The sequence below is a fragment of the Streptomyces sp. SAJ15 genome (genome assembly GCF_007595705.1).
Taxonomy (GTDB): Bacteria; Actinomycetota; Actinomycetes; order Streptomycetales; family Streptomycetaceae; genus Streptomyces.
The window spans coordinates 113907-171577 of the sequence record NZ_NISY01000009.1; the positions used below are offsets into that span (position 1 = coordinate 113907).

General features: G+C 72.4%; 45 protein-coding genes and 2 pseudogenes (1 of these 47 only partly in view). 20 read left to right on the plus strand and 27 right to left on the minus strand.

What is annotated here, in order from left to right; translation table 11 throughout:
• Nucleotides 1–25 precede the first annotated feature (25 nt).
• The 3 genes from CD790_RS22900 (at nt 26) to CD790_RS22910 (ending at nt 3141) form a co-directional block, all read left to right on the plus strand.
• Nucleotides 26–454, plus strand: a complete 429-nt coding sequence (locus tag CD790_RS22900) for a MarR family winged helix-turn-helix transcriptional regulator (RefSeq protein WP_144385197.1) — start codon at nt 26–28, stop codon at nt 452–454.
• Nucleotides 455–548: 94 nt separating this feature from the next.
• Nucleotides 549–1259: an N-acyl homoserine lactonase family protein gene (locus CD790_RS22905; RefSeq protein ID WP_144385198.1), complete on the plus strand. Its 711-nt coding sequence runs from the start codon at nt 549–551 to the stop codon at nt 1257–1259.
• A gap of 274 nt (nt 1260–1533) precedes the next feature.
• Entirely contained in the window at nt 1534–3141 is a 1608-nt protein-coding gene (locus CD790_RS22910) for an MFS transporter (protein ID WP_144385199.1), read from the plus strand.
• 44 nt (nt 3142–3185) lie between these two features.
• Here CD790_RS22910 and CD790_RS22915 read toward each other — a convergent pair whose 3' ends face one another.
• Both CD790_RS22915 and CD790_RS22920 read right to left on the minus strand, forming a co-directional pair.
• Nucleotides 3186–3635, minus strand: a complete 450-nt coding sequence (locus CD790_RS22915; RefSeq protein ID WP_144385200.1) for a GNAT family N-acetyltransferase — start codon at nt 3633–3635, stop codon at nt 3186–3188.
• Between the two features lie 110 nt (nt 3636–3745).
• Nucleotides 3746–4591: an oxidoreductase gene (locus CD790_RS22920; RefSeq protein ID WP_144385201.1), complete on the minus strand. Its 846-nt coding sequence runs from the start codon at nt 4589–4591 to the stop codon at nt 3746–3748.
• Nucleotides 4592–4699: 108 nt separating this feature from the next.
• Between CD790_RS22920 and CD790_RS22925 the strand changes: the two genes are divergently transcribed.
• The 4 genes and pseudogenes from CD790_RS22925 to CD790_RS22940 all read left to right on the plus strand — a co-directional run bounded on the left by CD790_RS22925 (nt 4700) and on the right by CD790_RS22940 (nt 9899).
• A complete protein-coding gene (locus CD790_RS22925) occupies nt 4700–5638 on the plus strand; it encodes a LysR family transcriptional regulator (protein ID WP_144385202.1) in 939 nt (312 codons plus the stop codon).
• Nucleotides 5639–5749: 111 nt separating this feature from the next.
• A pseudogene (locus CD790_RS22930) lies at nt 5750–8042 on the plus strand (MMPL family transporter).
• Nucleotides 8043–8047: 5 nt separating this feature from the next.
• Entirely contained in the window at nt 8048–9220 is a 1173-nt protein-coding gene (locus CD790_RS22935; RefSeq protein ID WP_144385203.1) for a sensor histidine kinase, read from the plus strand.
• 10 nt (nt 9221–9230) lie between these two features.
• Nucleotides 9231–9899 carry a response regulator transcription factor gene (locus CD790_RS22940; protein WP_144385280.1) on the plus strand — a complete coding sequence of 223 codons (669 nt, stop codon included), beginning with the start codon at nt 9231–9233 and terminating at the stop codon, nt 9897–9899.
• Between the two features lie 26 nt (nt 9900–9925).
• Here CD790_RS22940 and CD790_RS22945 read toward each other — a convergent pair whose 3' ends face one another.
• Together CD790_RS22945 and CD790_RS22950 are read right to left on the minus strand one after the other, a co-directional pair.
• Nucleotides 9926–12271: a transketolase-like TK C-terminal-containing protein gene (locus CD790_RS22945; protein ID WP_144385204.1), complete on the minus strand. Its 2346-nt coding sequence runs from the start codon at nt 12269–12271 to the stop codon at nt 9926–9928.
• 222 nt (nt 12272–12493) lie between these two features.
• The gene (locus CD790_RS22950) at nt 12494–13993 is read right to left on the minus strand and encodes an FG-GAP-like repeat-containing protein (protein WP_144385205.1); all 1500 of its coding nucleotides are present in this window, start codon (nt 13991–13993) and stop codon (nt 12494–12496) included.
• A 335-nt stretch (nt 13994–14328) separates the two neighbouring features.
• Between CD790_RS22950 and CD790_RS22955 the strand changes: the two genes are divergently transcribed.
• The 3 genes from CD790_RS22955 to CD790_RS22965 all read left to right on the plus strand — a co-directional run bounded on the left by CD790_RS22955 (nt 14329) and on the right by CD790_RS22965 (nt 17103).
• On the plus strand, nt 14329–15429 hold the full coding sequence (locus tag CD790_RS22955; RefSeq protein ID WP_260867800.1) for a PP2C family protein-serine/threonine phosphatase: 1101 nt from the start codon (nt 14329–14331) through the stop codon (nt 15427–15429).
• A 92-nt stretch (nt 15430–15521) separates the two neighbouring features.
• A complete protein-coding gene (locus CD790_RS22960) occupies nt 15522–15953 on the plus strand; it encodes a GNAT family N-acetyltransferase (protein ID WP_144385206.1) in 432 nt (143 codons plus the stop codon).
• Between the two features lie 106 nt (nt 15954–16059).
• Nucleotides 16060–17103, plus strand: coding sequence for a D-alanine--D-alanine ligase (locus tag CD790_RS22965; protein WP_144385207.1), 1044 nt, complete (start codon nt 16060–16062; stop codon nt 17101–17103).
• 47 nt (nt 17104–17150) lie between these two features.
• Here CD790_RS22965 and CD790_RS22970 read toward each other — a convergent pair whose 3' ends face one another.
• On the minus strand, nt 17151–17792 hold the full coding sequence (locus CD790_RS22970; protein WP_186319184.1) for a helix-turn-helix domain-containing protein: 642 nt from the start codon (nt 17790–17792) through the stop codon (nt 17151–17153).
• 130 nt (nt 17793–17922) lie between these two features.
• Here CD790_RS22970 and CD790_RS22975 point away from each other — a divergent pair, with 130 nt between their 5' ends.
• The gene (locus CD790_RS22975; protein ID WP_144385209.1) at nt 17923–19134 is read left to right on the plus strand and encodes a pyridoxal phosphate-dependent aminotransferase; all 1212 of its coding nucleotides are present in this window, start codon (nt 17923–17925) and stop codon (nt 19132–19134) included.
• Between the two features lie 203 nt (nt 19135–19337).
• Here the strand turns inward: CD790_RS22975 and CD790_RS22980 are convergent, their stop codons facing one another.
• Nucleotides 19338–20237: a LysR family transcriptional regulator gene (locus tag CD790_RS22980; RefSeq protein ID WP_144385210.1), complete on the minus strand. Its 900-nt coding sequence runs from the start codon at nt 20235–20237 to the stop codon at nt 19338–19340.
• Nucleotides 20238–20310: 73 nt separating this feature from the next.
• On the opposite strand from CD790_RS22980, the gene CD790_RS22985 reads away from it, so the two are divergent.
• Nucleotides 20311–21204, plus strand: a complete 894-nt coding sequence (locus CD790_RS22985) for a cyclase family protein (protein WP_144385211.1) — start codon at nt 20311–20313, stop codon at nt 21202–21204.
• Between the two features lie 82 nt (nt 21205–21286).
• Here the strand turns inward: CD790_RS22985 and CD790_RS22990 are convergent, their stop codons facing one another.
• On the minus strand, nt 21287–22414 hold the full coding sequence (locus tag CD790_RS22990; protein ID WP_186319185.1) for a PP2C family protein-serine/threonine phosphatase: 1128 nt from the start codon (nt 22412–22414) through the stop codon (nt 21287–21289).
• Nucleotides 22411–23442, minus strand: a complete 1032-nt coding sequence (locus CD790_RS22995) for a YwqG family protein (RefSeq protein ID WP_144385212.1) — start codon at nt 23440–23442, stop codon at nt 22411–22413. The genes CD790_RS22990 and CD790_RS22995 overlap by 4 nt, the downstream gene beginning before the upstream one ends.
• Nucleotides 23443–23616: 174 nt before the next feature.
• On the opposite strand from CD790_RS22995, the gene CD790_RS23000 reads away from it, so the two are divergent.
• Entirely contained in the window at nt 23617–26844 is a 3228-nt protein-coding gene (locus tag CD790_RS23000; RefSeq protein WP_144385213.1) for a tetratricopeptide repeat protein, read from the plus strand.
• 50 nt (nt 26845–26894) lie between these two features.
• On the opposite strand, the gene CD790_RS23005 is transcribed toward CD790_RS23000, so the two are convergent.
• The 4 genes from CD790_RS23005 to CD790_RS23020 form a co-directional block, all read right to left on the minus strand.
• Entirely contained in the window at nt 26895–28016 is a 1122-nt protein-coding gene (locus CD790_RS23005) for an amidinotransferase (RefSeq protein WP_144385283.1), read from the minus strand.
• A gap of 242 nt (nt 28017–28258) precedes the next feature.
• Nucleotides 28259–28762: a GNAT family N-acetyltransferase gene (locus CD790_RS23010; RefSeq protein ID WP_222108295.1), complete on the minus strand. Its 504-nt coding sequence runs from the start codon at nt 28760–28762 to the stop codon at nt 28259–28261.
• 73 nt (nt 28763–28835) lie between these two features.
• On the minus strand, nt 28836–30068 hold the full coding sequence (locus CD790_RS23015) for a serine hydrolase (RefSeq protein WP_186319186.1): 1233 nt from the start codon (nt 30066–30068) through the stop codon (nt 28836–28838).
• A 482-nt stretch (nt 30069–30550) separates the two neighbouring features.
• Nucleotides 30551–31627 (minus strand): glutamate--cysteine ligase, encoded by a 1077-nt coding sequence (locus tag CD790_RS23020; protein ID WP_144385215.1) that lies wholly within the window; start codon nt 31625–31627, stop codon nt 30551–30553.
• A 201-nt stretch (nt 31628–31828) separates the two neighbouring features.
• Here CD790_RS23020 and CD790_RS23025 point away from each other — a divergent pair, with 201 nt between their 5' ends.
• Nucleotides 31829–32470, plus strand: coding sequence for a hypothetical protein (locus tag CD790_RS23025; protein ID WP_144385216.1), 642 nt, complete (start codon nt 31829–31831; stop codon nt 32468–32470).
• Nucleotides 32471–33159: 689 nt separating this feature from the next.
• Here CD790_RS23025 and CD790_RS23030 read toward each other — a convergent pair.
• Entirely contained in the window at nt 33160–33819 is a 660-nt protein-coding gene (locus CD790_RS23030; RefSeq protein ID WP_144385217.1) for a TetR/AcrR family transcriptional regulator, read from the minus strand.
• 208 nt (nt 33820–34027) lie between these two features.
• Here CD790_RS23030 and CD790_RS23035 point away from each other — a divergent pair, with 208 nt between their 5' ends.
• Complete coding sequence (locus tag CD790_RS23035) at nt 34028–34663, plus strand: DUF2867 domain-containing protein (protein ID WP_144385218.1); 636 nt, start codon at nt 34028–34030, stop codon at nt 34661–34663.
• Nucleotides 34664–34706: 43 nt separating this feature from the next.
• On the opposite strand, the gene CD790_RS23040 is transcribed toward CD790_RS23035, so the two are convergent.
• Entirely contained in the window at nt 34707–35174 is a 468-nt protein-coding gene (locus tag CD790_RS23040) for a hypothetical protein (protein WP_144385219.1), read from the minus strand.
• 208 nt (nt 35175–35382) lie between these two features.
• On the opposite strand from CD790_RS23040, the gene CD790_RS23045 reads away from it, so the two are divergent.
• Nucleotides 35383–35964 (plus strand): GNAT family N-acetyltransferase, encoded by a 582-nt coding sequence (locus tag CD790_RS23045; protein ID WP_144385220.1) that lies wholly within the window; start codon nt 35383–35385, stop codon nt 35962–35964.
• 27 nt (nt 35965–35991) lie between these two features.
• Here CD790_RS23045 and CD790_RS23050 read toward each other — a convergent pair.
• The 6 genes and pseudogenes from CD790_RS23050 to CD790_RS23075 all read right to left on the minus strand — a co-directional run bounded on the left by CD790_RS23050 (nt 35992) and on the right by CD790_RS23075 (nt 44046).
• A pseudogene (locus tag CD790_RS23050) lies at nt 35992–36875 on the minus strand (aminoglycoside phosphotransferase family protein).
• Between the two features lie 251 nt (nt 36876–37126).
• Nucleotides 37127–39478, minus strand: a complete 2352-nt coding sequence (locus tag CD790_RS23055) for an FUSC family protein (protein ID WP_144385221.1) — start codon at nt 39476–39478, stop codon at nt 37127–37129.
• Nucleotides 39479–39961: 483 nt separating this feature from the next.
• Nucleotides 39962–40849, minus strand: coding sequence for a sigma-70 family RNA polymerase sigma factor (locus tag CD790_RS23060; protein WP_144385222.1), 888 nt, complete (start codon nt 40847–40849; stop codon nt 39962–39964).
• A 221-nt stretch (nt 40850–41070) separates the two neighbouring features.
• The gene (locus tag CD790_RS23065) at nt 41071–41682 is read right to left on the minus strand and encodes a GNAT family N-acetyltransferase (protein WP_186319187.1); all 612 of its coding nucleotides are present in this window, start codon (nt 41680–41682) and stop codon (nt 41071–41073) included.
• A gap of 132 nt (nt 41683–41814) precedes the next feature.
• Nucleotides 41815–42333: a hypothetical protein gene (locus tag CD790_RS23070; protein WP_144385223.1), complete on the minus strand. Its 519-nt coding sequence runs from the start codon at nt 42331–42333 to the stop codon at nt 41815–41817.
• A 129-nt stretch (nt 42334–42462) separates the two neighbouring features.
• Entirely contained in the window at nt 42463–44046 is a 1584-nt protein-coding gene (locus CD790_RS23075; protein ID WP_144385224.1) for a GMC family oxidoreductase, read from the minus strand.
• A gap of 611 nt (nt 44047–44657) precedes the next feature.
• On the opposite strand from CD790_RS23075, the gene CD790_RS23085 reads away from it, so the two are divergent.
• Complete coding sequence (locus tag CD790_RS23085; RefSeq protein WP_144385225.1) at nt 44658–44885, plus strand: hypothetical protein; 228 nt, start codon at nt 44658–44660, stop codon at nt 44883–44885.
• 117 nt (nt 44886–45002) lie between these two features.
• Here CD790_RS23085 and CD790_RS23090 read toward each other — a convergent pair whose 3' ends face one another.
• Nucleotides 45003–45608 (minus strand): dihydrofolate reductase family protein, encoded by a 606-nt coding sequence (locus CD790_RS23090; RefSeq protein WP_144385226.1) that lies wholly within the window; start codon nt 45606–45608, stop codon nt 45003–45005.
• A gap of 190 nt (nt 45609–45798) precedes the next feature.
• A complete protein-coding gene (locus tag CD790_RS23095; protein WP_144385227.1) occupies nt 45799–46737 on the minus strand; it encodes an AraC family transcriptional regulator in 939 nt (312 codons plus the stop codon).
• A gap of 116 nt (nt 46738–46853) precedes the next feature.
• Here CD790_RS23095 and CD790_RS23100 point away from each other — a divergent pair, with 116 nt between their 5' ends.
• Nucleotides 46854–47486 carry an AAA family ATPase gene (locus CD790_RS23100; RefSeq protein ID WP_144385228.1) on the plus strand — a complete coding sequence of 211 codons (633 nt, stop codon included), beginning with the start codon at nt 46854–46856 and terminating at the stop codon, nt 47484–47486.
• A gap of 258 nt (nt 47487–47744) precedes the next feature.
• On the opposite strand, the gene CD790_RS23110 is transcribed toward CD790_RS23100, so the two are convergent.
• Entirely contained in the window at nt 47745–49064 is a 1320-nt protein-coding gene (locus CD790_RS23110) for a tetratricopeptide repeat protein (RefSeq protein ID WP_260867801.1), read from the minus strand.
• Nucleotides 49065–49586: 522 nt separating this feature from the next.
• Between CD790_RS23110 and CD790_RS34785 the strand changes: the two genes are divergently transcribed.
• Both CD790_RS34785 and CD790_RS23125 read left to right on the plus strand, forming a co-directional pair.
• On the plus strand, nt 49587–50915 hold the full coding sequence (locus tag CD790_RS34785) for a serine protease (protein ID WP_186319188.1): 1329 nt from the start codon (nt 49587–49589) through the stop codon (nt 50913–50915).
• Nucleotides 50916–50938: 23 nt separating this feature from the next.
• Nucleotides 50939–51226 carry a hypothetical protein gene (locus CD790_RS23125; protein ID WP_260867802.1) on the plus strand — a complete coding sequence of 96 codons (288 nt, stop codon included), beginning with the start codon at nt 50939–50941 and terminating at the stop codon, nt 51224–51226.
• A 32-nt stretch (nt 51227–51258) separates the two neighbouring features.
• On the opposite strand, the gene CD790_RS23130 is transcribed toward CD790_RS23125, so the two are convergent.
• The 4 genes from CD790_RS23130 to CD790_RS23145 all read right to left on the minus strand — a co-directional run.
• Complete coding sequence (locus CD790_RS23130) at nt 51259–53271, minus strand: PE-PGRS family protein (protein ID WP_144385230.1); 2013 nt, start codon at nt 53269–53271, stop codon at nt 51259–51261.
• A gap of 60 nt (nt 53272–53331) precedes the next feature.
• Complete coding sequence (locus CD790_RS23135) at nt 53332–54009, minus strand: hypothetical protein (RefSeq protein WP_186319189.1); 678 nt, start codon at nt 54007–54009, stop codon at nt 53332–53334.
• 116 nt (nt 54010–54125) lie between these two features.
• Complete coding sequence (locus CD790_RS23140) at nt 54126–54782, minus strand: hypothetical protein (protein WP_144385231.1); 657 nt, start codon at nt 54780–54782, stop codon at nt 54126–54128.
• Between the two features lie 269 nt (nt 54783–55051).
• Nucleotides 55052–57671 carry the 3' portion of a S9 family peptidase gene (locus CD790_RS23145; RefSeq protein ID WP_144385232.1) on the minus strand. The gene runs 164 nt beyond the window's last position, so only the last 2620 of its 2784 coding nucleotides appear in the window; its start codon lies beyond the right edge, outside the window; the stop codon is at nt 55052–55054.

Consider the following 57671-nt stretch of genomic DNA (forward strand, 5'->3'; position numbering starts at 1 on the left):
TTTACGGACTTGCTAGGGTGGAGCCATGACGACGCCCCCGGAGCCGCAGGCCATCGCCGAACGACAGCTGTGCGGTCTGGTGAACGGACTGGCTCAGCGCATCGCCGAGCATGTACGAGAGCGCGCCGCCACCCTGGGCCTCACCGCGTCCCAGGCGACCGCACTGCGGGAGATGAGCGGTCCGGTGACCATGCGGGAGCTCGCCGAACGCATGAGCTGCGAGCCGTCCAACACCACCTTCGTCGTCGACAAGCTGGAGAAGCAGAGCCTGGTCGAGCGCCGCCCGCACCCCACCGATCGTCGCGCCAAGCACCTCGTCCTCACCGCCGAGGGCACCGCACTGCGCGCACGCCTCCTCCTACTGCTCGCCGTGGACTCCCCGCTGGCCGGCCTCACCCTCCAGGAGCAGCGCGTCCTTCACGGCCTGCTGGAGCGGGCCATCACCGGTCCGTGAGCCGGCGTCGGCGCGGCGACCGGAGACAGTCGGTGGTGATTCCGCTCTCGGCAAACCCGCTGGACAGCAGGTCACCGCCGGCGAGGATGACGGCATGGCGCAGAACATGACGGTCCGTCGACTGGACCTGGGGTACTTCGTCCGGCCCGCATCGGAGACGGGCGGCCCGCAACCGCGGGTGGAACCCGCTCTGGCCTACCTGGTCCGGCACCACCAGGGTCTGATCCTTTTCGACACCGGCATCGGCATCGCCGATGCCGGGACCGAAGCCCACTACCGGCCCCACCGCCGAGCACTGCCGGACGCTCTGTCGGCAGCCGGGGCAGCCCCCGAGGACATCTCCCTCGTGGTCAACTGCCACCTGCACTTCGACCACTGCGGCGGGAATCCCCTGCTGGCCGGGAAGCCCATCCTGGTCCAGGACGTGGAGCTGGCCACGGCCCGCCGCGGCGACTACACGGTGGACGAGCTGATCGACTTTCCCGGCGCGACCTACGAGGAGCTCACCGGCGAGGCCGAGATCCGGCCGGGAGTCTGGATCATTCCGACACCGGGACACACTCAGGGCCACCAGTCCCTGGTCCTTCGGCAAGGCGACGGCTCCGTGATCCTCGCCGGCCAGGCGCATGACTTCGCATCCCAGTTCGCCTCAGACCACCTCGCGCGCCAAGCGGCCCTTCACGGCGCGAAACAGCCACTTCCCCCCTGTCAGCCCTGGCTGGACCGACTCGCCGACTTCGACCCGCGACGTGTGCTCTTCGCCCACGACTGCTCGGTCTGGGAACCCTCACAGGGCGACTTCTGAGATCGACCGGCTGTGACGCCGGTCAGACGGTCGCCTTCCACGCGGGTGACTCCCGTCGTCCGGTGGTGACCGCCGGCGCGGTCGACCCCGCCTCGGCCGGCTCACCGCGGTCCTCCAGGGGCGGGCCTCCCGCACTCGACGCGCACCCGTCCGGGTGGCGCGGCTCCGCTGGGCATGCCGAATGCCCGACCTCGGACGCCATCTGTGCTCCCTTGGGGTGAGGTGCCGTGCACGCCTCTCCCCGGCCGCGGCGGAACTGCCCGGAGGTGACGAGGTGCGGCGTTGGCGAGCCCTGATCGTCCTGGGGACGGCACAGTTCCTGATGGTCCTGGACACATCGGTGATGAACGTCTCGATCAGCCAGCTGGTCGAGGACTTCGACACGGACGTCACCGCGATCCAGGGCGTCATCACGCTCTACACCCTGGTCATGGCCGCCTTCATGATCACTGGTGGAAAGCTCGGCGACATGCTGGGACGCCGGCGCGGGTTCGCCATCGGACTGGTCGTGTACGGCGTGGGTTCCGCGCTCACGGCGGTAGCCCCGGTCCTGCCGGTGCTGGCCCTCGGCTGGTCGGTCATCGAGGGGCTCGGCGCGTCGCTCGTCCTGCCCGCTCTGGCCGCCCTGGTGGCCGGGGCGTACCGGGGCCGGGACCGGGCGGTCGCCTACGGGGTCATCGGTGGCCTGGCCGGAGCGGGCATCGCGGTGGGGCCGCTGGTCGGCGGTTGGGTGACGACCTACCTGACGTGGCGACTGGTGTTCGCCGGCGAGGCCGTGCTGGTCGTGGCCATGCTGTGCTGCATCGGGTGGATCCCCGACCAGCCGCGCACCGGTCCGCGGCCGCGGCTCGACGTCGTCGGAGCCCTCCTGTCCGCCCTTGGTCTGGCGCTCGTGGTGCTGGGCGTCCTGCAGAGCAGCTCCTGGGGGTGGCTGCGGCCCCGGAACTCTCCGGTCACCGTCTTCGGGTTCAGCCTCACCCTCTTCGTCATCGCCGCCGGTGTCGTCGTCCTCTGGCTCTTCCGAGAGTGGGAAAGGCACCAACTACAGCAGGGACGCGAACCCCTCATCCGGTTCTCGCTGCTCGCCGTCCCGCCCCTGCGCGCGGGCCTGACCATGCTGCTGTGTCAGAATCTCATCCTGCTCGGTCTGTTCTTCACCATCCCCCTCTACCTTCAGATCGTCCAGGGATACAACGCGTTCGAAACCGGCCTCCAACTGCTGCCGGTGTCGGTGACCATGCTCCTGTCCGCCATGAGCGGCCCCCTCCTGGGGCGTGTCGCCAGCCCCCGTACGGTGGTACGGCTCGCGCTTCTGGTGCTGCTCGCCTCGATCCTGTGGCTCCTGGCCACCGTCGAGCCACAGATCGACACGCTGTCCTTCGCCCTGTCGATGGCCCTGCTCGGACTCGGTATGGGCCTCCTCGCCTCCCAACTGGGAAACGTGACCCAGTCGAGCGTCGGGGAAGCCCGTCGCAGTGAAGTCGGCGGTCTGCAGTACACCGCCCAGAACCTCGGCTCCTCCCTCGGCACCGCACTCGTCGGCGCCCTCCTGATCGGCGCCCTCGTCAACGTGTTCACCACCCGGATCGAGAGCCACCCCGACATCTCCGAAGCGGCGCGGGAGCAGACCAGCATCGCCCTGCAGGCCGGGGTCAGCTTCGTGAGCACCGATCAGGTACGGGCCGCCGCCACGCGCGCCGGGCTGCCGCCGTCCGAGGCCGACGCCATCGTCGACGCATACGCCGACGCGCAGATCCAGGCACTCAAAGCGGCGGTCCTGGTCACCGCGGCCGTCACACTCGCCGCATTCCCGTTCACCCGCCACCTGCCGCGGCGAAAACTAGGCGAGCAGCCCAACCCCACAGGTCACCAGATGCCGTGACACCACGGCTTCGGACCTGTTCACCACGGACGCGGCGGTGTCGGCTACAGCAGCCGCTCGAAGCACAGAGAGGACTCCACCCCCGCGTACGCGCCGAAGTTCGGGATCCGCTCATATCCGGAGCGGGTGTAGAAGCGCACGGCATCTGGCTGGCGGTCTCCCGTCTCCAACCGGAGTCGGGTCCACCCCTGGGAACGCGCCCAGTCCTCCAGCGCGCGGAGAATGAGCGTCGCGGCGTGTGAGCCACGCCGATCCGGCTCGACGTACATGCGCTTGACCTCGCCCACCCCCGCACCGAGATCACGCAGCCCTCCGCAACCTACGGCCACACCGTCTGGGTCGTGAGCGAGGAGGAACACCGCGACGTCCGCCGCGGACGGCGCCACACCGGGCTCGCTGTCCTCCGTGCCATAGCGGACGGCGATCTCGGCACGCTGCCGAGCCCGCAGCCTCATCGCATCAGCGTCTTCCCAGGCGACCTGTCTGATCTTCATACGCCGGATCTTCCGTCAGACGTGTTTCATCGGCGTAAAACCACCAGCCCGACGGATTCCGCCCGCACCGACGGGTCCCGCACCGACGGGTCGCGCACCGCCCGGGACCGTCACCGCGCGTCGAAGTCCGTCCCCCGGGAGACCTCCTCCCACGCGGCGAGCTCGGCCCGCACCGAGTCCAGGTGGCCGACGAGGAAGTCCACCGCGTCGCCGCCCAGGGCGAGGCGCAGCGGGGTGTTCTCGGCGTCCAGGGCCAGCCGGATCGCCGCGGCGGCCTTCGCCGGGTCTCCGGGCTGGCTGCCGTCGCCGCCCTGCACCATCTTCCGGGTGGCGCCGACGTTCTCCGCGTACGCCGGGTGTTCCTGGGAGAAGTGGGCCGCGCCCTTGCCGAACAGGTTGGTGCGGAACGCCCCGGGCTCCACGATCAGCACCTTGACGCCGAACGGGGCCACCTCGTCGGCGAGGCCCTCCGACAGTTGCTCCAGTGCCGCCTTGGTGGCGCTGTACGCGGAGAAGCCGGCGAAGGACATCTGTCCGCCGAAGCTGCTGATGTTGACGATCGCCCCGCCGCCCCGCTCGCGCATCTGCGGCAGCAACGCCCTGGTCAGCCGTGCCGGCCCGAAAACGTGCAGCTCGAACAGGTCGCGCAGCTCCTGGTCGGTGGTCTCCTCGAAGGCACCGACCTGTGTGCGGCCGGCGTTGTTCACCAGCACGTCCACCCTCCCGTAGCGAGCCAGCACGTCACCGGTCACCGCGTCGATCCGCTCGCCGTCGGTGACATCCAGGCCGATCGCCTCCACCCGGTCGGGGTGCGCGGCGACCAGGTCGGCCAGCGCCTCGGGCCGTCGGGCCGTACCGATCACCGTGTCGCCGGCGGCGAGGGCAGCCTCGGCGATGGCGCGCCCGAAACCGCTGCTCGCGCCGGTGACCAGCCAGACCTTGCCGTTCTCGGTCATCTCTTCGTCTCCCTCGTCAACCGTCGTCCGGGACCTCCCCGTCGACAGCCCCCATCCTTCGCCGTGATCCATGATCAGGTCCAAGACCTGTTGTGATAGCCATGGGTTATGGATGTCCATGGACGCGATCTGCGCTACTTCGCCGCGGTCGCCGAGGAGTTGAGCTTCACGCGGGCGGCCGAGCGGCTGTTCGTCTCCCAGCCCGCGCTCAGCAAGCAGATACGGATGCTGGAGAAGCAGTTGGACGCGAGGCTGTTCCATCGGGACCGGCGGGCGGTGCGGCTGACCGCGGTAGGGGAAGCCCTGCTGCCACACGCCCGCGGAGTACTGGCCGCATGGGAGGCCGCCGCGGCGGCGGTGGAGGAGGCCAGGACCGCCGAGCGCCACACGCTGGTGATCGGCATGTCCACCAGCCCGGGGCGCGGGCTGCTCCCCGCCCTGCGGACCCGGTTGATCTCCCAGCACCCGGCCGCACACCCCGTCCTACGGCAGGTCAACTGGGCCGATCCCAGCGCCGGGCTGGCGGACGGTTCCAGCGATGTCGCCTTCGTCTGGCTCCCCCTCCCCGACGGCCAGCGTTACCGGTACGTCGTCGTAGCCCGGGAACCACGCCTGGTGGCGCTCCCGCGGGGACACCCCCTTGCGGAGCGGGCGGCAGCCGATCGCGACGGAGCGGTGGACTTCGCCGATCTCCTCGACGAGCCCTTCCTCGCCCTTCCCCCGGAGGCCGGCCCGCTGCGGGACTACTGGCTGGCGCTGGACGCCCGAGGCGGCCACGCGCCACGGATAGGCGGCGTGGTGGCCAGTGCCGAAGAGACCCATGAGGCCGTCGCCAACGGCCAGGGTGTGGCGCTGCTGGCCACCGGCAACGCTCCACTGCTCGTCCGGGACCACGTGATCGCCGTACCGGTCCGCGGCATCTCCCCCTCCCGTCTGGCGGTGGCCGCCCGCCGGGACGACGAGCGGCCCCTGGTGCTGGCCTATCTGGCCGCGGCGGCGAAGGTGGGCGCCGAGACCTCCGGTCCGGCGGACGGCGCCTCCGGATAGCCCCCGATACGTCACGTGTCGAGGCACATGGTCGGGTCCACCGATCGGTGGACAACAGGTTCCACTGGAATGGGCTGTCGGCCGCGGCACCCCGCCGACCAGCATGAACGCATGACCAATCTCCTTGTACGCATGGCCCGATGGAGCGCTGGGCATCCCTGGCGCGCCATCGCCGGCTGGTTCCTCTTCGTCGCTCTGTGCCTCGGCGCCGGGATGGGTATCGGTGTCAACGCGACGAGCAGTGAGGACTTCCGCATCGGCGAGGCGGGTCGGGGCGAGGCCATGGCGGCCGAAGGGGGTCTGGAGCAGAAGCCGCTGGAGCGGGTACTGATCACCGCCGGGCCCGGCACCGGGCGCCTGGACCAGGCCGCCGCCCGGGCCGCCGCACGCGATGTGTCCCAGCGCATGCGGGGCCTGCCCGAAGTCCTGTCGGTGGCCGCGCCGGTGCGCTCCGCCGACGGCACGGCGCTTCGGGTCGATGTGACCTTGAAGGGCCCCGAGTTGGACGGCAAGAAGCATGTCGAGCCGCTGCGCGCGCAGACGGCCGAGGCCCAGGCCGCCCACCCCCGGCTGCGGATCGAGGAGACCGGCTCCCCCTCCATCAGCAAGGGTGTCGAGAAGCAGCGTGGCAAGGACCTCGCACGCACCGAGATCATCGCTCTGCCCGTCACCCTGCTGACGCTGTTGCTCGTCTTCCGCTCCGCGGCCATGGCGGCCGTGCCGCTGCTGCTGGCGCTCTCCTCGATCGCCGCGGCCATCGGGCTGTCGATGGTGGCCTCGCACGCCTTCCCGGACGCCGGCGTCGGCACCAACATCATCCTGCTGATCGGCATGGCCGTCGGCGTCGACTACACGCTCTTCTACCTCAAGCGGGAACGTGAAGAGCGCGCCCGCCACGGCGGTCGACTCGACACCCGCGCCCTGGTGGAGATCGCCGCCGCCACCTCGGGGGGGGGCCGTGGTGGTGTCGGGACTCGCCGTCGCCGTCTCCAGCGCCACCCTGTACCTGGCCGACGATGTCATCTTCTCGTCCATCGCCACCGGCGCCATCGTGGTCACCCTGGTCGCCGTCGTGAGTTCGCTCACCGTGTTGCCCGCCCTCCTCGCCAAGCTCGGCGCGTGGGCCGAGCGCCGCGCGACCCGTAAGGCGGAACGCGCCGCCCGACGCGGCGGCGCCGCGCGGTCCACGGACCAACCGGCCACGGCCGTCTCCCCCGCCGCGCCGGGGAAGTGGTCGCCGGCGAAGTGGTCGCCGCGGAGGCGGTCGCCGCGGTCCCAGGACGGGCCGGGGCGGTTCACCGCCGCCCTGCTGCGCTCCACCGCCCGGCGGCCCGCCGCCACCCTGGCCGTCGCGGTCACGACCATGCTCGCCCTCGCCACGCCGCTGCTCGGGCTCCATCTCACCGACATGGGACGCGAGACCCACCCCCGCACCATCCCCGCCATGCAGACCTACGACCGGCTCAACCACGCCTTCCCCGAACTGAAGTCGATGCACCAGGTCGTCGTACGAGCCGAGCCCTCCCGGGGACGAGAGGTGACCGCCGCGCTGCGGGCGCTGGCCGCGCGCGCGAGCAAGGATCCGCTGTTCGCCGGCACCGCTGAGCTGCGTACCTCACCGGACCGGCGCATCAGCCTGCTGGAACTCTCCGTCCCGCACCCTGTGAGCGCCCAGGCCGCCCTGACCTCTCTGGAGCGGGTACGGAACGACTACCTGCCGGCCACCGTCGGAGGACTGAGGGGAGTCGAGTCCGCCGTGACCGGCGATGTCGCCCGCTACGCCGACTACCCCGAACACCAGAAGCACAAGCTCCCCCTGATCATCGGCGCGCTGCTCCTGGCGACCTTCGCGATGACCGTATGGGCGTTCCGCTCCCTCGTCCTCGGCCTCGTCGGCGTCGTCCTCAACCTGCTGTCCGCGGCCGCCTCGCTGGGGCTGCTGGTCCTGGTCTTCCAGGGCGACTGGGCCGAAGGGCTCCTCGACTTCACCTCCACCGGCTCGATCGGGTCACGCGTCCCCCTCTTCCTCTTCGTGATCCTCTTCGGCCTGTCCATGGACTACCAGGTGTTCGTCATCAGCCGCATCCGCGAAGCCGCGCTGCGCGGCACACCCACTCGTCAGGCCGTGCTGGACGGCATCGGCAACTCCGCCGGTGTGGTCACCAGCGCCGCGTTCGTGATGGTCACGGTGTTCGCCAGCTTCGTCCCCCTCCACATCATGGAGATGAAGCAGATCGGCTTCAGCCTCGCGGCCGCCGTACTCCTGGACGCCTTCGTCATCCGCATCCTGATCCTGCCGGCCCTCATGCTGCTCCTCGGCGAAGCCAGCTGGTGGCCCTCACGCGGCGTGGCCCGCGCACGGTCCACCACCTCGGCGGCCCGCCCGTCGGAAAACGTAACCTGACCTCCATGGACCGACCACCGCAGGCCGAAGACCCGTTCCCGATACGACGACTCCGCCGGTGGTACACCGGGTGCTGGCTCCTGTTCGGCCCCACCCCCTCGGTCCTGGGGACCCTCGACGACACCGGGCCGGCGACCTACGCGTCGCTGGCCCTGGTGGCCGTCATCACCACCGGGTTCGCGGTCCTGGAGACCCGCCCCCACAACCCGCTGCTGCCCCCCGCCGCCTACCTGTGGGTCCTCGCCCTCGGGATCGGCGCGATGTCCGTACTGCCGGGCGGCGGTGCGGCGTTGCTGATCGTCTCCCTCCCGATCTTCTGGATCCACACCGACCACCCACACACCGCGATCGTCATCAGCGGCGTCGCGGCCGTGGCGACCACCGCCGGCAGCATCGTGAAGAACGCCGCGGTCACCGGCAACGCCGTCTTCGCCGTCCTCGGCTATACCGCCGGCGTACTCGGCGGACTCCTCATCCACCGCATCACCCAGCAGGGCGAGGAACAGGCCCACCTCCTCGGCGCGGCGCTGGAAGACACCCAACAGCGGTTGGCCGAGGCACACCGCAGTCAGGGAGCGGCCGAGGAGCGCGAACGTCTCGCCCGCGAAATCCACGACACCCTGGCCCAGGGCTTCGCCTCCATCGTCGTCCTCGCCGAAGCGGCCCGCTCCGCCCTGCGGGAGGACCCGGCGAGGACCGCCCAGCAGTTGGTGTCGATCGAACAGACGGCGCGGGAGAACCTCGCCGAGGCGCGCGTCCTGGTCGGCGCCGCACCGCAGACCGGCCTCACCCCCGGATCGATCGCCCAGACCCTACGTCGCACCCTGGACCGCTTCACCCAGGACACCGGACTCACCGTCGAGGCCGAACTCCCCGACGTCACCTGCGACCAACAAACGCGGATCGCTCTGCTGCGCTGCCTTCAGGAGTCACTGGCCAACATACGCAAACACGCCGACGCCACCACCGTCAGCGTCTTCCTCGCCTCCGAGGCCCACACCATCGAACTGGAGATCACCGACGACGGGCGCGGCTTCGACGTCGACGGCTCCCACGGCTTCGGCCTCAACGGCATGCGCAAGCGCATGGCCGAGCTCGACGGCGAACTCACCATCACCAGCTCCCCCGGCGAAGGCACCCGCCTCCTCGCCCAACTCCCCACGAAGGGCCGGGAATGACATGGCAGACATGACGCGGGACTCCGTGCGGGACACCGTCCGCATCATCGTCGTCGACGACCACACCGTCATGCGCGCCGGCGTCATCGCCCTGCTCGCCTCGGAGCCCAGCATCGACATCGTGGGCGAGGCCGGCGACGGCCGTGCCGGGGTCGAGCTCGTTCAGCGGCTACGCCCCGACGTGGCCCTCGTCGACCTGCGGATGCCCGTGCTCGACGGAACATCCGCCACGGCCGAGATCGTCGCCGGGGACACCGGCACCCGGGTGCTGATCCTGACCACGTATGAGACCGACGTCGAAATCGAACGTGCCGTGGAGGCGGGGGCCATCGGCTACCTCCTCAAGGACACCACCCGCGAACAACTCACCGACGCCGTACACTCCGCGGCCCGCGGCGAGACCGTCCTCGCCCCCCGCGTCGCCCAACGCCTGATGGCCCGGATACGCCAACCCGCGCCCCCCGCGCTCACCCCACGCGAAACCGACATCCTGCACGGGGTCGCCGACGGCCTCACCAACACCCAGATCGCCACCCGACTCACCATCGGTGAAGCGACCGTCAAGACCCACCTCCTCCGCATCTACGCCAAGCTCGATGTCAACGACCGCACCCACGCCGTCATCAAGGCCCTCGACCACAACCTCCTCACCCGACCACGGCCCGGAACACCGCGGTAGCAGGCGTCGGTCGGAAGCCGGTGCGGTCAGAGGTCGGCGAGGTCCAGGGCGGCGCCGACGATGGAGTCGGCGTCGATGCCGTGGTAGCGGTAGACGTCGTCGATGGTGCCGCTCTGGCCGAAGCGCGACACACCCAGCGTCTGCACCGGCATGTTGTTGACCGTGCCGAGGAAGGCCAGGGTGTGCGGGTGGCCGTCCACGACGGTGACCAGCGGGGTGGCCCGGTCGGCGGGGAAGACCTGGTCGAGGATCCAGGACGGGCCCTCCTCACGCCCCTGTCGCGCCCGCGTCGCGCGGAAGAGCAGATCCGGGCTGGTGACGCAGACGACGTCCGTCGGGTGGCCGAGGGCGTCGAGGCGCTCGGCCGCGGCAAGCGCCTCGGGGACGGTGGCCCCCATCGCCGCGATGGTCAGCACCGGCCGGGAGCGGCGACGGAGGGCGTAGGCGCCGGCGACGCTCTGACGCCGGCGACGCTCGCGGGCCGCGGGATCGGCGGGGACCGCGGCGAGCTGCTGGTCGACGGGGCGGGTGGACAGCCGCAGATACGCCGACTGTCCGTCGGGGCGGCCCAGTTGGGCGAGGGAGGCGAGCAGGCACCACTCGGTGTCGATGACGAAGGCGGGTTCGTAGCTGACGCACCCGGGCTGCTCGATGCCCAGCGACGGGGTGGTGATGGACTGGTGCGCGCCACCCTCGGGAGCGAGGGTCACCCCGGAGGGGGTGCCGACGAGGATCGACTGGCCTCCGGCGTAGATGCCGAAGGACCACGGCTCCAGGGCCCGGTTGACGAAGGGGTCGTACAGGACGCCGATGGGCAGGAGTGGCTGACCCCAACGGCTCCAGGTGGTGCCCAGCTCCCCGAGCAATCCGACGAGGTTGGTCTCGGCGATGCCCAGCTCTATGTGCTGTCCGGTGGGGTGTTCCCGCCAGTGCAGGATGGTCTCGGCGTCGTCGGCGAACCAGTCCGGCCGCTCCGTGGGGGACCACACCTTGATCTTGTTGAGCCAGCCGCCGAGGTTGGTGGAGGAGCTGACATCCGGGCTCACCGTGACGATGCGCCCGGCCGCCTCGGGGGCCTGGCGGGTGAGGTCGAGCAGGACACGGCCCAGCGCCTGCTGGGTGTTGCCGGTGCCCGTGGGGGTGCGACCGATGTCGGTGGGCACGGCCGGCGGCTCCCGGGGCGGGAAGGCGGGGCGGCGCAGTCGTGCGGCGGTGCGGGCGCACAGCTCGGCCTCCGCGCTGTGCGCCGGGAAGGCGGTCCACGGGGCGTCGAGATCGGTGCCCAGCCGGGCGGCGAGCTCCCGCATCTGCTCGGCCGACATCAGCGAGGAGTGGTTCTGCGGATGGCCCTCGCTGTGCAGGCCGTGTCCCTTCACGGTGTAGGCGAAGATGACGGTGGGACGGGTGTCGTCGATGTCGTCGTACGCCTGGAGCAGGGCCTGGAGGTCGTGGCCGCCGAGGTTGCGCAGCGCCGCGTGCAGCGTCGCGTCGTCGAGTGCGGAGAGGAGCCGGGCGATGGGCTCGGCCGTCGTACCGGTGCCGGGCAGGCGCTCGCGCAGCTGCTCGGGCGTGCAGCGCAGCAGCCGCTGGTACTCGGGGTTGCCCATGGTGTCCAGCCGGGTGCGCAGTTCGGCACCGCCCGGGCGGGCGAACAGCTCCTGCAGCAGTCGTCCGTACTTGAGCGTGATCACCTGCCAGCCGGCGGCGGTGAACATCCCCTCCAGTCGACCCGCGGCGATCTCGGGAACGACGCGGTCCAGGGACTGCCGGTTGAGGTCGACGATCCACACCACCTCCCCCAGCCCCGCGACCGCCGGGTCCTGCAGCGCCTCCCAGCAGGCGCCCTCGTCCAGCTCCGCGTCACCGATCAGGGAGTACTGCCGCCCGGTTCCCGCGCCGCCGAAGTGGCCCTCCACATAGCGGCGGGCGATGGCTCCCCAGATCGGGGCGGTGGCGCCGATGCCGACCGACCCGGTGGAATAGTCCGCCGGGTCGGGGTCCTTGAGGCGGCTGGGGTAGCTCTGCAGGCCGCCGAAGGACCGCAGCGTCGTCAGATAGCGCTCGTCCAGCGTGCCCAGCAGGTAGTTGATCGCGTGCAGTACCGGCGAGGCGTGCGGTTTCACCGACACCCGGTCCCGCGCGTCGAGGCCGTGGAACCACAGCGACGTCATGATGGAGACCATCGACGCGGAGGACGCCTGGTGACCGCCGACCTTCAGCCCGTCCGGGTTGGGGCGCACCCGATTGGCGTGGTCGATGATCGCCGTCGACAGCCACAGCACGCGCCGTTCGACCGACGCCAACGCGTCCAGACGGCTCCGACCGGCGACGCCCCCCGCACCCGGAACCGCGGACGTAAGCGTGTCCGCCATGACAACCAACCCCCAACTGAGTGAACGTAGAACGGTTTCCACTTCGCGCTACGGCGAGATGATCAGCGTACTGCCGGGGTCGGTTCGCGGGGTGCCTTCGGCGGACCACCGGCGAAGGCGGGGGCGGAAGGCGGAGGCGGGTCGCGGTGGGGGCTCACCGGGTGAGCGGTGTCGGGCGCTCACCGGGTGAGCGGTGTCGGGCGCTCACCCGGTGAGCCGGGGTCAGGAGCTCGCCGGGTAGAGGAAGACGTCGTCCTCGTTGGCGAAGCGGGAGCCGAAGTCTCCGGTCCCGGTGGGGGCGTGCACGTCCGCGGGGCTCAGGGCGACGGAGCCGGTCGCGGTGAGGCCGGCGGCGGTGCCGCGCAGCGACCACACGGATCCGGTGCGGTTCTCACGGGGGGCGGAGACGGCCAGCTCGGCCTTGCCGTCCTTGGTCACGTCCAGCAGCCGAACGGCGCCGCCGAAGCGGTCACCGGCCTCGGCGACACCCGGAACCCCTCGCGTGTCCTGGTCGAACGCCTGTGCGCCGGTGCCGCGGAGACCGCCGCGGCCCCCCTTGAGCAGCACCACCGAACCGGCCGCCGCCTTGCTTCCGACAGCCTCGAAGGGCACGCCGACGGCGAGGTCCGCGTAGCCGTCGCCGGTGACGTCGCCGGCGTCCAGTCGGGCGCCGAACTGGTCGCCCTTCTCACCGGTTCCCGGAACACCGGTGGTGTTCTGGGTGATGGTGGTGGTACGGGTCCTGCTGGGGCCGCTGGACGTCCCGTAGTAGATCTTGACGGTGCCGGCGTCGTAGGGCAGGTCCTCCAGGATGCCGCCCGGGACCACCCGGGTCGCCAGGTCGCCCTTGCCGTCGCGGTCGAAGTCGCCGACCGTGGCGGCCGCCGCCGAGCCGAGCGGGGTGGGCTCCGTGGACAGGCCCGAGGGGGTGCCGCGCCAGAACCTGCCGCCCTCGGCGTGCTCCTCGAACGCGTAGAAGGTGGCGAGGTCGTCGATGCCGTCGCCGGTCATGTCGCCCGCGGTGACCAGCCACAGGTCGTTGTCGCTGAAGAACATGTCGAGCCGCTGTTCCCTGGCGGGCTCACCGGACCGCTTGAACGGGCCGAAGAGCACGGAGCGCTGCCCGCCGTCGGCGCCGTGCCGCATGAACAGGTCGGAGCGGCCGTCACCGTCGAAGTCGCCCGCGGTGAGGTCGTCGCCGACCCACCAGCCGCTGGAGCCGGCCGGTGCCTGGACGGTCGCGGCGTCCTTGCCGCCGAGGCCGCCCCGGCGGCCCCACAGCACCGTCACCGAGCCCTGGTTGCCGATGCCGTCCAGTCGCTCGTCCGAGGCCACGGCGAGGTCGGTGAGGCCGTCCCCGTCGAGGTCGCGGGCGGCCAGCCGCTGGCCGAAGTGGTCCTCGCTCTCCGCGGTGTCGGGCACGCCCGCAGTGTTCTGGCTGATCACGGTGGTGCGCGCGGCCTTGAGACCGGTCGCCGACCCGTAGCTGACGACGATGTAGCCGGCCTCGGCGCGCCCGGCGACGACGCCGCCCGGGGCGGCGGTGACGAGGTCCTGGTAGCCGTCGCCGTCGAAGTCCTCCCGCACGGACGCCGGCGCCTTGGCCGCGTGGGGCCGGGCGCCGTCCGCGTTCGGCCGCGGGCCGTCCACGGCGGAGGCGACGCCGCCGGTCAGTACGGCGGCGAGGCTGACGGCGGTGGTACAGAGCGCACGGATGCGCATGGTTCCTCCCAGGACGCGTGGAGCGTGGTTCGCGTGATCTGGAGGGTGAGACTCACCGGACCGGCGCGCGGTTGCGCGGTGAACACCAGGTGTTCGAAAGGCGACACGTCCAGATGTCTCCGGTGAGGCGTGCCGCCGGTGGGATCGTCCCCCAGATGTCGGCGCGGTCCCGGTCATGTCATCGACACGGGGTTGCCGGCGACGAGCGCGTTCGGCCCGAGAGGCGTATATGTGAAGTCATCGGAAGTGTGAAGGTGGTGCGGTAAGGGCGGACCGTGTGGTCGGCCGGCCGTTTCCTCTGGTCGTGAGCGCGGCTCGGCAGCAGGAGATGCACTGTGAAAGTCCTGCACCCCACGCTCACGAAGGTGCCGTGGGTGCTCGCGGCGCTGGTCCTCGTGGTCGGCGTGCTGCTGAACCTTTTCGCGCCCCAGCCGTACACGGGACTTCCGCTGCTGGCCGCCGCCCCGCTCGTCGCGGGTGCCATGCTCTCCTTCCGCTCCGCGCTCGCCGTCGTGTGCGTCACGTGTGTGGTCTCGGTGGCGGTGGACATCGAGCGCGGACGCCCGGCGACGCCGTTGCTCGTCGATCTGGCCGTGGTGGGCACGATCGGCGTACTGGCGCTCGCGGTCAACCGGCTCCTCTCACGGCAAGGCCGTGATCTGGCGCTTGCCAGGGATGTGGCGGAGGCGGCCCAGCGGGCGGTGCTTCCGGACCCGCCGCGGGTGGTCGGGCCGTTGGCCGTGGCCGCGGGGTACACGGCGGCGCACGCCGAGGCGCGGATCGGCGGCGATCTCTTCGCGGTGCAGGAGACGCCGTTCGGGGTGCGGATGATCATCGGGGACGTGCGGGGGAAGGGCATCGCGGCCGTCGCGGCGGTGGCGGTCGCGATCGGCGCGTTCCGTCAGGAGGCCGAACACGCTCCCACGGTGGACACCCTGGGGCGGCGGATGGACGAGGCGATGGCCAGGGCGGCGGCCCAGGGCGGCCCGGTGATCTCCACGGAGGGCTTCACCACCGCCGTGCTGGCCGAGGTGTCCGTCGACGGGGAGGTGGTGAGCCTGGTGAACCGGGGGCACCCGCCGCCGTATCTGGTGCACGACGGCCGGCTCGTACGGCTCGACCCGAGCGTGCCGCGGTTGCCTCTCGGGGTGGGGCTGGGCGATATCGCACCTGCCGACCCCGTTTCCGCCGATGTGGTGCGGCTGCCCCCGGGGGCCTCGCTGCTGCTGGTGACGGACGGCGTCACCGAGGCGCGGGACAGGCGGGGGACCTTCTACGACCCGGTCGCCTCGCGCCGCATGCGCCGGCGGTTCAGGGACCCCGACGCGCTGGTGGCCGCCCTCACCGACGATGTCGGCCGCTGGACCGAGGGCGAACACGAGGACGACATGGCCATCCTCGTGGTCACTCGGCGCGACCCGTCGCACGCCGGCTGACCAGGAGGCGGACCACCCAGGAGAACCATCCACTTGGATATTCCAAGTCATTGCTTGGAATATCCAAGTAACGCCGTGTACGCTTCCTGAGCATGATCACTAGCAGGGAAGACGGCTACGAACTCTCCACGGATCCGAGCCGCCTCGACATCGACCTGGTGCACCACTGGCTCTCGACGGACGCGTACTGGGCCCTGGGGCGCAGTCGGGAAGCCGTCGAGCAGTCGGTGCGGGGCTCTCTCAACTTCGCCGTCCACGACGCCGCCGGCTCTCAGGTCGCCTACGCGCGTGTCGTCACCGACTCGGCGACCTTCGCCTGGTTGTGCGACGTCTACGTCGCCCCCGCGCACCGCGGGAGGGGTCTCGGCACCTGGCTGGCGGGCGCCGTGCGCGACCACCTCGCGCCCTACCGCCTCAAGCGCGTCATGCTCTCCACGCTCGACGCCCACGCGGTCTACGCGAAGGTCGGCTTCGCACCCTTCCCGGACCCGGACAAGCTGATGATCTTGAACTCGGCGGGATGAGACCGGCGTGACGACCGACTGCCCACCCCCTCCATGCGGCGTCTGCGCCGACCGGCCGGCCCAGACACAGCCGCGAACCAGGCCGGAGACAGGTGACGAAATCGGTATGCGTGTTGTGATCTTGTGCGGTGGAGAGAGTCCGGAGCGCGACGTCTCCCTGGCCTCGGGCTCGTCGGTGGCCCGCGCCCTGCTGGAGCGGGGACACGAGGTGGTGCTGGTCGACCCGGCCGCGGCGGTGCCGGTGCTGGCCGGGCCGCTGCGCCCCGGGGACGCGGTCGACGGGGTGGCGGTGGGAAAGGAGCCGCCGTCCCTCTCGGACCGGCCTCGGTTGCGGCAGCGCATGCACGCCGCGCTGACCGGCGGTCCGGTCCTGGAGCTGCTGCGCGGCGCGGAGCTGGTCTTCCTGGCGCTGCACGGCGGCTGGGGCGAGGACGGGCGGGTGCAGGCGCTGCTGGAGATGGCCGGCGTGCGGTTCACGGGTGCGGGCAGCGCGGCCTGCGCGGCGGCGTGGCACAAGGGGCGGGCGCAGGCGGTGCTGGGTGCGGCGGGGGTGCCGGTGACCGAGCGGGTGCTGTGGCGGCCCGCGGCGGGTGAGGTCCCGGGTGAGGTGCGGCGGCTGGTGGCGGCCGGTCCGGCGGTGGTCAAGCCGGTCGCGGACGGTTCGAGCGTGTCGGTCCACCGGGTCGACTCGCTCGCCGAGCTGGCGCGGATCGCGGCCGAGGGGCACCCCCGCTCCGACGACGTCGAGCTGATGGTGGAGCCGTTCCTCTCGGGACGGGAGTTCACCGTGGCCGTGGTCGGCGGTCGGGCGCTCCCCGTGGTGGAGATCGAGCTGACGACGCCGTTGTTCGACTACACGGCGAAGTACCAGCCCGGGGCGGTCAGCGAGGTGTGTCCGGCCCGGGTCCCGGACGACTTCGCCTCCCGGCTGCAGGAGTCGGCCCTCCGCGCGCACCGGGCCCTGGGCTTCGGTCCAGACGCCTACTCGCGCACGGATTTCCGCTGCGACGCCGACGGTGAGCCGAGGTGCCTTGAGGTGAACGCACTCCCGGGGCTGACGGCGACGAGCCTGTTGCCCCTCGCGGCGACCGGATCCGGCTGGAGCTATCCGGACCTGATCCAGCGCATCGTGGACCTCGCGACGCGCTGAGCGGCCGAGGCGGGTGGAGGCAGCAGGTCGCGCCGTCGCCTTTCGGATCACTCGCCGCGCAGCGCGGCGGCGACCGGTCCGTCGCCGAGCACCTCGATCCGGCCCGCCTTGACGCCCTGCTCCACGCTGAGCGCCCCCTCGCAGAGTTCGTGGCAGGTGTCGGCGTCGAGCACGAGGCGGGCGGCCGGCGTTTCGGCGGGTCCGTCGCCGTACGCCGGCCCCTCGCCTCCGAGGCGCACATGGAACACGCCCTCGTCCAAGGCCACGTCGACGACGGCCGGGACCTCGGTCGCCGGAAGGCGGCGCCGGAGGGGCAGGGCGAACCAGTGCGCTCGCAGCGCGTCGGTGGCCCGGCGTTCGGCGAGATCGGGCGTGCCCCACTCGGCGAGCGCGGTCAGCACGGGCAGCAGCTCGGACCCACGCGGAGTGAGCGCGTACACCGTCGCGGCTCCGGGCGGTGGGAGCTTGCGGCGTGTCGCGAGCCCCTGCGCCTCCATGTCCTTGAGTCGCGTGGCGAGCACGTCCGTGGAGACGCCGGGGAGGTCGGCGTGGAGGTCGGTGTACCGGCGCGGCCCGGCCAGCAGCTCCCGGATGATCAGCAGGGTCCAGCGGTCCCCGACGGCGTCCAGGGTGCGGGCCAGGGCGCAGTACTGGTCGTAGCTTCGACGGCGTGGCTGACGTGGCGGCATACAGCGCAGTCTAGACAAGATGTTGGACTTTCCAAGCTCACACTTGGTAAAACCAAGCATCACGGTTCGAGGTAGGGACGAGGCCCGTGGGATCCGGGAAGCCGGGACCCGGGACCAAGGAGGGCACGGCATGGAGTTCCGGCAGTCGAGCAAACTCAGCGAGGTCTGCTACGAGATCCGGGGCCCGGTGATCGAGCACGCCAACGCGCTGGAGGAGGCGGGCCACAGCGTGCTGCGGCTGAACACCGGGAACCCGGCCCTGTTCGGCTTCGAGGCCCCCGAGGAGATCGTCCAGGACATGATCCGGATGCTCCCCAAGGCGCACGGCTACACCGACTCGCGCGGTGTGCTCTCCGCTCGCCGCGCCGTCGCCCAGCGCTACCAGGCGATCGGCCTGACCGATGTCACGGTGGACGACGTCTTCCTCGGCAACGGCGTCTCCGAACTGGTCTCCATGGCGGTGCAGGCCCTTCTGGAGGACGGGGACGAAGTCCTCATCCCCGCCCCCGACTTCCCGCTCTGGACCGCCGTCACCACCCTCGCCGGCGGCAAGGCCGTGCACTACGTCTGCGACGAGTCGGCCGACTGGTATCCGGACCTCGACGACATGGCCTCCAAGATCACGGATCGCACCAAGGCCGTGGTCATCATCAACCCCAACAACCCGACGGGCGCGGTCTATCCGAAGGAGATCCTGGAAGGCATCCTCGAGCTCGCCCGCCGCCACCAGCTGATGGTCTTCGCGGACGAGATCTACGACCAGATCCTGTACGACGACGCCGTGCACCACTCGGCCGCGACCCTCGCCCCCGACCTGGTCGTGCTCACGTTCTGCGGGCTGTCGAAGACACACCGGGTGGCGGGTTTCCGCTCCGGCTGGTTGGTGGTCTCCGGGCCCAGGCAGCACGCGCGCAGCTATCTGGAGGGGCTGACCATGCTCGCCTCCATGCGGCTGTGCCCCAACGCCCCCGCCCAGTACGCCATCCAGGCCGCGCTCGGCGGCCGCCAGTCCATCAGGGAGCTGACCGCCCCGGGCGGCCGCCTCCTCGAACAGCGCGACCGCGCCTGGGAGAAGTTGAACGAGATCCCCGGCGTGTCGTGTGTGAAGCCGAAGGGCGCGCTGTACGCGTTCCCGCGCATCGACCCGAAGGTGCACCCGATCCACGACGACGAGAAGTTCGTGCTCGACCTGCTGCTTCGGGAGAAGATCCAGGTCGTCCAGGGCACCGGCTTCAGTTGGCCGCGCCCCGACCACTTCCGGATCCTGACCCTCCCCTACGCCGACGACCTGGACGCGGCGATCAGCCGGATCGGGCGCTTCCTGAGCGGGTACCGGCAGTGAGGGCGAGCCGTGGAGCCGGAGCGGCGGAGGGGACCGGGGCCGCGCCCGGCCCGGTTCCGCGGTTTCCGAAGGTCACGCCGCGGACCGGGCGCGCAAGTCCGAGCCCCGGTGGGCCCACCGCGGCGGACACGCCGTCCCGCCAGGGGCCGCGGACCGCCCGGTGATGGGGTGAAGCCGACCGACTGAGGAGGCTCGAAGCGCGATCAGCGTACGGCGCGAATGGCCTGGATGACCAGGCGCGCGGCCGGGCTGGGTTCATGGCGGTCCGGGCGGTGCAGCAGGTCCAGGCGGCGGGCGCCGAGCATCGGAGCGTCCAGCAGCTGAAAGGCGCCCTCGTCGCGGCGCGCCAGGGCCAGCGCCGGAACCACGGCCGCCGCCAGGCCCGATGCCACGACGGCCAGCGTGGCGGAGAAGTCGAGGCATTCGTGGACGCGCCTGAGCGGCGTGCGGTGCTGCGCGGCGACCCGGTCGAGGGCTCGCCGCGCGACCGAGCCCGGCGGCCCGCTCAACCAGGGCCGGTCCAGGAGCGCCTGAAGGTCCGCCACCGGACCCCAGGAGGCGGGGGCGGCGATGCGGTAGGGGTCGTCGAGGAGGTGCACCGCGCGCGCTCCGGAGACCTCGGCGGGGCCATCCGCGGCGTCGCTCTCGACGATCAGCAGGTCCAGGGCGCCCGAGCGCAGGGCGCTCTGCCCCGGCTCCGGCTCGATCTGCCGGATGCGGACCTCGATCCGCGGGTGGGTGGTGGCGAGGGAGGCCGCCGCCGGGGCGACCAGGTTGTCCAGCGCCGTCACGAAGGCCCCGACCGCGACCGGGCCGGTCACCTGCCCCGTCAGGGCGCTGAGGTCCCGCTCGGCGTCGGCCAGTACCTCGGTCAGCCGCCGGGCGTGGCCGGCCAGCAGGCGTCCGGCGGCGGTGAGCCCGACGGTCCGGCGCCCGCCGAGCCGTGACCGGTCCAGCAGGGTCACACCCGTCTCCGCCTCCAGTCGCGCGATGTGCTGCGAGACGGCGGACGGGGTCAGATGGAGGATGCTCGCGGCCGCCAGCACGCCGCCGGAGTCGGCCACCGCGCGGAGCACGGCCAACCGCCGTGGATCGATCTGCATGCAGTGACGCTACACATCGACTGAAGAAGGACTCGATGGCGCTCGACCCACGGTCGACACAAGGATGATGGTCATGACCGACCACTCCACCTTGATCGACGCCGATGTGACCCTGTCCGACGGCGGCTCCCTGCGGGTGCGGGGCTTCCCGCTGGACGTACCGCGCCCCGGCCTGCCGGAGCGGCAGGTCGTCGAACTGCTCGTGGCGGCCCTCCGGTTGGGGCCGGCCGACCGTGTGCGCCTGCGCCCCGGCACCGCGGCCGCCGAACGGGACCGCGAGGACCCGGCGCCCTCCCGACTGGTGGACCTGAGTCATGTGATCACCGAAGGCATGGTCACCCTCCCCGGGCTGCCCGGCCCGGTCATCACCCCGCATCTGACGCGCGAGGCGTCCCGCGCCCACTACGAGCCGGGCACGGAGTTCGCGATCGACCGGATCAGCATGGTCGGCAACACCGGCACCTACCTCGACAGCCCCTTCCACCGCTACCCCGACCGGGCCGACCTCGCCGACCTGCCGCTGGACGCCGTCGCCGACCTGCCGGTCGTCGTGGTGCCCGGGCCGCCGAACGGTGAACGCGGGATCGGCCCGGCCGCGTTCGACGGCGTCGAGGTGGCCGGTGCCGCGGTCCTGCTGCACACCGGCTGGGACCGGCACTTCGGCACCGAGACGTACGGCCGGGACGCGCCGTACCTCACCGGAGACGGCGCGCGGGCCCTCGTCGAAGCCGACGCCCGGCTGGTGGGCATCGACAGCGTCAACATCGACGACATGCGGGGCGACGCACGCCCGGCCCACTCCGTCCTGCTCGACGCGGGCATCCCGGTGCTGGAGCACCTCACCCGTCTGGACCACCTCCCACACCACGGGGCTCGGCTGCACGCGGCCGCGCCCCGGGTCAGAGGCTTCGGCACCTTCCCCGTCCGTGCCTATGCCGTCGTCCCCGGCGTGCGGCGGGCTCCGTGAGCCGTGGCACCCTCTCGGTGGCGCTCTGAGCGTACGGGTTCGATCGGGCTCCGGTCGGGCGACGAAGGGGCGAGGGGCGCGGTCACGCGGACCGATCCCGCTCCCCGTGACGCGGCTCCGGAGGTTCGTCCAGGCGCACGGCGAGGGCCGCGATGTCGTCGTTCAGGTTTCCTCCGCTGAAGTGGACGAGGTCGCGGTGGAGAGCGTCGAGCAGTTCGCGGGGCCGGGCGGAGGTCCACCCGGCCATCCAGCTCTCCAGGGGGAAGAAGCCACCGTCGCGGCCACGGGCCTCGACGACACCGTCGGTGTAGAGCAGCAGCAGGTCGCCGGGGGCGAAATCGAAGGTGTCGATGCTGTAGTGATCGCCGATCAGGTCCGCCAGATTGAGCAGCGGAGAGGGTGTGGTGGGCTGCAGCACACGGAGTTCCGCACGGTCCAGGAGCAGCGGCGACGGGTGTCCGCAGTTGAGGATGTCGATACGGCCGCCCCCGGGTGGGATCTCGACGAGCAGGGCGGTGGCGAAGCGCTCCATCAGGCCCTCGGGGGCGAAGGCCGCGCTGTAGCGGATGCTGCTGGCCTCCAGCCGGCGCGCGATGCTGATGAGGTCGGCCTCGTCGTAGGCGGCCTCCCGGAAGGCGTTGACGATCGCCGCGGCCGCCCCCACCGCCGGGAGGCCCTTGCCCCGCACATCGCCGACGAGCAGCCGGACGCCGTACCGCGTGTCGACCACCTCGTAGAAGTCGCCGCCGATACGGGCCTCCGCCGCGGCCGCGAGGTACAGCGCCTCGATCTCGACAGCCCCGAAGCGGCGCGGCATCGGGCTCAGAACGACCTGCTGCGCCGCGTCGGCGACGAGCCGGACCTGGAAGAGGGTCCGCTCGCGCTGGAGCCGGACATGGCTCCCGTACGCGGCCGCCACCGTGACCGCGACGATCCCTGCCGCCGTGTACCCCGTCCCCAGGTCGGGGAAGACGATGCCGAGGCCGATCATGAGGAAGAGGCAGACCGTCCCCAGCAGGACGGTGGGGAGTACGGGCCACATGGCGGCGGCGAGGGCGGGCGCCGCCGGCAGGAGGCGGCTGAAGGCCATGCTTCGGGGAGTGGTGTACGCCAGGCTGGCGATGACAACGGTCAGGATGACCGGTGACAGCAGGATGAGCGGCCGCCGGCCGTGGCCACGACGGAGCCGTTGCCGTCCAGACTTGATCACACGTCATAGACTATCCAGGCAAAAGTGGATATAGCGCGCTCCGTCGGGTCGGAGTCGGCCGCCTGCCCCGGACCGCGCACTCCGCTGGACGATGGCGACGGGACCGGCCCATGTGCCGGTGGGTGCCCGTGCCGGCACCGGCACATGGGCCGGCCGCCGGTCCCGGCTCCCGACGGGGGGGGGGGGAGCCAGTAGAGGGCACCGCAGTCACCCCACATCATGTCGGCGTCGTCATCGGTGTCGAACTGGGCGAGCAGCACCCAGCGCAGGGCCTCCTCCTGGATGCGGGGGTCGTCCCACGGCGGGCCGCCCAGGGCGCCGCGGGCGACCTCGACTTCCACCGCGCCCTGCACGGGGTGCGCGTGGCCGCCGACGCGGTGCTCCGTGCCCTCGAGCCGCTCTCCCAGGGCGTCCTGGAAGTCCTCGTCCCACACCGGGTGGTCCTCGGACATCGGCGCGAACTCCTGGTGGACCACCGGGTGCCAGGCGCACGGCGCCGTCGTCTCCATCCGTGCCGTCAGCGGCACCGCGGTGTACGGCCGGATCCCCGCCGGTGCCGCCCGCTCCGCGACGGGGATGCCCGCCGGCACGTACAGCACGCGTGCGCCCGCCCAGCTGTCGGGGTGGTCGGGTGCCACCGCCGCGGAGCCGCCGTCCACCTGCCCGTCGAAGTGGAAGAAGGCCAGCGTGCCGTCGGTGGGCAGGGCGATGTCGAGGGCGGTGGAGGGCAGCGCGGCGCAGTCGAGCGAAGCGACGAAGGCCAGCGGGCCGTGCCCCTCCCACACGGGCCACGTCTCGTCCTCGGGCAGCTCCGGCAACCCGCCGAGCCGGCCGACGACCGGACCGGTCCCCCCGTCCCTGCCCGGACCCGTATCCCCGTCCGTGCCCGTACCCCGCCCCGGCCCCGCACCCGCGGCCTTCTCCAGGCGCAGGCCCGGCCGCAGCAGGCCGATCCACCGCTCGGCGATCTCTTCGGGCAGATGCTCGCGGGCGAGGGTGTGCAACGGGTCGGCGGTGCTCTGTGTCATGGGAACGATGATGCACGAGCCCACTGACAGTCAGTGATCTTGAACGGCGGTGGGGCGTCGGGGAGACTACGTCACCAGGGGGCTGGTGGGTGGTCTGGGCCGCCGCACCGGTGGCCGCGCCGTCACCTGGGAGGCGGGGCACGCGGGTCACCGGGCGGATATGAGGGGGAAGCGGTGACCGAGGCTGAGGGGCCCGTGTCCATGCGGCAGGAGATCCGGGCGGAGAACGGGCACGCGTACGGGGCCATCGGCGCGGACATCCACGTCTTCGGCACCGGCACCCCGGTCTATCTGCTGTTCGCGTATCAGAGGGTTTCCGGCCTCGACGGCGAGTGGCTTCGGGCCCAGCCCAGCCGCATGCTCGACGCGCGAGCCGAGGTCGTCGACTTCACCGGCCGGGACGCCGAGCTGAGCGACCTCATCGCCTGGCGTGAGCAGCGCTCCCGAACAGCCGTCCGTTGGCTGCACGGGCCCGGCGGCCAGGGCAAGAGCCGGTTGGCGACACGACTCGCCGCCGACTCCGAGGCGGCCGGTTGGAAGGTCGTCACCGCCGTGCACGGCACCGACACCGCCCCGCCCGCGGAGGGCGGCCAGGACCTGCGGCTCGACGGGCACACCGGCGTTCTCGTCCTCGTCGACTACGCCGACCGGTGGCCCGCCCCGCATCTGAGCTGGCTGTTCCACAACCGGCTGCTACGCCAGGGCGTCCCGGCCCGGATCCTGCTGATCGGCCGGTCCGCCCACGGCTGGCCGGCCGTGCGCGGGCAACTGAACCGGCTGCGCGAGAACATCGACACCTCCGATCAGCCGCTGCGCCCGCTGCCGGCGGAGGGGGACGAGCGCGGTCGCATGTTCACCACCGCCCGGGACTGCTTCGCCGCGCGCTACCCCGGGCTCCCCGACATCGGGTCCATCGCTCCACCGGGGCCGCTCGGCCACGACGACTTCGGGCTGACGCTCGCCGTCCAGATGGCCGCGCTGGTCGCCGTGGACGCGCGGGCGCGGGGGCGTCGTGCGCCCGGCGACATGGTCGGACTGACCGCGTACCTGCTCGACCGCGAGCACGAGAACTGGCGGCAGCTCCATGAGAACGCGGACTCGGGGGTGCCCCACCGCACCCCCGACCACCTCATGGCGCGGGCCGTGTTCACGGCCGTCCTCACCGGGCCGGTGAGCCGTCCCGTCGGCCGCGCCGTGCTCGCCGGGCTGGTGCCGGAGATGGCGGCCGACGAACTGCTGGGCGACCACGCGGTCTGCTATCCGCCCACGGACCCGAACCGCTCCCATGTCCTCCACCCCCTGCTGCCCGACCGTCTCGCCGAGGACTTCCTCGCGCTCACCCTGCCCGGCAGCCCCGTCACCGGATACGCCACCGACCCCTGGGCCGCCTCCGGGGTGACCGCGCTGCTGGCCCGCGGCGGAGACGGGGCCGCGGCGCCCTGGACACCGCGCGCCGTGACCTTCCTCGCGGAGGCGGCCGGCCGGTGGCCACACGTGGGGCGGGGGCATCTCTTCCCGGCGCTGAGGGGGGACCCGGAGCTCGCGCTCGACGCGGGGAGCGGCGCGCTGGCCTCGCTCGCGGGGATCGACACGCTCGACTTCGCCATGGTCGAGGACATCGAGCGGAGGTTCAGGTCCGTCACCGGGAACACCCGGCACGTCGAGATCGACGCGGGGTACGCGGTGCTCACCGAGCGCGTCACCCGGCGCCGGCTCGCCGCCGGCGGCGACCCACACGAACGGGCGAAGGCCCTGCACACCCTGGCCATCCGGCTGTCGTACGCCGGGCGCGGGCGGGAGGCCGTCGACGTCGAGACCAGGGCGGTGGAGTACAGCCGTGCGGCTCTGACGGCCGGTCAGCCGACCGACGTGGACCTGCACGACCACGCCGTCTCCCTGAGCCACCTCAGTGAGCTGCTCGCGGACGCGGGACGGCTGGAGGAGGCGACCGAGCCCGCCGTCACGGCGGTGCGGGTGCTCCGCGGCCTGGCCCAGGGCGCCCCGGACCGCTATCTCGCCCCCTTCGCCCACGCCACCAGCGCACTCTCCTCCCTGCTGGAGCGCCTGGGCCGGCTGGACCAGGCCCTCGAACACGCCGAACCGGCCTTCCTCCTGTACCAGGAGGCCATCAGGAGCGGCCACGCCGAGCGGACGGCGCGACACCTGCCGAACTACACGGCGGCGGCGCGGCGGCTCGCCTCCCTCCTCTCCGAGCAGGGCCGCCCGGAGGACGCGCTGAAGCTGTACGAGGGCTCCCTGGAGTACGGCCGCGCCCTCGTCGCGGCCGCCCCGGGGTCCGAACGTCCCGGCCTGGCCGCGACGCTCAGCGGAATCGGCCTCACCCTGGCCCGGCTCGGCCGCGACGAGGACGCCCTGGCGCCCAGCCTGGAGTGCGTCGAGCTGTACCGCGGGCTGGAGAAGTCGCATCCCGCCGTGTTCCGCCCGTACCTCGGGGACGCGCTGAGCAACCTCGGCCGGCGGTTGGAGAGCCTCTCCCGGCGGAGCGAGGCGCTCGCCGTCACTCAGGAGGCGCTCGCGGTGCACCGTCGGCTCGCGGCCGACGACCCCGACCGACACCTCCCGCGGCTGGCCGAGGCCCTCGCCCGCGTCTCCGACCTGCTGTCGGCGGGTGGCCGACTGGAGGAGGCGATATCGCCGCGGCAGGAGGCCGTCGACATCCTCCGACAGCTCGCCGGGGACGATCCCGCGTACGTGCCCGTCTTGGCCGTCTCCCTGAACGAGCTGGGTGCCCGGTTCGCCGAGGCGCTGCGGCCCGCCGACGCCGTCGCTCCCGCCCAGGAGTCGCTGGAGCTCCACCGCCGGCTCGCCCAGGAGGACCCCCGCGCGTACATCCCCCTCCTCGCGGCCTCGCTCTTCCACACGGGCCTGCGCCATTCGGCCCTGGGGCGGCCCGCCGAGGCCCTGGAGCTGCTCGGGGAGGCCGTCGGCCGGTACCGACAGCTGGTCGTCCTGGGCGGCTCGGACGCGTACGGCGCACAGTTGGCGATGTCCCTGGGCGCCGCCGCCGAGCAGCTCGCGGCGCTGGGCCGGGTCGGCGAGATGCTCGCGGCCAGCCAGGAGGGCCTTGATCTGCTGGGGCCGCTGGCCGCGTCCGATCCGGAGGCCCATCTGGCCGAGCTCACCCGCCGGCAGCTCCGCTACGCCGAGATGCGGCTGCGCGCGACGGTCGACCTGTCGTCGGCGTCGGAGGCCGCCGTCGGCGCCGTGGACACGTACTGGTCGGTGGCCGAACGTCAGCCCGTCTACATCCCGGTGCTGAAGCGGGCCCTGACCGTCCTCGCCGACATCCTGGCAGCCCTTGGCAACCATGTCGACGCCGCCGAGTTCCGCCGCAAACGGGACGGCATCCCGGACCCGAACCCGGGTCCGTCCCGGGCTTGACCTCGTGTGCCTGCTGTCGTTCCGACCGTGGTCGGCGAACACGGGGCGGGTCAGGGGAAATAGGACTCCAGCGTGCCGCGGCGACGGATGTCGAGCGTCGCGCAGTGGAACGAGCCGCCGAACGGCGCGTAGTGCATCAGGTCGCACGGGATCGGCTCGAATCCCCATCTCTCGAGGGCGCGCAGCATGTCGGTGTGGTGCCGCTCCACGATCACCCGTTTGTCGTCGACCATGAGAACGTTCATGTTGAGCCATTTGCCGCACATCGAGGTGAGCCTCAGCAGGCGCTCGTCGATCGGGTTGGGCTCGGGAGCGACCAGGATGTCCCAGGACTTCAGGATGTCGGGCAGGCGGTCGACGTCGATGTACTCGGGGTTGACCAGCGCCTTTCCGGGCGAGAGCGGGATGAACGTCGTGTCGATGTGCATCGGCGCGCGGCAGCGGCTCTCGATCTCGTGAATGCGATATCCCGATCCGAGATGGCGGCGCAGCCAGGAGATGCCCATCTCGTTGGTGACGTTGCTGCGCGTCACGAACAGGTCCCGCCCGGCGCGCACGAAATCCGCGGCGTCGAAAACCGGCTCGAACTCGGTGAGGATATAGCGCATGGGCTCGCCGTCCGCGGGGACGGTGAAATCCGCCTTGAAGAGTGCGTCGGTGAGCTGCGGTCTGGGAGCCGCCGTCCAGCGCGCTCCGCGCCGGAAGTAGTCCTTGAGGAGCGTGCGATACGAGTGGGTCTCGAAATAGCGGCACGGCCATGCCATCGGGGTCTCGATGATCTCGTCGCCGATCACGAGCATGCTGTCCCGCGGACAGGTGTTGCAGAAACCGTGCGACGACCAGTCGGGGGTGCCGAAGCGCTGCCCGTGGTCGACCGCGTCCGGGCGCCTGACCGTGATGCCGAGGGACCGCAGGAGGGCGATGAACTGATCGAGTTCGCGCTGCGCCTCCTCCACCATTCTGCGCGGATACCGGCAACTGGCGGCGAGGCCCTGCAACCTCGCCGCCCAGGGTGGGAGGTTGCAGGCCACGACCGGATGCTTGGAGGGGATCGTCGCGCCGTCGAGGCGCCCGACGACGACCTCCTCCAGCGGATCCCACTCGTTGTGCGAGCTGACCGGCGAAGCGAGAGGTTCCGCGGCCTTGTCCGTCGCGGCCGATGGCGCCGCCATCACGCGTATTCCCCGGCACCGGCACACGTCTGGGCATCGTCCTCGACCGCCGGCGTCAGAATGCCGGCCATTCGCACCACCGCCATACTCAACCGCTTTCGATCGCGGAATTCAGTGATTCACTGTACCCAGTTCCTTTACTCAAGGCGGTGTGGCAGGGCTGTGCGTCTGTGCGCGTCGACGACGGAACCGCCCGCCGCCCCCGGCCTCTGGCCACCGGGCGCGCTCCCATGTTCACCGAGCTACGGCTGGACCACCGCGGCCGGGTCTATCCACCCCGTGAGCACGTCTCCCTCATGGACGAGATCCACACCCATGCGGGTCATCAGACGTCTGACAGCCGTGTTCTCGGGTGCCGTGCTCACGCACACCGTATCGATCCCCTCGGCGCGAGCCCGGTCCAGAAGGTGCTTGAGGACAGCGCCGCCCACGCCGGCGCCACGATGGGAACGGCCGATCCACACCCCGGCCTCCACCGCCCCGGCCGGCTCCTCCATCGGGCACAGCCGCGCGGCTCCGACCACCCGCTCGCCCACGACGACGGCGAAGGTGGTCTCCACAGGCTCGACAGCCAGCGCTCTCGACTCGTGAAACCGCAGAAACGCGGCCTGACGCTCAAGCGTCCAACCATCCGGCCCGCCGACCGGCGGCATCACCTCGCGGGGCTCGGCGTCCGCCACGGCGACGCGCCGCAAATCCTTGAGAAGAGCCTGGTCAAGGGGGTGGAGCGAGACATCAGACCGCATGGCTCCATCGTGCCACGTCGCCTGGCCGCGGCCCATCGGATTCCGCCTCGCTCCCCCGCTGCCCTCGTCGGGGTCACGTCCCGCAGAACTCGGCCTCGACGATGCGGTCGAAGGTGCCACTCCAGTCGCTGTTGAAGTTGATCGACAGCGCGTGCTCGCCGTTCGCGGTCGTCAGGGTCTGCGAGGAGGAGCCGTGGATTCCGCCGCTGTGGCCCCACAGGTCGCCGCAGGGCGTCGTCAGCTTCATCAGGCCGAGGCCGTAGAAGACGTTCGATCCCGCGCCGACGGGCACGGTCGTGGTCATCTCCTTGAGTTGGCGCGGCCTGAGGAGCTTTCCCGAGAGCAGGGCCTGGTAGAACCGGTTGAGATCCCTGGCGGTGGCGACGATCTCGCCCGCCGCGCCCGCGAGGGAGGGGTTGAGGTCGGTGACGTCGTACGTCACGCTGCCCGGCTCCGGACGCCCGCCGAGGGTTCCGGTCAGTTTCGAGTACGCGCGGCCGCTGGGCTCGGGTATTCGGGCCTCGGTGCCCGGCAGCTCGGTGGAGTTCAGACCCAGCGGGCGCAGGATGCGGTGCTCGATCTCATGGGCGTAGGAATGACCGGTGGCCTTGTCGATCACCATTCCGGCGAGGATGTAGTTGGTGTCGGAGTAATGCCAGCCGGATCCGGGCGGGAAGTCCGGCCGATGGGTCATCGCGAGCTCGACGATCTGCCGCGGTGTCCAGGTGTCGTAGCGGTGTCGGAGGAAGTCGGTGCCGAACACGGTGCGTTGGAAACCCGGATCCTCGGTGTAGCTGGATATCCCGCTGGTGTGACCGAGGATCTGACGGAGCGTGATCCGACGGCCGTCGTGCCCGTTGCCCCGGACCAGGCCGGGCAGCCAGCGGTCGACGGTGTCGTCCAGGCGAAGCCTCCCCTCCGCCTCCAGCTGGAGCATCACCGTGGCGACGAAGGTCTTGGTGATCGAGCCGACCCGGTACCGCTCTTCGGACCGCCGTGGCGCACCGGTCTCCAGGTCGGCTGTGCCGGCGTGTCCGCTCCAGGTCTCGCGCCCCTTCCGGGCCACCGCGAGCACCCCGAGCACCCCGTTCCCGACCTCCGCGTCGATGGCCCGCTGGGTGGCCCGGTGCTCGCCCCGCGTGGCCGTCCTCGGATCGGTCGCGGGGGCGGTGGCGTTGGCTGTCGCGGTCGCGGTGGCAGAGGCGGGCGTCGCGAGGGCCGTCGTCAGCACGGTGGCCGTCAGCACCGCCACGACGGCCCCGACCGGTCCGACGGCAGCGGCGGCGCGTGGTGGCACACGCGACATCTCCGTCCTCGGCCTGTCGAGCCGCTCGTTCGCCCCGCGAGCGCCGGTGACGGATCTCGGGGTACGCCGGGGGCCGTGCTGCCTCCGTAACCAGCGGAACCTGCGGCTTTCGTACTCGTACAAGACCTAATCTCCTGCGGGTGGGGTTGATGGGAGGCCACCGGCTCGCGACGGGCTGGTGGAAGGGGAGGCCACCGGCTCGCGACGGGCTGGTGGAAGGGGAGGCCACCGGCTCAGGGCTGGTGGAGGGGCGACCGGGCTGTGGGACCAGCATCGCTGAGCGGCCGATGCGAGGGAATGCTGTTACCCCCCTGCCGCATGGTGGTGTTAACCCCCCTGTGCCACCGCCACCGCGACCGCCCCGTATCGCCCGCCCCCGCCCTTCGGGCCGCCCCCGCCCTTCGGAGCTCGCCGCTGAGGCCGCCGGTCCCTCCCCTGGTTTCGGTCCGGCTGGTCAGTGGTCCGTCCCGTGCCTGCGCGCGTCAGGCCGCCGTCCGCTCCACCGCGTCCGCCACGACGGCCCGGGGGTCACCCGTGCGACCGAAGGTGTCGCGCTGCCGCTGGGCCCCGTTGCCCCGGGACAGCACCTCTCCGAGGCGGTCCCGGACGAGTTCCAGATCGCCGATGTCCTGGAGCGCGTCCACCGTATGGTCCAGCAGCGCCTGGAGCACGGTTCCGGCCGGGCCGGGCCTCCCGGTCCGTGGATCCACCAGGTCACCGCTGAGCCCCGAGCGCCCGGCGCGCCACGAGGCCAGCCGAAGTTCCCCGACACCGACCTCCTGCGCGGGCTCCCCGGCCAGTCGGCCGCGGGCGGCCGTCTCCACCAGGCCGCGCACCAGCGCCGCGACGAGCACGGTGTCGTCCACCTCCATGCACACGTCGGACACCCGCACCTCGACGGTCGGGTACCGGTGGGAGAGGCGCGCGTCGAAGTAGAGCATTCCCTTGTCCAACAGCGTGCCGGTGGCGAGCATCGCCTCCACCCGCCGGTGATACCGCTCGGCGGACCCGAATGCCTCCGTCGGGCCGGCCGACGGCCAGCGGCTCCACACCTGGCTGCGATAGCTGCTGTATCCGCTGTCCATACCCTGCCAGAACGGGGAGTTGGCGCTCAGGGCGAGCAGCGGCGGCAGCCAGGGGCGGATCCGGTCGATGACCGCGACACCCTCCTCGTCCGACTCGACACTCACATGGATGTGACAGCCGCAGGTCAGCTGCTCCTGCGTGGTCAGGCCGAACTCCCTCGCCAGCCACTGGTAGCGTTCGCCATCCCCGACGGTGGGGGCCACCTCCAACGGCGAGGTGGCCAGGGCCGCCACCTGCGCCCCGACCGCCCGGGCCCGTTCGGCGGCCGCCTGCCGCCGGCGCCGCACGTCCGCCGCCAGGACCGCCATGGCCCGGTGCGGTTCGGTCGCGAACTCCAACTGCTCGCGCTGCAGCTCCGCCGCGAAGGCTCCGTCCCGGCCGGTGGCCTCCAGAATGGCGCCGGACACGGCCTGCGGTTCCCCGGTCTCCGGGTGGACCAGCAGCAGCTCTTCCTCCACGCCCACGCTTCGCATCGGACCCAACACCTCTCTGTCCGGAGACTACGAGATCTCGGTTGCCCGACACGCCACGACTCACGCAGCTTTCGCCCACGCGGAGCACCGGTACCGGACCGGTGCCGGACCGGTGCCGACGGGTGCCGCTGTCGGTGCCGGGTCGTACAGTCGGCCGACCGCGTACCGGCGGACAATCCACGAAACGGGACGGCACTGAGCATGACAACCCCTACCGTCGACCATGGCGCCGCCCTCACCGAGCGCGTCATCGCCTCCGTCGAGGCGGAACCGCACCGACTGATCCTCGACTACGCCCCGTGGGCTGGGCCGTGGCTGGACGGGCCGCCGGAGCCGGTGCCCGCCGATGTGCTGGCCACCGCCACGTTCCCCAGCGGGCGCCCGTTGCCGCCCAGCCTCCGTCGCTGGCTGGCGTTCGACGGCGGGTTCTTCCGTCGGTTCGGCTGGTTCGGTCCCGACCACCGCTTCACACCGCGCCCGCTCGGACGGCTCGCGCGCGACACCCTCGGCGACGAGTGGGGAGGGGTTTATGACGCACTGTCGACTCGCTTCGACGAGTGCTTCCTCCTGCCGGGCGGGTCCGACTCCCGTCGGGTCCTGGCCACCGGCGAGCCCGACGATCACGGGGAGTACCCGGTCTTCGCCCTCGACGTCGACGACATCCCCTGCATCGAGCTGATGTATCCGGGACTGGACGTCTACCTGGCGGACACGGCCGGCGTGATCACATGTCAGGGCCGCGGCTACTCCGCCCTGGCCGAGGACCGGACCTACGGCCGGCGGATGCGCACGCACGCGCGGAACGTCTTCGGCGGGGAGCTGCACGAGGACTGCCTGCCGTGACGGTCATGACCGGCGTGACGAGCGTGCGGGAATCCGTTGTTCGTCACCCGGGTCGTGAGAGGGGCGACACAGGGTGCTGACCCAGCCTCACACCAGGGGCCGTGGCTCGTGCCCGCCGTCCCGACTCCCCCGGCGGGGTGGGGACCAGCCGGGGTGTGCGGTTGTGCGCGACGCGGCTACGGAGTGCGGAGAGCGTGGGGTTCGACTCTCCGGCGAACAGCGTCAAGCGGTCTGCACATGCACGCGAGTGGGGGGACTCCGGGGAGGGTGGCGGGGACTATCGCATGGGTGCGCCATGCGGTGGTACGCCCCGTCCGGCCGGAGCCGAGAGGACGATCACCCTGGCCAGGTCCCGGTGTATCCGCTCGGCTTCATTGCGCACCTCGGCTGGGACGTCGCCTCGTTCGGCGACGAGCCGAACGTAGATCGGGGTTTCCTGGAACACGGTGGGTATCTCTGCCTTCTGTCACGGGTGGGTCTTCAGCGGTCGGCGTGGATGCTACAGGTGTGGATCGAATACGGACTCGTCGATCAGATCGGTGAGACGTCGAGCAGGCTCGTGGAACGCCGATGCGCTCATGCGGTCGCGGCCCGAACTGCCCATGCGGGGCAGCCTAAAGCGAGGCACTGACAGGGGACCGCTCCCGCCGGCACCGGATCGCTGCGACGAGTGGTCGGCCACCAAGCGCTCATGTCCGAGGACCTGGACGAGTCCCGATCTCACTGCCGGAGGCGTCTGCTGCGCCGGGAGATCCGGGGCTGGTGAGGGCGAGTGTCGCGTCGAGAAGTGCGGAGGTCAGGGCGGGGAGTTGGGCGGGGGATTCGGACAGCAGGAACAGCCAGGCGAAGACAGGGCCGACAAGGAGGGCGTTGAGGGCGGCCGGGTCGGGGCGGGTGGCGAGTTCGCCGCGTGCGATCGCGCGGTCAAGGATCTCCGTGAGGGTCTGGCGCTGGGCTCCCAGGTACTTCTCGTCGAACCGGTCACGCAGTGCGGGGTCAGCGTGGACATCGGCCAGCAGGCCGGGGACCGTTCCCTGGGGCGGCGCGGCCATGGTGTCCGCGATCTCGGCGAGCACGGCGGCCAGGTCTGCGCGGAGCGATCCACGGTCGGGTGCCACGGCCAGGAACTGATCCGGCACCAGGACATCGAAGATCATCTCTTGTTTGGTGGCGTGGCGCCGGTAGATCGCCGCCTTGCCCACGCCGGCTCGCGCGGCCACCTCGGCCATCGTGAGCCGCGCGTATCCCACCTCGGTCAGCAGCTCTCGAACGGCGCAGGCGATGGCGTCGTCGACGCGGCTGTCTCGGGGGCGGCCCCCCTGGTTGCGAGCTTGCTTGGGAGCGGACATGGGTGCATCATACGGAACCAGCAGTATCGAAACCAACAGTTCCATAACTAGCGGTTCCCTGTTCTCCGGTGCGGCCGCAACCTGGCGGGCCGTCCGCGTTGCTCCACCGTGACCATCGACGCGCGGATGGCCGGGCGACGATCGTCGCCGGGTTCCGACCCCGCCCCGGCCCGACCGACAGGGAACACCGGCTCGGAAGGAATGACCGATGCGCATCCCGAAAGCCGCCCACACCGCACAGCCGTGGCGGATCCACGAGTTCACCCACGACTTCCGGATCGAGGACGTGTGGTCCTTCCGCGCCCCCGACGCCGGGCCCGACGACTTCCCTGTGATGGTCGAAGCGCTGAAGACGGCTTACGACACCCGGAAGGACCCCGCCGCGGTCCGGTTCCTGTTCGCGGTGCGCTGGAAGCTCGGTGCCCTGCTCGGCTGGGACACCCCCCAGGCGGGCCTGGGTGGGCGGGTCGCCTCGCTGCGCGACCGCCTCCCGCTCGACCTCGCCCAGACCGCGAACGACGCCGTCTCCTGCACCGACCCGTTCTCCGAGGTGTACCAGCTCGACAACGAAGCGGCCCGCGAACTGGGCAACAAGACCGTCCACGACATCATGCACCTGGGCTGGGTGCGGACCGACGACGGCGGATACGAACTGCGCATGGCGGCGCTGGTCAAACCCAACGGACTGTTCGGACGGCTCTACATGGCCGCCATCCTTCCGTTCCGGTACCTCATCGTCTACCCGGCGCTGACCCGCCAGTGGGAACGTGCCTGGCTCGACTACGGCCGGCCGAACCGGCACGCCCGAGACGCCGCGCGCGGAGAGACCGCAGGCCCGGACTGACCGGAACCACGGCCGCACGACGACCGTGTGACGCCGCGCCACTTCAGCGCAGCAGGGGCGAGGCGCGGGACACGAACGCCTCGATGGCCTCCCTCGCCCGGGTGTCCCGCGTGTCCCGGTCCGTCTGATCCTGTGCGTTCGACACCTCCATGGTGCGCGCGTAGGCCCGTTCAGCCGCGAGGACCACGTCCTGGTCGTCGGTGAGCAGCCTGACCCGGTACAGCGCCTGTCGTGTCAGGGTGCGAAGACGGTGTGCCTCGTCGCGCGCCCTGAGGAACGTCTCCCCGCCGGGGTCCTCGACCTTGCGGTACCACCGCTCGGCCTGACCGCGCCGGTACTCCTCCACTGCCGCCGCGAACGCGCTGTACGTGGCGATGCGTTCCTGCCGAAGCGCCTCAGAGCGTGCGAACAGCTCGCCGCGTCGGGACGCGCGGCCCTGGAAGGCGTGCGTGATCACCGAACCCGCCAACGTACCTATCACCGCGACGACACTCGTCCAGATGGTTTCCACGGCATCAGCCGACCACACGCCGGGTCGGGCGCGAGGGGCGGCCCCGAGATGAGCCACCCCCGCGTGGCGCGCGCGGCATCGGGCGATCGCTCCTCGGCGCGTGGCCGGTGGGTGTGCGGGCCGCCGTCCAGCCGGGGCGGTCGTCGCCGTGTGGAGGCGGTGCGGGGTCGCTCGCGCTCATCTGACGGGTGGCCCGAATAATCGGTGCATGCACATCCTTTCGTTCGCCGAGAAGGCGACTCCGTCCGAGCTGCGCGTGCAGGTGCGGGAGGTACAGGAGCAGGCGTGGCCGTCCGCGCCGGGCGAGTCGGTCACCGTCGACGCGACGGTGCACGATCCCGCGCTGCGGCCCCGGTCGTTGCTGCTCGTGGACGAGGGGACGGTGCTGGCGGCGCTGGACATCCTGACCAAGGAGCTCGTGCACGCGGGTGGGCGCTTCGCCGCCGGTGGGCTGAGCACCGTGGTGACGCGGCGCGAGGCACGGGGTCGCGGACACGGCCGGCGCCTGGTGGCGGCGGCCCGGGAGGCGATGCGCTCCCAGGGCCTGGACCTGGGGCTGTTCACCTGCGACCGCCCGCTCCGGGCGTTCTACGAGAGCGCGGGTTGGCATGTCCTGCCCGGCGCGGTGCTCGTCGGCGGGACACCACACGCCCCGTTCCCCAGCGATCAGCCCGTCTTCGACAAGGTGACCATGGCCGACTTCTTCTCGCCGGAGGCCCGGCAGGCCCGGGCCTCGTTCCACGACAGCCGCATCGAGGTGTACCCGGGTGAGATCGACAAGCTCTGGTGACCGTCGGTCGCCTTCCTCTCTCCGTAGCTAGCCGATGAGAGCCTGTTCGATCTGGCGTGTGGTCTGCGCGGCGACCCGGGGATCGACGTCGGCGTAGTGGACGTGGGCGTTCAGGCCGGTGGCCAGGGCCCACCCGCGGCCGCGGGTCCAGGTGGCGTCGTCGACGTCGAGCGCGGCGCGGAACGCGGCCCTGCTCCTCGCCGACATGAGGGTGTACCCGATGGTCAGATCGCGCGCCGGGTCGCCGAAGCCGAGTTCGCCGAAGTCGATGACCGCGCTCAGGCGCCCGTCGACGGTGAGCAGGTTGCCGGTGTGGAAGTCCCCGTGGAACCAGACCGGGGGCCGGTGCCACGCGGGTGCCTGGAGCGCCGCCTCCCACAGAGCGGTCATGGCCCGGGCGTCGAACGCGTGGGCACACTTCGCGATGGCGGCCCGGGTGGCGTGGTCCCGGTCGGCCAGCGGTCGTCCGGCCAGCTCGTCGGGCGCGCCCTCCGGCGCGATCCCCCGCAGGGCGGTGAGGAAGTCCGCCAGGTCCCCGGCGGTCTCGACGGAGTCGCCGAGCGCCGTGGCGGTGGCGGTCTCGCCGTCCAGCCAGCGGGACACCGCCCAGGGCCACGGGTAGCCGAACGCGGGCTCCCCACGGCCACCGGCACCGGTGTCGCCAGCGGCAGCCGCGGGGCGAGTCGGGGCAGCCACCGGAACTCCTTCTCGGCCTGCCCGGCCGCGCCCTCGTGACGGGGCAGGCGGACCGACAGCTCCCGCCCCAGACGGTAGATCACATGGTCCGAGCCGGCGGGTTCGACCGGCCGCAGCGGCAGCCCGGCCCACCGCGGGAACCGCGTGTCGATCAGGCGCCGGGCCAGCGCGCCGTCGATCGCCGGACACGCTTCCCGGGTGCTTTCGGTCGCCAACGGCAACTCCCCTGGTCGGCCTGCTCCTGCGCAGGCGGGAGAGCCATCACAGTGCCTCCCTGCTCCGTCCGTCGAACGGTTTTCTCCCCGGCCTCGCTGGATGTGCGCTGTGGTCGCTTGAAACGTCTGTCGTCGCCGCGGACGTCTCCCATCCAGCCGCGGACGTCTCCCATCCAGCCGTGAACGTCTCCCGTCCATACGCCGGCACCTCACCGGGCACCGTCGGGGGCCGCACGGGTGAGCTCATGCGCTCAACCGCGGCCGCCCCGACCGATGCGCTTCAGGTCCGCGGAGAGGGAGTCCAGCCACGACACCGTCGCGTAGTAGACCCGCGGGGCGTCGGTGGGGTCCGCGTCATGGGGGTCCGTGGCGTCGCGTATCGCCGCGGCCGGTGCGGAGGGGGTGTCGCCACCCGGGTCGAGGGCCGCCGACACGAGGAGCATCCGCGCCGCGACCCGGTCGCCGCGGCGGGTCACGGCCGCCGCGGACTCCGGGTCCAGCGGTGGCGCGACCCACGGCGCCGCCGCGCCGTCGAGCGGGGGCGAAGGCTCCAGCAGGCGTTGCGCGCCCCAGAGAGTGTGGTGTCCGGCCATCAGCGCGGCCTGCCAGTCCGGCGACAGCGGCGCCTCGACCGGCTGGAGTGGCGCGCTCGGTTCGTCGGCCTCGACCCCGGCCTGTGTATCTGTCGGTGTCGGAACAGGAACGGCGAACCGTCCGGACCCGGTCGGCGACCGAGACGCCGCCGCGTGCTGTCCGGAGCCCGCGGGTCCGCCCACGGCGGCGTGGTCGTGCGGCTCGCTCTGGATCTGGGCGAATGCCGACTCAGCCAGGATCAGGGAGTGCTGCAGCGAGCGCTGACCGGGTGCCGCCAACGGCTCGCGCACCCCGCCCACCGCCACCGCGGCCGTCGTCGTCACCACGGCCTCGGCCGTGCCCCGCAGCAGGACGGCCACCGAGCGCCGCAACTCCTCGTGCGCGCCGCGCGGCCACGCCAGCAGTCCCAAGACGGCGCCGATGGCGCTCCCGATGAGCACGTCCAGCAACCGGACCTCGGCCAACTGCCAGGTCACCGGCACCAACTGGGCGAACACCAGGGCCACCACGACCGTGAACAGGCCCTGCGCCCACCCCACCCCGCGGACCGGGCCGAGCGTGAAGGTGACCAGCAGCAACGGCGGCAGCGTCACCGCGTACACGGCGGTGTCCGCGCCCACCAGGGTCAGCAGTCCGGCCGTCACGACCGCGCCGATCAGCGTGCCGGTGAGCGCCCGCTGGATGGTGTGCCGCGTCTCCGTCACGGTGGTCCGGGTCAGCGTCAGGGTCGCCAGCATCGCCCAGAAGCCGTGGGGCAGGGTGTCGAGGCCGGCGACCGTCCGGGCCGCGGCCAGGGCCAGACTGATCCGGACCGCGTTCTGGAAGAACACGGAGCGCTGGCCCACGTGCCCCACCAGGCGGCGCCACCACAGGTGCGGCGTGCGCATCCGCGCGTACCAGAAGCGGTCTGGCGGGAGTCCCCGGGCCGCGTCCCGGCCCCGTACGGAGATGTCCGCGGCCGTCGACGCGGCCAGCGCGGCGTCCGCGATCTCCAACAGGGCGGCGTGTCGGCGCAGCACCGCCGGCGTGCCCGGACCCGGGTCGCCGGTGGCCAGTTCCCTCCTGGTGCGCAGCAGCGACTCATGGGCCCGGCGGGGTGCCCGGGCGGGCAGCGTGCCGCGCAGCAGGGCCACGATCTCGGCGGCGGTCCGTTCCACCTGCGCGAGCACCGGGGGTTGGGCGAGCACCGGCGGCCGCTCGAGCCCCGGTGGCCCCTGCGGCCTGCCGCCGCCGGGGAGCCGTCGCAGCCGCTCCAGCAGGGCGCGGGTGGCCAGCCCGGTGTGGGCCAGTGCCCGTTCCCGAACCCCGGGCCCGGCAGGCCGCTCGGCCTCCGGCACATGGGACGGCCGGAGCGACCGGATCGCGCTCAGGGCCTCCCGCTCGGCGGCTCCACTCAGTGCGTACGGGGCCGTGGCCAGCTGGTCAGCGCAGCCTGCGGCGGTCTCGGCGGCCCGGGCGGCGAGCTCGCGGTAGGGCACGGTGGGCGGGTCGGGGAAGAGCACCGCCTCCGCGGCGATCAGCAGCGCCATGCCCACGGTGGTGCCGATCAGTCGTTCGGGCAGCGTGTCCGGAGCGTACGGCGGGAACGACGGCAGGATGTACAGCAGCTGCATGCCGGGCGCCGCCCCGCCCAGCCGGGGGCCGCCGACGGCCACGAAGGCCAGGGCGAAGCCGATCACGAGCATCCCGGCGACCGCGCTCCAGGTCCGTACCGCGAGGAAGGTGCCGGCGGCGACCAGCAGCCACGCCGCCGGCAGGAGCCGCAGCAGCAGTGCGGCCCGCTGCCGCCCGGTCCCGGGGATCCGGGACAGCCCGGCCATCGCGACGGCCGCGAACAGCGCGTACGGGGCGGCGACCGGCAGCTCCAGGCCGTACAGGAACAGGTAGAACCCGCCGGCGGCGGCGACGGTGACCCGGGCCGCCCGGCGGGCCGCTCCGGCGTACCGCGCGGGGAACCCCGGCCACAGGCGCCGTCCGCCCGCGCGCTCGCCGCCGGGCCCATCACCCATGCCACCAGGATCATGCCTGGCGCGGCACGCCGCATGGCGCGGAGCGGGCGGTCGGGTCGAGCCGAGCGTCGGCGTCGTACGGAAGGGGCCTTGGACTGCCTTGGACGCCGTCAGCCGAGCCGCCTTCGGCGCCGCCACCGCGGCGACGGGCGGGGAGCGATCGATACCGCGGCGACGGTCGGCGATCCGCGCCGGCTTCCGTGGCCCCGCCGGTTCCTTGGCACGAGCCGCACGAACTCCGGGGCGGCCGCTCGCCGGGCGGCGCCGCGAGGCGCTCCTGGCGCCGGGGGCGTCGGCCCCCGGCACTGGTGCGAGCGCGGCGAAGGGACGCGGGATGCCGCCCCGACAACGCGTCGCCGGAGACGGTCCCCGTGTCCGCGGGAGGCCCCTGCCGTCCGCGGGCGGCGAGAGTCGGGACTCCGCCCGGTGCGGCAGGGCTCGTCCGTCCGCGGATGGCATAAGTCGGCGTCCGGTCGGCGGGGGTCAGGCGTCGAGGACCTCCACGGTGAGGCGGCCCAGCCGGGCGGGGTCGCCGAGGAGGTCGATGGCGGTGATCCTGCCGTCCACGATGGTGAAGTGGAGGGCGCCGCGCACCTGGCCGTCGGGGACGAAGGCGGCGTCCACGGAGCCGTCCAGCAGGGCGATGCGCGCGGCCTGGGCCCGGCCCAGGAAGGCGTTGAGCACGGAGGAGCGGCCGCGGAGTTCGTCGGCCCCGCCGAGGAGCGGAACGGCCTGGTCGGCACGGACGACGACCTCGGGGTCGAGGACGGCGAGCAGGGCGTCGAAGTCACCGCCGCGGGCGGCGGTGAGGAAGGCGTCGACGACCGCGCGGCGATGGGTGTGGTCGGTCTCGGCGGCCGCGTCGACCGGCCTTCCCTGGACCCGGCGGCGGGCCCGGCTCGCCAGCTGACGTGTCGACGCGGGGGTGCGGTCCAGGATGAGGGCGATGTCGTCGAAGGGCACGGCGAACAGGTCGTGCAGCACGAAGGCCAGCCGCTCGGCGGGGGTGAGCGTGTCGAGGACGAGGAGCAGCGCGGAGCCGACGGAGTCGGCCAGCAGCGCCTCCTGCTCGGGGTCGACCGGGGCCTCCTCGCTCCTCGGGAGCGGGTCGGTCGACTCGTGATCGGGCAGCGAGTCCTCGCGTCGCGAGGTGCGCGAGCGCAGCATGTCCAGGCAGATGCGACCGACGACGGTGGTCAGCCAGCCGCCCAGGTTGGCGATGTCGCCGCTGTCGCCGCGGCTCAGCCGGATCCATGTCTCCTGGACGGCGTCGTCGGCCTCGTTCAAGGAACCCAGGATCCGGTGGGCGACCGCGCGCAGGTGGCTACGGTGCTCCTCGAAGCGCTCGGCCAGGAAGTCCTTCTCGTTCATCTCTTCGCATTCCCCCGCTGTGCTCCGTCGTTATGGTGACGGAGTGTTTCCTTCGTGATCTTACGAGACGCGACAGCGGAGGCGATGCGGGAGCTCATGGGGCTGCGGTGCGTCGCTGAGGGGAGCTGGAGCCGGACAACCCCGTCGACGACCGCGCCCACCATCCGTACCGGGCCGATCGGCCGCGCCAGCCCGTCACGGACGGCGCGCGGTCCGACGGGTCAGGCGTCGAGCCGGGCGGCGAGGCGTGTCCGGGCGGCCGGCCATTCCTCCCTGACGAGGGAGAAGTAGACGCTGTCCCGCCAGGTGCCGTCCGGGCGGAGGCGGTGCCGCCGCAGCACCCCTTCGCGCTGGGCGCCGAGACGGGCGATGGCGGCCTGTGAGCGGTGGTTCATGTGGTCGGTCTTCAACTGCACGCGTTCCATCCCCAGCTCCTCGAAGGCGTGGTCCAGCAGGAGGAGCTTCGTCTCGGTGTTGACCGCCGTGCGCCAGTACGCGCGCCCGTACCAGGTCCAGCCGATCTCCAGTCCCCGATGGACCGTGTCGATGGCCGTGTAGGTGGTCCAGCCGACGGTCCGACCACTGTCGCGGTGGATGACGGCGAAGGGGACGAACTCGCCGCGTTCCGACTCCTGGAGGAGCTCGGCGAGCTTCGCGCCGAGCTCCTCGCGTGTCTGGGGGGTGGGTCCGCCCTGCCATCGCCACACCTCGTCGTCGCCACCGCCCGCCACGAAGAGGTCGGGGAGGTGATCCATGGTCAGGGGAACGAGGTGTACGTGACGACCCGTCAGCGATGTCGACACAGGGGTCTTCGCAGTGATGTTCGCAGCCATGGCCAGAACCCTAACCAGTTTTTGAACTAGCTTCAATCCTTATTTGCACTAGTGCAAAATATGCGAGGAGGGTGCGTTCACCGGGGTGGGCGGGCACGGCGACGTCAGCCGCCGCTCCCGCCCACCGTTCCGTCAGCGCACGCTTCCGCTCAGGGCATCCGCACCCCAGGCGGCCAGTCGGTCCGGGAGCGCGCCGCCCCCGCCGAGGACGTGACGGGCGAAGGCGTCCCGTTCATGAGCCAGCACGGCCGCCTCCCAGACGCAGGGAGCGAGGCCGGCGCGGCCCGGGCGGAGCAGGTCGGGCCGCGCGGCGGGGCCGGTGAAGACGGCCAGGTCGGACATGTACCCCTCGATCCAGGTGTGGACGAGGACGTAGTCGCCGTCACCGCCCGCGTGCAGGATCACGACGGCGAGTCCGAGCGACCCGCGGGCGCGCCCCAGTTGGAGATGGCCCGCGGCGATCCGCAGCGCCTCCGCCGCGTCCCGCTCCGTGACCGTGCGGCCCGGGGTCTCCAGGGAGTACACCTTCACCAGGTGTCCGCCGACCTCGCGGGTCCCCCAGGCCCGGCCCGCGCGGTCGTGGTACTCGTCGGCCAGGGTGAGCAGCGTTTCCGCGTCCACCGCCATCGGCAGTTCTTCACGATCATTCATGTGGTCATCATGCCCGTCCGAGTGGCCGTTCCCCATGGCCGAGCGGCCGGGGGTGCGGCCGGTTGCGGCCCGGCCGTCGGGTCGGCGAACAACCTTGTCCGCAGGAGAAGATGACGGTCACTCAGTGAGTCACCGCGGCGGCGAGGCAAGGGGGGCGGCCCGGCCGCGGATCAGATCGGCGGCCTTCTCCGCGATCATGATGGTGGGCGCGTTGGTGTTGCCCCGCACGAGGGTCGGCATGATCGAGGCGTCGGCCACCCGCAGCCCGCTCACCCCGTTGACCCGCAGCACCTCGTCGACCACCGTGCCCATGGCGCAGGTGCCCGCCGGGTGGTAGAGGCCGTGCAGCTCGCGTCGGGCGAAGTCGAGGAGGTCGGAGTCGCCGTCCGAGCGCGGCACCAGGAAGTCGGCTCGTCGGTGCGCCCGCAGGGCCGGTCGGCCGGCGATGTCGAGCAGCAGCCGCAGGGACCGCACCGCCGCCGCGCGGTCCTCCTCCGTGGTGAGGTAGTTGTGCAGGACGCGCGGCTTGGCGCTGGGCAGGGTGGAGCGCAGGGTCACCCTGCCCCGGCTGGTGGTGTTCAGCAGCACCGCACCGTGGTGGAAGCCGTGCGTGACGGGAGCGCCGAGGCCCTCCTCGTGGAACATGGCCGGGAGCGCGTGGAGCTGCACGTCCGGCGCGTCGAGACCGTCGACGGTGCGGACGAAACCGCCCGCCTCCCCCACGTTCGAGGTGAGCGGGCCCCGGCCCTCGGACTCCAGCAGGGCGACGTTCTCCGGCGACTCCGCGGTCAGCAGCGACTCGGTGTCGGTGAGGTGGATGAGGGGCAGGTGGGGGTGGTCCTGGAGGTTCTCGCCGACGGGCAGGTCGACGCGGGGGGTGATGCCGACGGCCGCCAGCTCCGCGGCCACCCCGACACCGGAGAGCATCAGCAGCTGCGGGGAGTTGTAGGCGCCCGCCGCGAGGATCACCTCACGCTCGACGTGGAGCTCCAGCGGGCTCCCGTAGCGCTCGGCCGCCACGCCCACGACGCGCTCCCGGGCGAAGAGCAGACGGGTGCAGCAGGTCCCCGTGAGCACCGTGAGGTTCGGCCGCTCCATGGCGGGGCGCAGATACGCGTCGGCCGTGCTGTGGCGCAGCCCGTCGCGCTGGGTGAGTTCGTAGAAGCCGACGCCGTCCTGCTCGGGTCCGTTGAAGTCGGGGTTGAACCGGTGGCCGGCCTGCCGCGCGGCCTCTACGTACGCCGCCATGAGCGGGCTGCGGGAGCGGCCCTCGCTGACGGTGAGCGGGCCACCCGCCGCGTGCCAGCGGGACGGGCCGGCGTGGTGGTCCTCCGCCCGGAGGAAGTAGGGGAAGACCTCGTCCCAGCTCCATCCCTTGGCGCCGGCGTCGGACCAGGCGTCGTAGTCGCGGTGGTTGCCGCGTATGTAGATCATCGCGTTCATGGACGACGAGCCGCCGAGCATCCGACCGCGCGGGAGGTAGCGGCGGCGGCCGTCCAGCCCCGGCTCGGGCTCGGTGGTGTAGTCCCAGTCGTACCCGGTGCGCAGCAGCTTGCCGAACGCGGCCGGTATGCGGATCTCCGGGGCGTCGTCGGTGGGACCGGCCTCCAGCAGCAGGACGCGGACGCCGGGGTCCTCGCTGAGTCTCGCGGCCAGGACGCAGCCTGCCGATCCCGCCCCCACCACGATGTAGTCGTGCGTTTCGTCCCGCACGGGCTTCCCCTCCCTGGTGCACGTCTCAGGACACGGGCGCCCTTCATGATGGGCGGGGTCCGGCGTCGAGGGGAGGCCGCGTGGCGATGTTCGGACAGGGGTGGGTCGCCGCCCACGCGTTGGCCGGCGGCGAGCCGGCGCGGGGGGGGCGATGGCGGCGTGGCGGGGCGGGGTCGTCGAAGGCGGCGTGCCCGATGCGGCGCAGCGCCTTCCGAGGCTCAGGGGGCGTCGACGTCCGAGTGGGCGTCGGCTGCCAGGCCGGCCGCCGGTCGACCCGGGGCGGCGTGCTCCCTCACCGGCCCCTGGCGGGTGCGGCGGCTACGGTCGGGCGGGGGGCACGGAGCGCGCGACGCGGAACCCCACGCCTGGGTGACCGGGAACGCCGACAGCCGGTAGGGCGCGACGTCGACCGACCAACCGCGCTGTGTGCCCGCCCCGGAGGTACGGCGACCATCTCGTTTCCCATGGCTACGTCCACGACGGGCCACCCTACCGGCGGCGGATCGCCTTAGTGATCTTCATTGGAAGGGCCGGTCGGAGGCGCCGACACCTGCCTTTACACTCCTACAGTTGATCAAGCAATCACTTCGTCCGCACGGGGGTAGGCAGTCATGTTGGACTGGGTCAAGGAGGTCCTCGGCGAACTGGCCGAAACCGTCGCCGGGGCGGTCATCGCCATCATCGTGTTCCTCTGGTGGATCGGCGGCCCGGGCTTGACGGCCATCCTGTGGAGCGAGGGCGACAAGCCCCTGGCCATGCAGTTCCTGGCGGGCTGGGCGGTCGTCACGGTGCTGTACTTCATGCTGTCCCGGCTGGTCCGTCGCATCCGACGCGGCTGAGCCCCCTCGGGCCGCCGCCGGGCCGCCCCGCGAGCGTCATACGAGCGTCCTCCGGACTCCGCCGGGCCGCCCCGCGTGCGTGTCGTGGGCGCTGCGTCGGGGCCGCCCGTCGGAGTGTCAGGCCGACGCCCGGGCCACCGGGCGGTAGGTGCACACCTGCACACCCGCGCCGCTGGCGACCGTGGAGACCAGCTCCAGCGTGCGCAGCCCACCGTCGGCCGGGAAGATCGTCTTTCCGCCGCCCAGCAGCACCGGCATGATCATGAGTCGGAGCTCGTCGACCAGGCCCTCTCCCAGCAGGGTGCGCACCAGCGTGGGGCTGCCCATGACCAGCAGGTCTCCGCCGTCGGCCGCGCGCAGGCTCCGCAGCCGGGCGACGGCCTCGTCGCCGGGGATGCGGATGGTGTTCTCCCACGCCGTCACCTCGTCGTCGCCGAGGGTGCCGGAAACGACGTACTTCGGGAGGGCGTTCATCCGGTCCGCGAAGGGGTCGCCGGCCCGCTCCGGCCACGCCGCGGCCATCGTCCGCCAGGTGCGGCGCCCGAAGAGCAGCCCCTCTGCCGTGCGCAACGCGTCGTCGAAGGCGCCGCCCACCACCTCCGGGTCGAAGAACGGGTGCGACCAGCCGCCGTGGGCGAACCCGCCGTCGGTGTCCTCCTCCGGGCCGCCCGGCGCCTGCACGACGCCGTCCAAGCTCATGAACTCGCTGATCACGATGCGCACCGACATGCTCCTCTGCCTCGAACCTGGGCCAGGTCGTGAACTGACCCCCACTCGACCGATCATGACATCGACCACCGACAACGCCCTGGGAGAACCTTCCGCGCCCGCGGTGGCATGTCGCCCACGGTGACGGACCGTCATGCGGGCGCCGGCCTCCCGCCCTCCCACGGCCGACCGGGCCCCGGGCTCCTCAGGCGGCGGTCCGGGACTGTCGGCGGTAGCCGCCGGGAGCCTGCCCGAACTCGCGCTTGAACGCCTTGGCGAAGGCGTACTCCGAGCCGTATCCGGTCCGGGCGGCCACCGCGGTGAGCGGGGCCTTGGACTCCCGGAGGAGCCTGGCGGCGGTCGTCATGCGCCAGCGGGTCAGATAGGCCATGGGCGGCTCGCCGACCAGCGTGGTGAAGCGCCGTGCGAAGGCCGCGCGGGACAGGCCCACCCGTTCGGCGAGCGACTCGACCGTCCACGGGACGGAAGGGTCCGCGTGGATGGCCGCCAGCGCCGGCGCCACCGCCGAGTCGCCCAGGGCGGCGGCCCAGCCCCTGGTCGTCGCGGGTGGCTGCTCCTCCAGCCAGCCTCGCAGGATGTAGAGCAGCAGCGAGTCGATGAGCGTGGGCACGATGCCGGCCGACCCGATGCGCGGGTTCTCCAACTCCGCGGCGAGCAGGCCGATCGCGGCGTTCAGCTCGGGGTGGCGGCCCTGCCCGGTCTTGAGGTGGACGACCTCCGGGAGTTGACGCACCAGCGGGTGGGGGCGCCCCTGGTCCAGGTGGTAGTTCCCGCACAGCAGACGGGTGAGCGGCCCGTCGCCGCCGAGGCTCACCGTGCCCAGGGGGGATCCCGGACGGTAGTGGTGGGGCTGCTCCACCTCGGCCGGCGTGTCGGGGTGGTCGGCGAGGATGTGGTCCCGGCCGTCCCGCAGGAAGACCACGTCACCCGTGGTCAGGTCGAGCGGCGTCAGGTGTCGCGTGTCGTCGAGGGGGACCAGCCAGCACCTGCCGTGCAGCACCACGTGGAAACCGGCCCCCGCCACCTTGGGGAGGCGCAGGCCCCACGGCGCTCGGCCTTCGGTGCGCACCGACGTGGGTTGCCCGGTCCGCATCGAGCTCAGCGCCTCGCTCAGGATGTCCAATCTCGCCCCTCCCCCGTTTCCACCCCGCCGCGTCGGCGGTGGCGATCCACCCTACTTTCCGCCCGTCCTCCTCGACGGCCAGGGGCTCGGCCCGCGTGCGCCCGTACGATCGGGACATGCTCTTATGGATCAACGGCCCCTTCGGGGGCGGCAAGACGCAGACCGCGTACGAGATCCGGCGCCGACTCCCCGGCAGCATCGTCTGCGATCCCGAACACGTCGGATTCGGACTCCACCGGACGCTGCCGCGGAGCCTGCGCGGGGACTTCCAGGACCTCGCGGCGTGGCGGCAGGGGGTGTTCGAGGTACTGGACCTGACCCTGCGCCGGCATGACGGGGTGGTGATCGTGCCGATGACGGTCGTGGAGCCGAAGTACTTCCAGGAGACCGTCGGCCGGCTGCGCGAACACGGCCACGAGGTCAGGCACTTCGCCCTGCTCGCCGAGCGCGAGACGGTGCTGCGCCGGCTGCGTGAGCGCGGCCTCGGGCACGCGATCGGGCTCGTCGCCGGCAAGGACACCGCGCTGCGTCGGGAGAGCTTCGCGGTGTCCAAGCTCGACGTCTGTCTGGAGCGCCTGCGCGGGGAGGAGTTCGCCGAGCATCTGTGGACCGATCGGCTCACGGTCCCGCAGGTCGCCGAGCGCGTCGCCGCCTCGGCGGGCCTGGCGCTGAGCCCGAACTCGGACGGAGAGCTGCTCGGACGGCTGCGCCGCGCCTGGACGGGGATCAGGCACATACGGTTCGACTGACGGCCGCCGAGTACGGCGCCGTGCTCGCGCGCCACCGCCCCCGGCCGGGTGGCGCGTGCGGCCGACGCACCGGCATCATCGCCGGATGCCTCATCTCGGACTACACGGTGGCCGTCTTCCGGGACCCGTACGGAAACCGCTGGGACCTGATCCAGCCGAACCGGCCGACGGCGCCCTGAGCGCCGGAGCCGACGTCACCCCGAGCGCCGGCACCGACGTCACCCTGAGCGCCGGAGCCGGCCGACGCGGCGCCGCCGGTCATCCGCCCAGCCGGCCGGCGAGGCGGGACTGGGCCTGCCGGTCGTAGCGGCACAGCGGGCGCAGGCTGACGCGTTCGCTCAGCAGGGTCCGGGCCAGGTCGGGACGGCTGCCGCGCAGGGTGGCCTCGACCAGGGTGCGCTGCAGCGCGTCCCGCTGGGCGTGGCTGCCGCCGAAGGCGTGGAAGCGGTGCCGCAGCGGAAGCAGCAGCTCGGTGACCTCGTCGTAGCGGCCGCGCCCGTAGTCGACCAGGGCCCGGCACACCGGCAGGCCGATGTCGACGGTCATGGAGACGTTGGACACGCCCGGGTCGGCGCGTCGGACCCACTCCTGCCGGTCCCGGACGAGGGCCTCGGCGTCGGAGAAGCGGCCGGCGCCCACGTAGGCCATGACGGCGTGGGCGTCGTTGAAGGCGTAGTACGCGCCGTCCCGCCGCCGCGCCCAGGCGTCGGCCAGGGTGCTCCACCGGTCGCCGGTGTCGACGCCGGCCAGGTGCAGGCGCCACAGCAGCGAGGCCGCGTCCAGCAGCTCCATCGCCGCGTCGGAGGAGTCCTCGTGGTGCACGGCGGTGTCGTAGACCTCCAGCACTCGGTCGGTGCGCCCGGACTCCAGAAGGTAGAGGGCGTAGTGCCACCAGTTGTGCACGGTGAGGTAGTTGCCGTCCGCCCAGTTCCGCGCGCGGGCGTCCAGGTAGCGGATGCCGTCCTCGAAGCGCCCCTGCATCTCGTAGGTGTGCACCACGGCGTGGATGCCCCACACGTCGCGGGCGTTGCGCTCCACGGCCTCCAGGCCCACCTCCTCGGCCCGTCGGTAGTGGCCGGACTCCTCCAGGCCGAAGGCGTAACAGCCGAGCAGCGGCCCGTAGTGCGGATCGTCCGCGTCCCAGGCGGAGAGGGCGCCGCCGATGCGGTCGCGCAGCAGCACGGCGTCGCCGGTGAAGAAGTCGATCTGATGGCCCACGGCGAGGGCGAGCGCGTCCCGCGGGCAGGCCACGCTCACCTCGGCCAGGAGGCGGCCGGCGCGGTGGATGTCGCCGGCGAGCCAGGAGGACGCGGCCTCCAGGTGCCCGCGCTCCCGAGAGGTGAGTCGCGCGGGGTCCACCTCCCGCCGGAACGCCTCGAACGCGCCGCGGGCGTCGGCCGCGGCGGTCTCCTCCGTGCCCAGCAGTCCGAGGTAGGCGGCGAAGACGTTGCCCATGACCGAACGGGGTGAGTCGCGGAGCGCGGCACGCACCTCCGCGTCCACCTCCTCGCGGAAGAAGAGCAGATGGTCCAGCGCGCTCTCGTAGTGGCGCGCCGCGTCGGCGCCGGTGCGGGTCATCGTCTGTCCGTGCCGGTCCGTCCCCACCGAGAGCCTCCCGTTCGGCCGCCGCGCCGGTACATCCCTGCCCGGTCGCGGGGGTGTCGATGCGCGCCCACGACGGGGAGGCGGCCGACCACCCCACCGCCCGGCCAGCCATCCCGGGCGACGGGCGCGTACCCGGGCCCCACCAGGCGATTCCCGGGACGAGGGCGCGCCGCGGCGGCCCGGACGCCCGGTGCCGGCGGCCGGCGCGCGGAGGCCGCGGTCACTCGTCCGGAGCAGCCCACCAAGCCGGGCCACCGTGCGCGATCACATGATGTCGGTGTGTCACGTTGTAGCGCTCTCGTGTCGCGCGCAACGTGCTCCCGCAACGCGCAGACCGGCAGTGAACGTGGTTCATGCCCGTTCGGCCCGCCCCTCGAAACTCGTGCCCGTGCCGGGGACGTCGCAGTGATCGGCGCCCCGGGCAGGCCCGCAGGATGCGACGGTGCGTGTCCATACCGCCGCGCGTTGCCCTCCTCGATCAAAGGAGCAAACCCCGTGCGAAGTATCAGACTCGCGGTCCTTCCGTTGGCGACGGCCGCCATCGTGGCGCTCACCGGTCCGGCGACCGCCTGGGCCACCCCCGACCCGACCGACCCCGTGCCGCCCCTCGAGACCACGGCCAGCCCCGCCCCGCGGATGGCCAGTGGCGAGGTGATCGACTCACCGACCGCCGCCGAGGCGCTGCAGCGCTACTGGACGCCCGAGCGGATGAAGAACGCGATACCGCTCGACCGCGTCGACGTGACGCCGGGCGCGTCGGGCCAGAGCGCGAAGGCTGAGTCGACGCCGGCCACCGCCGCACGGCAGGGCCGTACCGACGCGAGCGCGCCCCCGGCAGCGGCGGAGCCCCAGACGCAGGCCAAGCCCAAGCCGAAGACCCAGAAGCAGGAGAAGGGCCAGGCCAAGCCGAAGACTCAGGAGAAGGGCCAGGCCAAGCCCCAGGCACAGGCCAAGCCGAAGACTCAGGAGAAGGGCCAGGCCAAGCCCCAGGCACAGGCCAAGCCGAAGACCCAGAAGCAGGACCAGGCCAAGCCCCAGGCACAGGCCAAGCCGAAGACCCAGAAGCAGGACCAGGCCAAGCCCCAGGCACAGGCCAAGCCGAAGACCCAGAAGCAGGACCAGGCCAAGCCCCAGGCACAGGCCAAGCCCAAGGCGCAGGCACAGGCCGCGGCGCAGCTCACCGAATCGGCCGCGGTCGGCAAGGTGTTCTTCACCGACCCCGGAGACGGGCTCGACTACGTGTGCTCGGCCAGCGCCCTCAGCAGCCCGTCGCGGCAGATGCTCATCACCGCGGGCCACTGTGTGCACCAGGGCGGCGGCGGCACCTGGATGACCAACTGGACCTACGCGCCGCGCTACCGTGAGGGCGTAACCCCGTTCGGCCTCTTCTCCGCCCAGCAGTTCCGCACCTTCGACGCGTGGATCAACGACTCCGACCTCCGCCGGGACGTGGCGGTGGTGACGACCTTCACGCTCAACGGCAGCAAGGTCGTCGACGTGACCGGCGGTCACGGGCTGAGCTGGAACTTCCCCACCGACCAGGCCATCACGATCCTCGGCTACCCGGGCAACTTCTCCGACGGAGAGGTGCAGTCGTGGTGCACGGGCGTCACCCGTCCGGTCACCGACGGCCGGCGCGAGATGCAGTGCAACTTCGGTGGCGGCTCCAGCGGCGGCCCCTGGCTGCGGGAATACAACCCGCTCACCGGTCTGGGCTCCGTCAACGGCGTGATGAGCACGCTCGCCACGGACGGCTGGAACCGCACCCCGTACTTCGACGACGCGGTGAAGGCGATGGTCGACGCGCAGGGTAGCGTCACCTGATCCACCGACGAGGAGACAGTCCCATGAGCCGTCCCCACCACGACACACCCGCCCGACTCCACGACCGCGGCCACGGCCGCGGCAGGGCGAACCGGTTGCCGTGGTGGGGCACGGCCGCCGCCGTGCTCGCCGCCGTGGTCGCGCTGGTCGCCTGGCGCACCGCGGCGGCCGCGCCGAAACCTCCGCAGCCTCCGCCGGCCCCGGGCTCCACCAGCAGCGATGCGCGGCCGGACCCCGGCACGTCGGAAGGCTATTGGACACCCGAACGCATGCGAGAGGCCCGGCACGCCCCCATGCCGGAGGACGAGTGAGCCAGCGGTCTCGCGGGCGCTCCACCAGGGGCTCATGATGACTGGGCGCCCGCGCCGGTCTCCGTCCGCAGCCGGTGGGTCATCCGCCGCATGGCGGAGACCGGCAGCGCCGGGTTCCGGGCCGCGTCCTCCGCGAGGTCGACGTTCCACAGCAGTCGTGTCAGCACCCCGGCCGGCAGCCGAGGATGGCGGGCGGCGGCGCGGCGCACCTCGAGGCGCGGATCGTCGAGGAGCCATACCGCGGAGGCGGGGGTCAGCCGGGGATCGGTCGCGGCGCGCAGCCGCACCTCCCGGTGGGGATCGCGGCTGAAGCGCTCCACCAGCTCGGCGGTCGCGTCCGGGTCGTCCAGGGCCAACTGCCGCATGCGGGGGTTCGGATCCTCGGCGTACCGCAGGAGTCCGCGGCGGGGGAAGTTCGGGTGGGTGCGCGGGCGGCCGGGATGGCTGAGACTCCCGTTCCACCAGCGCCACACCTCCAGCAGCAGGTCCGCGGGGGCGTCGTCGCAGGATTCGGTGAGGAAGAGCCGCACCACACGGTCCTCGTCGCGCGCGAGGCGTTCCACCACGTCCGGTGGCAGGCGCCTGGCGCGGGCGACGCTGCCGCGCACCAGCGGATGCGAGGAGGCGGCCAGCCGGCGCATGGCCTGCGGGTCGTGGTGGAGCGCCACGACCCAGGGCAGTGCGTGCCGGAGCCCGTGGGGGTCGACGTCGACCGGGATGGCGGCGCGCTGTTCCTCGGTGAGGTCGGGACGCAGGGACACGACGAAGCGGACGCCGTGGTCCGTGTCGTGTGCCAGGCGGGCCACCAGGTCGGGCGCGAGGTGCGGGTTGGCCGCGAGAGCGCCGCGCAGCGCGGGTTCCTCGTGGGCGCACAGGTGCTCGGCGAGTCCGCGCTCCAGCCGGCAGGACTCGGCGGCCCGGTCGCGGCGGTCGAGGGTGTCGAGGGTGTCGAAGACCGGTCGCGACATCGGATGGTCGCGGTGGTGGAGCAACAGGGCCGTGACGCGGACCCGGTCGTCGGGGTCGGAGAGCAGCGTGCGCCGGTGGGGGTCGGGCAGCCGCGCCCAGCCGTTCCCGCAGGCCGAGGCCCGCACGGCCGGGTCGGGGTCGGCGGCCAGGGTGGCCAGCGACTCGACGGGCAGCCCGGGGAGCCGGGCGGTCTCCTCGCGGACTTGGGCGGACGGGTCGGCGGCGAGCGTCACGTGGGCGGTCTCGGGCAGCGCGGCGCGGCGGTCCGCCGCGTGCAGGGTGAGGATCCAGCGGCGCCGGGGGTCGGCCTCGCCGAGGATCAGTCGCGCCCACTGTCGAGGGTCGAGGTTCGGCTGGGTCTCGGCCGTCAGCTCGCGCACCTTCGCGTCGGGGTGGTCGATGGCGGCGTCCACGACGGAGGCCGGCAGGGGCCGCCACAGCAGAAGGTGGCTGAGGCCCAGCAGTCCGTGTCGGACGTCGTCGGGGGCGGCGGCGTGGCCCGCGAGTCCGTTGGCCCACGCCTCGCACAGGCGTCCACGGGGGCGCGGCCCTCGGGAGAGGAATGCCCAGGCCGCGGCCCGCTGCTCCGGGGTCTCCCGGGCGGCGGCCCGCGCGGCCGCCTCCCGGCGTTCGGTGACCCGGTCCACGGCGACGAGCCAGGTCTCGTACTCCTCGGTGGTGGCGCCCAGCAGGGCCTCCCCGTGGGTGGCGGCGGTGACGAACTCCGGCTCCCCGGGGCGGTCTCCGAGGACACCGGCGAGATCCCAGCGCGCGGTGAGACGCACCCGGGTCCAGTACGGGGAGGGCCGGCCCGGCCCGGCGCCGGCGACGCTGATGAGGAAGGCCCCGTCGTCGCCGATGATCCGGTGTGCGACGGCGAGCCGGTGCCACTCCGCGTTGAGCTCGGCGACCAGGTCGGGCCGGTCCCTCCGGACGGCCACCGTCGGCTCGGCCGTGACGGTGGTGATCGGGCGCCAGGCGGTCGAAGGCGGGATGACGCCCTCGTCCCTCGCGTCGCCGATCACATCCAGTCCGGCACGGCCCAGCAGCTCCGACAGTTCACTCGCCCGTGTCATGGCGGTTCATGATGCCCGAGGGCGCTTGACGGCGAGGAACCGGCCCGGGAGGCGGCTCGGTCAGTGGGCGGCGGGCTGCTCGGTGGGCTTCTCCTCGCCGCTCTGCTCGCCCTCCGGCTGGTGCTGCCGCACGGCGGGTTCCCGGACCAGGGTGTAGAAGACCGACCGCTTCTGCTTGCTGCGCTCCGCCTTGCCCTGGGCGACGAGCGACTCCAGGGTGTTGCGCACCACCGTGGCGTGCACCTTGCGTTCCGCGTGGCTCTCGGCCAGCGCGTTGGTGATTTCGGCGACCGACTGCGGTTCGACCCGTTCGGTCAGATGGGCGGTGACGAGTTCGCCCAGTGTGGCCCGGGGACCGTCGCTCGGGGAGCCGTTGGACCGCGCCCGGCCGGGATTCTTGGCGGAACGGGCCTTGGGGACCGCCGCCTTGACGCGCTTGCCCTTCGTCGCCGGCGCCTTCGCCTGCGCCGTCTTCGCCTGCGGCCCCTTCGCCTGCGGGGCCTTCGCCGCCCGCCCCTTGGCGGTGCCGGTCGGTCGGGACTTCGACGGCACCGGTGAACCACCCGTGAGGGTGCTCTGCATGCTCACCAACACGTCGTGGTCCCTCTGGAGCGCCCCCAGTTGGTCCTGGAGCGCGGCGATCTCCGCGCTGAGGCGCTCCCGTTCCTCCTCGTTGCGTGTGATGTCTGCGGCGACCTGGGCCGCGTACTGCTCCTTCAACGTGGTGGGTTCTGGCACGACGCCTCACCTTCCGGTTGCCGTTGTTGGTGCGGGATGTTACTCACACTCCGGATGCGCGGCGCAAGCAATGCGCGCAGCGGCGCCTGAATGGGGGGCTGGGGAAGACTGACGTGCTATCGCGGTGTGACGTCCCGGGTGATGAGGTGGACGAGGTCGCGTTCGGAGACCTCGCCGTGCTCCGAGGTGAAGACGAGGGCGGGGTGCCGGGGATCGGCGGGCTGGTCCAGGGTGATGACCGCGAGGGGCTCGTCGAAGTGGTCGCACGTCTGGGTGCACCGGGTGTACCGCTGGGTGAAGACCCGGGCGGGTCCCAGCGGGGTCCGCACCGTGCGGGCGGTCCTGTCCACCGCGGGTGGGATGTCGGCGACGGTCCGGTAGCGCGGGTGCTGCCCGTTGGCGGGGCTCAGATTGGCCTGTGCGTCGATCTCGCAGTCGGTGGGCACCGAGAACCAGGACAGGTGCGGGGTGTCCCCGTCCATGGCCCGCCAGGGGGCCTTGCGGCAGGCGGCCGGGGTGCCGGGTGCCGCCGGCGGGGAGAAGCCGTCCTCGATCCGGAAGCCGGCGGGCAGCGCGATACGGAAGCGCGGCATCCCGTCGCCCCCGACGTCGTGCGGGGTGCGGGGTTCGGGTGCCGAGGACGTCTCGGGCGCGCCGCCGCCGGTGTCGTCCCCGAGGCATCCGGAGAGCAGCACCACGCCCAGCGCCGCGAGGGCCGCCAGCCGCATCCGGGTGCCCGACCGACGTCGGGTCGTGTTCCGGTTCGCTCGCATCCGTGGTTCCCACCCGTCCACTCGTGTGACCACTCAGGTGACCACCGTTCGCTGTGATCACTTGTTCGCGGGCAAGGGACGTCGGGGCGCCGCGTTCGGTTCCGCGCGGGACGCGCCCCCGGGGGTGCCGTGGCGGGGTGCCCGGCCCGCGGAGAGGGCCGCTCGCGCGGCGCGGGGACACGACGATGCCACCGGTCCCTCGGGGACCGGTGGCATCGTTGGTCAGCCGTGCCGGGCGCGTCCGGTGTTCGGGGACGGGCCGGGGCGCGTCACTTCGCGTTCCGCACCGTGCCGGTCACCTCGACGCCCGGGTGCGTCTCCCAGTGCTCGTCGAAGGTGAACAGCCGCAGCCGCAGCGACTCGTCCTTCTCGGCCAGCTTGTCCTTGACGGTGGGTACGGACACCACGGTGCTCAGCTTGCCGGCGGGGAGGGACATCCGCAGGGACGGGTCGTCGCCCGCCTTGGACAGCGGCCGGGCCGGGTTGGGCTTCTGGTCGAGGGCCGTCTCCAGCCAGGTCTTGTCGACGTCCACGGTGGACAGCTCGGTGCCGCCCTTGACCGGCAGGACGCTGAACCCGCCCTCGATCTCCAGGTCGGCGGCCTGGGACAGCTTCACCCGCCAGCTCAGCTTCTGCCCCTCGGTGACGCGGTCCGCGACGGGCTCCACCGTGATCTTGGGCATGGGGTCGTCGTTCTGGACGGTCAGCCCGCCCGCGTAGGAGCCGACCACGGCGCCCCGCACCGCCTTGGCGAAGACGTTGTGCGTGACCTCGGAGCCGTAGCGGGTGTTGCCCGGCACGGTGATCGGCACGTCGACGTCGTGGCTGCCGGCCTTGACCGTCACGACGCGGGAGGTGGCCTTGCCGGTCTTCGCGTCGATGACGGACAGTCGGATCGTGCCGCTGCCCTTGCCGGAGACACGGACCGGGATCCGGTGGGTCTGGGTCCCGGAGTCGCCCTCCTCGACCTTCAGTCGGCCGAGGTCGACGCGCGGCAGCGCGGCCGGGCGCACGGCGGGGGTGCCGGGGCGCCAGCCCCAGGCGTCCATCAGCCACGCCTTCCCCTTGCCGCCGCGCGCGGTCAGCTCAAGGGCCTTGACCTGCTTCAGGTCCAGCTTGGCGCGGACCGCGGCCGTCAGCGGGACCCGGACCTCGCGCGCCCAGTAGGACGCGGTCCGGTCGGTGCCGGGCAGGCCGTCGACGCGTGCCTTGCCCAGCTTCGCCCGTCGGCCCGAGGCGTCGGTGATCGCGACGTCCAGCTCGGTGCCGCCGGTGTTGGGCGGCACGATCACCCGCAGGGCGAGGGACTCGGCGCCCTTCACGGAGACCGGGCGGTTCGGGGTGACCCGCGTCGTGGAGCCCGCCTTCGGCCAGCCCATGGCGATCGCGTGGCGGCCCGGCTCGGGCGACATCGCCCAGCCGGCGAAGTGCGGCGACGCGCCCTTCGTGGTCGGCGGCAGGCAGGCCGCCGGCGAGTGGTCCACCTGCAGGCACATCTTGCCGCCGGTGACGGAGGCGGCGGAGGGGTCCGGCACGACCAGGGGCGTGCGGTTCGCGCCGACAGCGTGGGTGTACACCCGCGCGGGATCGGCCGAGGGCGCGCGCAGGTTGGAGCCGTCCAGCAGCGGGCGCACCTTGTCGTCGCCCGCGACGAACAGCCGGGCCGCGGCGGCGATGTAGGTGGAACCGGCCTTCTGCTGCTGCTTGGCGGTCAGTCGGGTCTTCTTGCCCGCGGAGCACAGCGAGTCCGGCTTGTCACCGGGCCAGAAGTCGTCGTCCGCGGGCGCCTGCGCCTGCCCCGGGGTCCACTCGGTGTTGAAGTAGTTGTGGTTGGCGCCGACCATGTAGACCGAGCTGTGCAGGGCGGTGCCGCTGCTGACGCCGCGCGTGCCGTCGGCGAAGATCTGGCCCTGGAGGTCGGAGACGTCACCGTCGCAGCCCGGCAGGATGGTCATGGAGGGCACGTCGGGGACGGGGTTCTGGCCGAAGATGGTGGGCCCGATCAGGACGGTGCCGCGGACCTTCCAGCGCACCGGGCCCTTGTACCCGTCCTCGCCGGCGGGCGGCTGGGCGAGGCTGTCCAGCGCCGCCCGGTTGACGCCCTCGCCGCCGCGGGAGTGTCCGACGAGCAGCACCCGGTCCATGTCGGCCGGTGCCACCTTGCGGACGACGGCCGGGGCCTTGGAGCGGTCGGCCGCCCACTCGGCCCAGTCGCCGAGGTGCTGCCGCACCAGGGACGAGCGGGCCTGTGCGCCGCCGTCCTCGGCGTTGTCGTCCTGCCCGTTGACGCCGTTGGCGGAGATGGACACCGTCACATAGCCCTGGGACGCCAGGAGCTTCTGGTCGTGCAGGTAGCCGCGGTAGCTGGGCACCGACTTCATGCCGGTCCTACAGGGCCACCCGCCCTCGATCTCGCCCTTGGCGTTGTAGCAGGTGTAGTGGCGGCCGTGCAGGAACAGCGCGACCGGCCGGCGGCCGGGGGCGTCGACGGGGCCGACCACCGTGGCGCGCATCTCCACCGGGGCGGGGAAGCCGGGGAGTCGTACGGACTTCAGTCCGTACTCGCCGCTGGCGGTGCGGTACTTGCCCGGCTTGCCGGGGTCGACCTTGTTCGCCGGCAGCGGGGCCGCGGGAGCGGCGGGCGCGATCGGGCGCGGACCGCCGGGGGCCGCGTCGGTGGCGGCCGCGTCGAGACGGCGCCCTCCGGCGAGAACCTGAAGCTCCGTCATGGACCCGGCGGGGGCCTCGGTGAGCGGCAGCCGGAAGGTGCGCCCGTCCTTGTCCGCCGTCGGTCGGCCGAGGAGCTTGTCCCCGGCGTAGAACTCGACACGGGCGTCGCCCATGGGCACCCGGTCGGACGAGCGCCACACCAACTGCTTGTCGGCGCCG

Coding starts and splice junctions, on each gene's coding strand:
- CD790_RS23070 (WP_144385223.1), bottom strand. CDS start 42,333: ATGAATGATCGTGAAGAACTGCCGATGGCGGTGGACGCGGAAACGCTG.
- CD790_RS22920 (WP_144385201.1), bottom strand. CDS start 4,591: ATGACCGAGAACGGCAAGGTCTGGCTGGTCACCGGCGCGAGCAGCGGT.
- CD790_RS23065 (WP_186319187.1), bottom strand. CDS start 41,682: ATGGCTGCGAACATCACTGCGAAGACCCCTGTGTCGACATCGCTGACG.
- CD790_RS23015 (WP_186319186.1), bottom strand. CDS start 30,068: ATGTCGCGTGTGCCACCACGCGCCGCCGCTGCCGTCGGACCGGTCGGG.
- CD790_RS22900 (WP_144385197.1), top strand. CDS start 26: ATGACGACGCCCCCGGAGCCGCAGGCCATCGCCGAACGACAGCTGTGC.
- CD790_RS22975 (WP_144385209.1), top strand. CDS start 17,923: ATGGAGTTCCGGCAGTCGAGCAAACTCAGCGAGGTCTGCTACGAGATC.
- CD790_RS23130 (WP_144385230.1), bottom strand. CDS start 53,271: ATGACACGGGCGAGTGAACTGTCGGAGCTGCTGGGCCGTGCCGGACTG.
- CD790_RS22950 (WP_144385205.1), bottom strand. CDS start 13,993: ATGCGCATCCGTGCGCTCTGTACCACCGCCGTCAGCCTCGCCGCCGTA.
- CD790_RS23110 (WP_260867801.1), bottom strand. CDS start 49,064: ATGACCCGCACCGGCGCCGACGCGGCGCGCCACTACGAGAGCGCGCTG.
- CD790_RS23125 (WP_260867802.1), top strand. CDS start 50,939: ATGAGCCGTCCCCACCACGACACACCCGCCCGACTCCACGACCGCGGC.
- CD790_RS22915 (WP_144385200.1), bottom strand. CDS start 3,635: ATGAAGATCAGACAGGTCGCCTGGGAAGACGCTGATGCGATGAGGCTG.
- CD790_RS23030 (WP_144385217.1), bottom strand. CDS start 33,819: ATGTCCGCTCCCAAGCAAGCTCGCAACCAGGGGGGCCGCCCCCGAGAC.
- CD790_RS22960 (WP_144385206.1), top strand. CDS start 15,522: ATGATCACTAGCAGGGAAGACGGCTACGAACTCTCCACGGATCCGAGC.
- CD790_RS23045 (WP_144385220.1), top strand. CDS start 35,383: ATGCACATCCTTTCGTTCGCCGAGAAGGCGACTCCGTCCGAGCTGCGC.
- CD790_RS23140 (WP_144385231.1), bottom strand. CDS start 54,782: ATGCGAGCGAACCGGAACACGACCCGACGTCGGTCGGGCACCCGGATG.
- CD790_RS22945 (WP_144385204.1), bottom strand. CDS start 12,271: ATGGCGGACACGCTTACGTCCGCGGTTCCGGGTGCGGGGGGCGTCGCC.
- CD790_RS23035 (WP_144385218.1), top strand. CDS start 34,028: ATGCGCATCCCGAAAGCCGCCCACACCGCACAGCCGTGGCGGATCCAC.
- CD790_RS22965 (WP_144385207.1), top strand. CDS start 16,060: ATGCGTGTTGTGATCTTGTGCGGTGGAGAGAGTCCGGAGCGCGACGTC.
- CD790_RS22970 (WP_186319184.1), bottom strand. CDS start 17,792: ATGCCGCCACGTCAGCCACGCCGTCGAAGCTACGACCAGTACTGCGCC.
- CD790_RS22995 (WP_144385212.1), bottom strand. CDS start 23,442: ATGACACAGAGCACCGCCGACCCGTTGCACACCCTCGCCCGCGAGCAT.
- CD790_RS22935 (WP_144385203.1), top strand. CDS start 8,048: ATGGACCGACCACCGCAGGCCGAAGACCCGTTCCCGATACGACGACTC.
- CD790_RS23020 (WP_144385215.1), bottom strand. CDS start 31,627: ATGCGAAGCGTGGGCGTGGAGGAAGAGCTGCTGCTGGTCCACCCGGAG.
- CD790_RS23025 (WP_144385216.1), top strand. CDS start 31,829: ATGACAACCCCTACCGTCGACCATGGCGCCGCCCTCACCGAGCGCGTC.
- CD790_RS23085 (WP_144385225.1), top strand. CDS start 44,658: ATGTTGGACTGGGTCAAGGAGGTCCTCGGCGAACTGGCCGAAACCGTC.
- CD790_RS23055 (WP_144385221.1), bottom strand. CDS start 39,478: ATGGGTGATGGGCCCGGCGGCGAGCGCGCGGGCGGACGGCGCCTGTGG.
- CD790_RS22980 (WP_144385210.1), bottom strand. CDS start 20,237: ATGCAGATCGATCCACGGCGGTTGGCCGTGCTCCGCGCGGTGGCCGAC.
- CD790_RS23005 (WP_144385283.1), bottom strand. CDS start 28,016: ATGGCGGCGCCATCGGCCGCGACGGACAAGGCCGCGGAACCTCTCGCT.
- CD790_RS22925 (WP_144385202.1), top strand. CDS start 4,700: ATGGATGTCCATGGACGCGATCTGCGCTACTTCGCCGCGGTCGCCGAG.
- CD790_RS22985 (WP_144385211.1), top strand. CDS start 20,311: ATGACCGACCACTCCACCTTGATCGACGCCGATGTGACCCTGTCCGAC.
- CD790_RS23010 (WP_222108295.1), bottom strand. CDS start 28,762: ATGCGGTCTGATGTCTCGCTCCACCCCCTTGACCAGGCTCTTCTCAAG.
- CD790_RS23060 (WP_144385222.1), bottom strand. CDS start 40,849: ATGAACGAGAAGGACTTCCTGGCCGAGCGCTTCGAGGAGCACCGTAGC.
- CD790_RS22940 (WP_144385280.1), top strand. CDS start 9,231: ATGACGCGGGACTCCGTGCGGGACACCGTCCGCATCATCGTCGTCGAC.
- CD790_RS22905 (WP_144385198.1), top strand. CDS start 549: ATGGCGCAGAACATGACGGTCCGTCGACTGGACCTGGGGTACTTCGTC.
- CD790_RS23100 (WP_144385228.1), top strand. CDS start 46,854: ATGCTCTTATGGATCAACGGCCCCTTCGGGGGCGGCAAGACGCAGACC.